Origin of the sequence: Aestuariivivens sp. NBU2969 (genome assembly GCF_019931125.1) — a bacterium.
Lineage (GTDB): Bacteria > Bacteroidota > Bacteroidia > Flavobacteriales > Flavobacteriaceae > Aestuariivivens > Aestuariivivens marinum.
Genome location: NZ_JAIOUU010000010.1, coordinates 1 through 57,671, shown reverse-complemented (window position 1 = coordinate 57,671; position 57,671 = coordinate 1). Strand labels below are relative to the sequence as shown.

The window sequence follows — 57,671 nt, the reverse complement described above, 5'->3', positions numbered from 1 at the left end:
GAGCGTTTGGTCTTTATTTTTCCAATGTCATTGAACTTTATTTCAACCTTATTGCCATTACGATTTAAAGTCAGAATAGAATCGTTGGCAAAAACCATTTTACCTTTGTTAATCTTTTTCCCTTCCAAATTATACACCCTTAAAAAAGTAGATTTTGAATTTGAAGTCTTTTGAGCAAAAACACTAATCCCGAAGCTTAGCACAAACCAAATGCACAAAATTTTTAATAACTCCTTACCTGTTTTCATTTTTATACTATTTAGAAATTATACTTTAATCTTACTTAAACATCTTACAATAACACAACCATTTTAATGGCATCAACATTTAATATCATTTTTTTGATTTCGCCTTTTATCTTTTTCAACCCATAAAACCGTTCAGACTCCAATACTATTTTTTTAAAAGTTAAGGTTTCATTATTAGTTTTAATTATCCGAACAGAGTTTAAATTAGAGCTTGCTTTTTGGAGCAAATTACAATTGTCTTTATACACTTTAATCTGTGAGATACTGGGAACAAACCAGAAAAGAATTATTGGAGTGGAATTGTTTTTTGAAGTTTTCATAATTCAGACATTTAGAATGGATTAACACTCCAAATATCAGTTCAAAAAACAGTTCTTATGTCCGATAACTTATACCATAGAGGAATTAGGATGTCCAACGATAATCTCGGACTTGATTCTTAATAAAAAGCATCTTTTTAATCTATTTGTCCACTTTATTTTTCCTTTCAAACCATACAACTGCATCATGAATACCCTCATCTATAGGGGTAAACTTCATAAATAACTCTTCTCTTGCTTTATCATTAGAATAATAATTATTAACACTTAGGGTTCTAACATTTTCTATAGAAATCGAAGTTTTAATCCTAAGCAATCTAATCAAACTACCTACATATCCTATAGCATGTAACAACCAATTTGGCAGTTTGATAATACGAAAGTATATTTTTACATGACTCCTCACTTTTTTGTAAAACTCATAAAAGCTTAAGTTTTCATTGGCCAAAACATACGCCTCTCCACTTTTACCATATTGAATTGTGTTTACTATTCCTTTTGAAACATCCTTAACGCAAACAAAATTTTTCCCTCCTGGTGGGCACAGTACTATACGTTTATACATGCAGTTGAGAATTATTCTACCTGAACTCGGCTTACTATCGTATGCACCAATCATAAAAGTAGGATTGACAACAGTTACGTCTAACACATCTGATTTTGACAAAACATACTGTTGTGCATGAAACTTAGAAATGGCATATGGCATTTTATTAAAAGGCGTCATCATTGGTTTTAGCTCATTTCCTAAGTCGTCTATAGACCCATATCCAAACACGTTCGACGTACTAACATAAATTAGCTTTTTAACCTTGCACTTTATAGCCGCTTCAACTACGTATTTTGTTGCTTGTACATTCACCCTATGGAATGCATTATAATCAACAAGCTTTGGATCTACCAATGCTGCTATATGTATTACAAATTGGGATTCTATCATGGCTTTTTCTAAATTTTCAACAGTAGTAATATCTCCAACAAAATATTCCAAATTATCATGATTAAGACGTAAACAATTTTTAGGGTCTCTTACAAATGCCTTAACTAAAAACCCTTGGTTTAATAATTCCAAAACAGTGTTCATCCCTAGCAAACCATTGGCACCAGTTACTAAAATTTTTGATCTAGATTCCATTTGAACTTTCATTTAATCTATAACTGACCTTTAAATAATACTGACACAAACCAAAATTCTATTCATAACAGCTAACATAACTTCAAATTACATTGGTTTCAGGAAATTTATTGATCTCTCTATTTGATAATTTATCTTTCACAAACTCTGGCAACAGTTTATCCAAAGCTAATAGAAGCTTATTAATAAACCCTGGAACAACCAATGGTTTTCTCTTTAACATGGCATTAATAGCTACTTTTGCAGCATCTTCAGGATTTAGGACAGACTTACGTGGTATCCAACTTAAAATTCGGTTTTGATAGCACAGCCTTGTAGTTGTATTTAATCCACCTGGGCAAATAATGGTCACCGAAATACCATTTTTCCTAAGCTCCTTTGCCAAACTCTTTGAAAATGAGGTTAAGTAAGCCTTTGTTGCACCATACACTTGTTTTTTTGGCAATGCAAAAAAGCTGGCCATACTACTTATATTTAAAATGGCTGGTTTGTTAACAGATTTCATATTGGGCAACAACAACTTAATAAGTAGTGTTGGAGCTGTTATATTTACCGCTATTTGCTTTAAAACAAAATCGTCTTCCAAATCCTCAAAAAAACCTCTACTGAGTACACCTGCATTGTTCACCAAATATTGTATTTGAAGGTTATTATCCCGAATATAATTTTTAACGGCATAGCAATTTTCAACAAGGCTCAAGTCCAATTCCAGATAACGAACATCTACATTCATGTTCTGTTTAATAAAATTGGATAGTTGTGGTAATCCAGAATTTGGTAGTGCGAGTAATATTAAATTTATTTCTCTACTAGCCATCTCTAAGGCCAAAGTCTTTCCAAAACCTTGACTTGCCCCTGTTATTAAAGCATAAGATTTCATAATGACAACTTTAAAAAATTAATTGTTCTTTCTACCCCAATCTTAAAAGGCGTAATGGTATAGCCCAATTGGTTAATGGCACGATTAGAGCTCGCCAATCTATTTTGAAAAAGAACATCTAACAGTTTTGGGGTAATTCCAAAAGATAATCCAATAAGAAAAGATATTCCATTTAGTAAAGACAAGCAAGCCTTCACAAAATGATAAGGCACAGAAATTATTTTTATTTTACTTTTAGCCTTTCTTTTAATGGTTTCAAATAACTTTTGATAACTTATATCTTCTCCACCAACAATATATTTACCACTAACATTTTCATCTGAAATTGCCAGAACATGGGCATTAACCACATCATCAATGAAAACATAATTAGTCACAATGTTCAATCTAGATGGTACAACCAAAAGATGATTTTTTATCATTTTTAACATAAGCCTATTAACCCCATTGGAAAATGTATCCAATCTAGGGCCATAAACTCTGGATACATTTAAAATAGCAGTTGAAAGTCCTTTTTTTGTATAAATTTCCACCAGCTCTTCTGCCATAGTTTTGGTCAATTCATAATCATTGGCATACGCAACCAATCTAGGTTGGTTCTCTTGTATTGGAACATTTTTATAGGAAGTCCCATAAACCGATAAGGTACTTGTATAAATGACCTTTTTAACATCGGCTTTTAATGATGCTTCTAATATATTTTTGGTTCCTAAAACATTGGCAGTATAGAATTTATCTATCTTTTTATATTTTAAGTTAGTGTATGCAGCGGTATGAAATACATAATCACATCCTTCAGTAGCTTTTACGACAGATCGATAATCGCATATATCTCCTTTAACAGGCATAATGTTTTCATGCTCAGGAATTTTAGGAGAGTTGATATCTCTTACTAACGCGATTACGCTGTATCCGTTTTCTGCTAATTTTTTGGCTAATTGATGGCCAATATACCCTGTAGACCCTGTTACTAAAATTTTCATGATAAAATATTATTTTTTAAGGTTAAATGATAAAACAAATAACATTCATATACAGCCGAAAGGCTTAGATGAATCAAGAAGGGATACCATATACTGTTAGTATAGTATGCAAAGAGACATAGCACAACCCCAAATGGGATGGCCCCTAAAACTTCCTTTTTGGAATCGAAGCTATGGATCACTACATACAGAATTGTAGCATAAAATATAGCCATTGGTAACGTAGTAAACTCTAAAAACTTGAATAGCAAAACCCCTCTAAAAAAGAACTCATATCCCAATAAAAATGTAAAACGAATTAAAAAGTAGAACCAAGCATGGACAAAACCATAATCTGCACAGCCTACTATGTCTTCTTCAAATTGTTTACTAATACTTAAATAAGAGACATATGCAGATAACATGAAAATAAAGACAAAAATCAAAAGTAGAGGTATTCTAGGCACTTGAATTGTATCTACCAAATAGTTTAATTCTGGTATCATGGTATAGGACAACATGCCAAACAATACAATTCCCAATAAGTGTTTTAAGTTTAAAAACCTTAACCCGTTGGTTGTCGTTAGGGCACTTTTAAGATTGTGCACCGCCAATCTTTTGTAAACCATGCTTATCACAAAATATGTAACAAAACAAATGACTATTAATACCCATTCTGTAGTTAATGCTTTCATGATGCAATAGGTATTAAAGTGACACTAAATAGCTTACTAACGGCTTCTACCTTAATGCATTTCCCCTTTTTGTAATGAAATACATTATATTTCCCTTTTGAGATCTCTACCTTATATACCCCATCGGAAACAGGTATAACAGGTACCATTTCTTTCTGGTTATCGCAAAAAACAGAATTGATATCCTTAGGTTCTTCAAAATAAAATGTGACCAAATTATGCTTTATGTTCTCACATGACATTGGCTTAATTTCATTTGAAGTTGCTATATGATATGTATTGCCTTGAAGTTCGACACTATGGTTAACCTTTACCTTGTTGTTAAGTGTTCTATAAACTGAGGAATAAACTAATACCCCCTTTTTATAAATGGCTTTTTCTTTTCCAACAACATTAAACTTTGCTAAAAATTTAGCTTTAATGTTGCTGGAAAGTGTATAAACTGTTTCTTTTTGAGATATGTTTTTATTAATATGTATAACCCCTATAACCTTGCTATTATTAACAACATTATAGCTTAAACTTTTATTTTCACTAGGTATTGTAAAAGACGAGGTTATTAAAATAAGCCCTAATATAATTAAGAGCTTAAAGACTATATTTTTGGACATTAGACTCTTAAACAATGGCTTTAATGTTCCTTTATGTTTTCTAATGAAGTATAAAATTAACGCCGGTATCATGACAACAGTTTTTAAGTTACTGTTGTAAAATTATTGTCTCTAAATCGTATTACTATCCAAGATAGTCCAAGAGGGAGAAATTAGGATGTCCAACGATAATCTCGGACAGATTACACTAAAACTGATCTCTGTAACTGGTAGGCGTTTGTGAGGTGAATTTTTTAAATGCAGAATAAAACGTAGACTTTGAATTGAAACCACACTCTAAGCCTATGGCAACGATGGTATATTCACTAAACTCATCGTTAGCCAAAAACTTTTTAGCTTGGGCTACACGTAACGAATTTATATAATCTGAAAAATTGAAATCACTGTAAGTGTTAATAAGCCTTGAAAAATAGCTCTTGCTCATACCCAAATCTGAGGCCAAAGACTCCATACCCAATAATGGATTCAAATACAGCTTGTTATTTATAATGTGATCTTGGATTCTATTAAAATCCTTGTCGTGCTTGTCATTAAAAAAATCATCTTCATTGCTTGAGTGATGTAAAGTTGATTGGGGCATGATCATTACTTTATCTGTTTCAATAGAACTCCTTAATACAATACGGTCTTTTAGAACATTGTATTTATACATCCCCTGATAACCTATCCAATACAATAATATTGAAGAGCTTAAGTTTAAAAATTTATAGGCATATTCACTCCCTGTACTCACTTTAATTGATAAGGCTACCGCCCAAAATCCAATAACAATCACACCAAATCTAATAAACCATTTTAACCAATTTAAGTCATCATACGATAAAATATAAGCTATTAAATGATGGCGTCTAAAAATTATTATAATTGAATTTATAAATAGGAAGATAGTGTAAAGCAGATTAAAAATGTCTTCAACCTTTGTATAGTTGTAGATTAATGTATCATCGTGATTAGGAACCTCGTAATAAACATAAGAAATTAAACAAAGTCTAATGATAAGCTCAATGCCAAAAATTGCAATAGAGGTCTTAATGTAATTGTTAACCTTTTGTTCTATTTTAAGAAAATAAACAACAAAAGCATAAAACATGGGCAAAATAAACAGGTACCATGGTATAAGCAATTGTTTAATAAGAAATACATCTGAAGAATACCCATTAGCTATGAGCCAGCGTTGGAGGTTATTAAGCGAAATAAAAAAAACAATTAGATTAAGAAACACAATAACCTTATCAAACTTCTTTTTTACAAAAAAAGTCACCAGGTTAAAAACAAACCCTTGAACAACTCCAGCAATAAGTAAAAAATTAACAATAGATATAAAATCCATAGTATTAGCTATCTATGTAATAATTTTTAGTGGTTTTTAAATCTTAAATTTAAACAAAAAACCACTAAAATCAACATAGAGCACTAAAAAAGAAAGAAATTTATTAATAAAAGAGGAGGTATAAACGACACATTTAACGGCTAATGTTTCAATTAATAAAACCAAAAAACACTAACAAAACAAAGTCATAAATGTAATTAAGCAAAGATTTATGCAGCAGTTAATTGGTTTTCATGAATAAGATTGTGAACACAATCGTTAGCAAGAGTTTTTTTGTAATCTTTATTAATAACAATATGATATAAATAATAATCTAATATGCTTATTAATCGATTCGTGAAATTTTTTGATGCAGGTGAGGTTTTGGTTTTCATGACTAACTATTTTAATTTAAACTTTGATTATACAACTCTTAAAAAGTTACATGGTAAAATTAATTTATAATTACCGCAAACCGTTAACATAATTTGCACAAAAAATCACTTTTTTTTCTTAATTTTCACAAAATCTACTTTTAATCTACTTGCAATTTTTGAAAAAATGCAAGAACAATTTATTAAATATTTAAAGGAAAAGGCTCAAGATAACACGTCTTTTGTTGACGAAATAGCGGGTATACTGGACATCGGTTATGATGCCGCTTACAGGCGTATCAACCTAAAAACCAGCATCACTCTTGAAGAAGCCGTAAAACTGGCCAGGCATTATAAAGTTTCCTTAAACAAGCTTTTTGAGGTTGGAAGTTCTAATAGTATAGTTACAGAACTATCCCCCGCAATTCATGATGTTAGCGGATTAGAAATGTGGCTAAAGCAATCATTAAACAATGTGGTTCCCTTATCTAAAATCAAAAAATCAAATTTCATTTGGTCTGGCAAAGACATTTCTCTTTTCCATACATTAACGGATTCTTATTTGACACGTTATAAAATGTATGTTTGGTTGAAAGACCTTAACACCGAAATGGCCAAAAGCAAAATATCGTTTGATGATTGGATGGAAACTATCCCTGATTCACTACTTGATAGTGCTTTTGCCTTAGGAGAAATATACAAAAACATCAATATAACAGAATTATGGAGTGATAATACTATAAATGGCTCCCTGCAACAAATCCTTTACTATTTCGAAGCAGGTCTTGTTTCTAAAAATTTAGCATTAAAAATTTGTGATGACATACACCAAGTAATAAATCAAGTTGAAAAAGAAACAATAAACCAAAGCATAGGCAGTCCTGACAGCAACAATACATTCTTATTATACAAATGTGATCTACACATGCTTACTAACACACTAATGGTAACGACACCATTCAACAAAGTCTTTTTCACCCCTTTTACTGTATTAAGCTATTTTAAAATTGAACATAAGGAAACCTGTAATATGATGTATGAGTTTTTGCAAAAACAGATGTCTAATTCAAAATTATTAGCTACTGCTGGAGAAAGAGACCGTACATTGTTCTTTAAAAAAGTACACCAAAAGATTTCGATAGCTAAAGAACGTATTAATATGGACGATAAAATGACCTTTCTATAGCGGCGCTATTTGTTAAACCTTGTTAAAAACTTGACTTTCTGCATTTTTCGGTTATATTATAGGTTATGGTTTATACAGATAAAGAAAAATATTCAAACATTTTAGAAGACTCAATAACCTATCTAGAAAACAAGGGTTTTGAAAATATTAAAGCAGATATTGAAGGTTACGAAACACCTAAATCGTATTTAAAAAAAGGAAGTGATATTGCCGTCACCCCCGATATTGTAGCGACCAAAGAAGGCCGTAAGCATCTGTTTGATGTGAGTTTAAAATCGGAAAAACCGAAACTCTTAAAATCTAAATGGCTATTCTTAAATACACTCAGTAATTTAAAATCTTATAGATTTAAATTAATCACCACTAGGGGACACTACAAGTTCACATATGAAATGCTGGATGCCATTAATCTAAATGACAAAAACTTAATCAAGATTTAAAATAATTTTAATCTTTTGTAACATTTACTGTTATTCTTACGTATAACTACTAGAAAAGAATTGCAATCCCTATAAAATATCGATAGCATTACATGAGACAACTTAAAATTACGAAGCAGGTTACAAACAGGGAAACTGCTTCGTTAGACAAATATTTGCAAGAAATTGGCAAAGTAGATTTAATTACTGCTGATGAAGAAGTAGAATTGGCACAACGTATTAAAGCTGGTGACCAAGTCGCTTTAGAAAAGTTAACCAAGGCTAACCTACGTTTTGTGGTTTCTGTAGCCAAACAATATCAAAACCAAGGCTTAACCCTTCCCGATTTGATAAATGAAGGTAATTTGGGTTTAATTAAAGCTGCCCAACGTTTTGATGAAACTCGTGGTTTTAAATTTATCTCCTATGCGGTTTGGTGGATACGTCAATCGATTCTTCAGGCTTTGGCCGAGCAATCCCGTATTGTACGTCTACCGCTTAACAAAATTGGATCTATTAATAAAATTAATAAAACTTTTGCCTTTTTAGAGCAAAGCCATGAGCGTCCTCCAAGTGCAGAAGAAATTGCAAAGGAATTGGATATGACCATTAACGATGTAAAGGAGTCCATGAAAAACTCTGGTCGCCATGTAAGTATGGATGCACCATTAGTTGAAGGTGAAGACTCTAACTTATATGATGTATTAAATAGTGGAGAATCTCCAAACCCAGATAAAGAATTATTACACGAGTCTTTGCGAACAGAAATTGAACGTGCTTTAGAAACCTTAACACCTCGTGAAGCAGATGTTATTCGTTTATATTTTGGCTTAGGCAACCAACACCCTATGACCTTAGAAGAAATTGGAGAAACTTTCGATTTAACTCGGGAACGTGTGAGACAAATAAAGGAAAAAGCCATTCGCCGCTTAAAACACACCTCTCGAAGCAAAATTTTAAAAACTTATTTAGGATAATTATGTAATTACCCCTAAATTACGGCTACAAACAGTTTCACATAACTGTTCGTTTTTTGATTGATGAAAGGACCCCCGGCTGATTACCGGGGGTTTATTTTTAACTACACTCTAAATCTCTAGCCAAAGGAGAGAGACTTCAAAAAAGAGTTTTCTATATTTGCACAAACATATAAAATCACTACCTCCAATGAGTTCTAAGTTAATTGCTCCCTCTATTTTAGCAGCCGATTTTGCTAATCTACAACGTGATATTGAAATGGTAAACCAAAGTGATGCAGATTGGTTTCATATCGATATTATGGATGGGGTTTTTGTTCCCAATATTTCTTTTGGCATGCCTGTTTTACAAGCCATTGCCAAACATGCAAAAAAAACCATTGATGTACATTTAATGATTGTAGATCCGGACCGTTATATAAAAACCTTTGCTAATCTAGGCAGCAATGTTTTAACGGTTCATTATGAGGCATGCACCCATTTACATAGAACGTTACAAGCCATAAAAACCGAAGGCATGGAAGCCGGTGTTGCCCTTAACCCACATACAAATGTTAATGTTTTGGAAGATACCATTAACGATATAGACCTAGTTTGCTTAATGAGTGTTAACCCTGGTTTTGGTGGACAAAGCTTTATTGAGAACACTTATAATAAGATAGCTCAACTAAAAGCACTTATTCTTCGTAAAAACGCAAAAACACGCATTGAAATTGACGGCGGTGTAACTAACAAAAACGCAAAAAAGTTAGTCGATACAGGTGCCGATGTTTTGGTTGCTGGTAGCTATGTTTTTAAAAGCAGTAATCCATTGGAAACCATTAGTGATTTAAAGAAAATTGCCAACGCTTAAAACTGTTTTAGCATATATTTAATCAAATCGGTTGTGGTTACGATGCCTACCAGAATTGAATCGTCTACAACAGGTAAAGCATGAAATTCATTTTCTGCTAATATTTTAGCTACTTTTTTAATGGTTGTACTACTACTTACCGTGACCAAATTTTTTGTCATAACCTGTTCTATACTAAACATATTGTAAACTACAGTATCTATATCTCGGTCATCATCAGTAGCATCAGCAAAACTAATTTTTAACAAATCGCTGTAACTTAACATACCTATTATGGATTCTTCCTTCACCACAGGAATATGCCTAATATGATGCCTTTTGAATAAGGCTTCGGCTCTGGTCAAGTCATCGTTTGTATTTAAAGCAATAAGATTTTTTGTCATTATTTCTGAAACTGGAGTCAATGCTTTCATAGTTCATCCATTTTTAAATTTCAGCTAAAATTACATCATTAAGACAAAACCATTTATGATAATTATCAGTAATCATTAAAACTTAAAACTGACTTAAAAGATATTTAATAATATCAGTAGTAGTAACAATACCTACCAACTTGTTGTTATCTACCACTGGCAATGCATGAAACTCTTTAGTCGCAAAAATTTCAGCTACTTCCTTTATAGAATTTGAAGAAGATACCGTAACTATTTTTTGTTGCATGATCTGCTCAATAGTAAACATATGGTATACAAATGCATCTGAATCCATATTTTCTTTTTCTCCATAATCAGAAAACTTAAGACGCAGCAAATCGGTTTTGCTTAACATACCTATTACCACATTATTGGTTACAATGGGAATATGTCTGATATTATGCTTTTTAAAAATTTTCTCGGCCTTTTCAAGGCTATCTTTCTTACGTAACGTAATAACATGCTCGGTCATTATCGTTGAAATTGGTGCCTTACGTATCATGGTTTAATGGTATATGCTTGATAACTTTAAAATTATGAAACCGAGGCAAAATATATTATGACTTTAATCATACATTTGATAGATTATATGATGTTAATCGGAATTAATAGCCATTAAAAGTACTTTCAATCATGTTAACAAAATAATTTGTATATTTAGTTATAACCAACTACAAACCATTTCCTTACCTACTTCTACTTGGTAAAAAAATTATTAATTAATTCTTTAAAAAACAGTTATGAAAACACAAACCAAAATTTTGATGCGCATCATGCTATTGGCTATTTTCTGCCTCTTCATTACAAGATGCTCCAACGAACCTATTTCCAATCTGGAATCTGAGTTAAGCAACAATGACTTGTCTTCAAAAATGGGACAGGAAAAGGATCCTCAAAAGGCATTGGTTTTTAAAACCGAACTATCAGGAGATAACGAAGTCCCAATGCGGGAAACAGATGCCTCTGGACATGCAATTGTAAGAATTAGTCAAGATGAAAGTACTGTTCATTACGTCGTAATTGTTGAAAATATAGATAATGTTGTTGCCTCACACTTTCACAAAGCTCCTGCAGGAGAAAATGGAGGAGTTGTTGTTGGGATATTTGGAGGGCCCAAAATTGAAGAGTTATTTAGCGGTCAGCTGACCACTGGTAAAATTACAGCAGAAACTATGGGTGAAGATGGTGCGAATAAACTTGCAACATTCATTCAAGATATTAAGGATGGTAACATTTATATTAATGTTCATACCAATCCCGGATATCCAGGAGGAGAGCTAAGAGGTCAATTATAAAAAGTGTACCAAGAGGTCAAAGTTCTTTTTTGACCTCTTATTTTTTTATTAATATCCTGCATAATTAAAATTAAGCATCTGCTTAATTTTTGCGTATACCTGCGGAAACTCACTCTTAAAATCGTATGGGGTTTCAATAAAATTTTCTATGGCTACTGCCAAAAACTCAAATTGATTGGTATAGGCATATTTTCTAAAGTATTTAGAGGATGTGATTGTATTTCTAAGGTTTTCATCTTTAGATAACAATTCCGAAAGCTCTTTAAACGAATCACTAAAAATAGTTGAGCTTATATCGCGTTCCTTTATACTATTGATGTGAATGGCATGGGTAAATTCATGGATCCCTAAATTCAAATTATCATTATCAATGTCAAACCCCTTTACAAAATCTTCCCAAGACAGGACCAAAGCCTTGAGTTTGGGATTAAACTCCCCCTTGTGATAGGCGTTATTGGATTTTGAATAAAACTTAGTAGGATAAACAACAATTTTAGATATCAAACCAATATAAAAGTCCCTAAAGCCAAAGGTTAGCATGACAGCCGTTGCAGCAAGCAACACCTTTATTTCATCATTTACAACCAATCCTCCCCTCCCAATAAAATCTTTATCAATGATAAATGAGGCCACACGATGTTCAAAATAGCGTTTATTTTTATCGGTTAATTTATTGTAAAATCTAAATTTGGTCTTCAAGATTTGTTTTTGGTCTTTACTAAGTCTTCTTTTAAACCAATAAAAATGCACGTAGTATGGTTTCCTGTGTTTTAGCACATAGCCCATTTCAATCATTTTTATAGCAAAATGAAAAAACATATAAGCTAGTGCTGCAAAGAAAATACCTAGTATAATTTTACTGCCCAGGGTATATTTTATTAAAAGAAAACTAAAAATCACTTTATAAATAACGTCTTTACTATTTCGAAATTACGTTAATCCTTTTAAAAAAGATAATTTATTGGTTAAAAAGCACAAGGTTTATCAATTACGCCCAACCGACTAAAGGATTTAAATTATCGAAAGATTATTTTTAATACAACTATTAACTCTATTAGAAACTTGTTTTCCTCAAAATTCCACTTTGAAATAATCCAAAAAAAATGCTCAAGTAATCTTGAGCGTTTTTAATTTTGAACAATTTATTCGTGACCACGGAGGGATTCAAACCCCCGACCGCTGGAGCCGAAATCCAGTGCTCTATTCAGCTGAGCTACGTGGCCATTTATTTTACTAAGCTAATTTAGCTTTTACAATAGTTGATATGGTTTTACCATCGGCTTTACCTGCTAATTCCTTACTTACTATACCCATAACCTTACCCATGTCCTTCATACCCTGTGCACCAACATTTGCAATAGTTGCCACCACAACTTCTTCTATCTCTTCTTCATTTAAAGCTTCGGGTAAAAACCGAGCTATGATTTCTGCCTCAGCAAGCTCTGGAGCAGCCAAATCCTCACGCCCTTGTTCTATATAAACAACTGCACTATCCTTACGTTGCTTTACTTGCTTTTGAAGGATTTTAAGTTCTTGCTCTTCAGTTAGTTCTTCTTTAGCACCACTTTCGGTCTGCACCAATAAAATAGCCGATTTAACAGCCCGTAAAGCTGCAAGAGCAGTTTGATCTTTAGACTTCATGGCCTCTTTTAAAGCCGTCATTATGTCTTTTTGTAAACTCATTGGTTTAATTGCTAATATAAAATTTTACTTCCCCTAAAGGCTAGCAAAAATAATGAAATTACTTAAGTTTTATCACAAAAACCCCGAAAAGCTTAGGCAAACTTCTCGGGTTCATAACTAAGTATGTCTAGTAGACGTTTATACCTTAATCAACATTATCGTGCAAAAATGAATTATTACTTCTTAGTTGAATATCATCATTATCATCCAAACCAATACTTGTTCTGGACATATCTGTTTCCGAAGAGTGCTTCACTTCACTTAAATCTACCCCTTGGCGTTTATAAGCAGGCACTTTTTCAATGTCATCTATCTTCGCATTGTTAAACTTATAATTAAAGTCTTTCATTTTACGTTTACGCTCTTCGGCACGTTCTTTTAGCAACTGGGATATAGGCATATTCATTGGATCAACCTCATCTGTAGTTACCTCTTCTTCAACTGTATCCTCTACAATAACTTTCTTTTCGAAAACAATATCCTCATCTATTTCATCTACAGTTTCTTTTTTCTTCATATTGTTCATAGCAGATTCCAACTCAATATAATCATCTAAGGCATAACGCACTTCACCATCTTCATTGGCTTCTGTAACCGTAATAAGTTCAATATAGTCTTTCACTGGAATCTTTTTCACCTTTTCATTAACTAGTGACTCAAGGGGTTCTTCTTCAACATTATTGTCAGAGGTTAATGGCAAATCAAAGGTTAATGTAATTTGCTGCTCTTCCTCAACTATATCCTCTTTTTGTTTAGAAACAACAGTTACCGGTTTTATGATAAAATCGTCTTCTTCGTGAACCTTTGCAAATACTTCTTCACACTCAACATCAATATTCTTAATGAATTCTGAAGTAGGTATTAGATTAATATCACAATCATTTGAAATGGTTATTTTCTTCGACTGTTGATTTTCGAGCTTTTGTTTGGTTTGTTTAACCTCGACATTCTCATCTTCTAAGTCCAAGGTGTGCCTTACTATTGGCGGTTCTTTCTTGGCTTTCTTTTCTTCCATTTCTATTACTGGTGTAATAATTACGGGATCTCTATCCTTAGCCAATAAATCATGTTCTTCTTCAAGAGAATGAATTACTTTTTTTGTTTCGGTATTAGAGATTTCATCTTGTTGTTCTACATTAAACCCAGTAGCTATAATGGTCACTGCAATAGACTCTTCTAAGGATTCATCTTCACCTACCCCCATGATAATATTCGCTCCATGACCAGCTTCATCTTGAATATGGTCGTTAATCTCTCCTATTTCATCAATAGTAATCTCATGGGAACCAGAAACGATAAGCAGCAACACGTTTTTAGCTCCTGTAATTTTATTGTCATTAAGCAATGGTGAATCCAAGGCTTTTCTTATAGCCTCTTGCGCTCGGTTTTGTCCTGATGCCATTGCAGACCCCATAATAGCCGTACCGCTATTGCTCAATACTGTTTTTGCATCACGTAAATCAATGTTTTGGGTGTAGTGATGTGTAATCACTTCAGCTATGCCACGAGCAGCTGTAGACAACACCTCGTCTGCTTTGGAGAACCCTGCTTTAAAACCAAGATTACCATACACCTCACGAAGTTTGTTATTATTGATAACTATTAATGAATCGACTACATCCCTTAATTTTTCGATACCTTTTTGCGATTGCTCCAAACGCATTTTACCTTCAAACTGGAAAGGCATCGTTACAATACCAACTGTTAAAATGTCTAAATCCTTAGCCATTTTAGCTATAATCGGCGCTGCTCCTGTACCAGTACCACCACCCATTCCAGCAGTTATAAATACCATTTTAGTATTGGTATCCAACATACGTGAGATTTCTTCAAAACTCTCTACGGCAGATTGCTCCCCAATTTCTGGATTAGCACCCGCACCTAATCCTTCAGTAAGGTTTACCCCTAATTGGATCTTGTTGGGCACTCCACTATTTTGAAGTGCCTGGGCATCGGTATTACAAATGTAAAAATCTACACCTTTAATCCCTTGTTGGAACATGTGGTTTATAGCATTACTGCCACCACCTCCAACACCAATAACTTTAATGACATTTGATTGGTTTTTGGGTAAATCAAATGCAATGCTTTCGAATTCTTTCTTGCTGCTCATAAATTCTAGTTTACTGGTATTTATACTTAATTTTTAACTTATTATTTTATCAATGGATTATTTTTATTCTATTCGGCGTTATCTAAAAAATCCTTGACACGCTCGGTTAATTTATCTAAAAATGAACGTCGTTGCTTTACAGGTGGCTCCTGTGATTCTGTTTCATCAACAAGATTATTTTCCTGTACTTCAGCTTCTATAGCTTCTTTTTTTCTTCTTTCCTGACGTTTCAACCCGTCTAAAACCAATCCTACTGCTGTAGCATACAACGGACTGGTTATATCTTCATCACTATCTCCTGCAAGATGTTCGTTAGGATAGCCTATTCGAGTATCCATACCTGTGATATATTCCACAAGCTGTTTCAAATGTTTTAATTGACTACCACCTCCCGTTAATACGATCCCTGCTATTAGCTTCTTTTTTTGTTCTTCGTGACCATAATTTTTAATTTCGACATAAACCTGTTCAATAATCTCTACCACACGGGCATGTATTATTTTTGATAGGTTTTTAAGAGTAATTTCTTTAGGCTCACGACCTCTTAACCCTGGTATGGATACAATTTCATTATCCTTGTTTTCCCCTGGCCATGCCGATCCAAACTTTATTTTCAATAATTCAGCCTGCTTTTCTATAATAGAGCACCCTTCCTTAATATCTTCGGTAATAACGTTCCCTCCAAAAGGAATTACGGCTGTATGCCTAATAATACCATCCCTAAAAATGGCAAGATCGGTGGTTCCGCCTCCAATATCTATCAATGCTACTCCTGCTTCTTTTTCTTCTTGACTCAATACCGCATTTGCTGAAGCTAACGGCTCTAATGTGATGCCTTCTAAACTTAATCCTGAACTCTGTACACAGCGTCCAATATTTCTAATGGAAGACACTTGACCTACTACCACATGAAAATTCGCTTCCAAACGACCACCATACATCCCAATAGGTTCTTTTATTTCACCTTGACCATCAACTTTATACTCTTGAGGAAGTACATGGATTATTTCCTCTCCAGGGAGCATAACCAGTTTATGCACTTGGTTTATGAGTCTGTCGATATCATTATCGTCTATCACATTTTCTGAATTGGGTCTCGTTATATAATCACTGTGCTGTAAACTACGAATATGTTGTCCTGCTATACCTACGGTAACACCATCAATTTTCATATCGGCTGAAACTTCAGCTTCCTGAACGGCTTGTTGTATAGACTGAATGGTTTGTGTAATATTATTTACAACACCACGATGAACCCCTAAGCTTTTAGATTTTCCTATGCCTAAAATCTCAACTTTGCCGTACTCATTTTTACGACCAATCATGGCCACTATTTTTGTGGTACCTATGTCTAAACCTACTGCTAAATTTTGTTCCATGTTTTATATTTTGGTACAGACCACTTGATTATCAAATTGTAAATTAACTTTACTATACCTGCTAAGTGTATTTTCCTTTAGATTCTTTTTATAAAACACTTTTAGGTTATTAATTTTTTTATCTAAAAACTCAATTGTCCCTAGTTTTACCACAAAATCGCAACGCCTTAATCTTAAAAAAATATCGCCTTTGCTGTTTTGGTGAATTTCTATTACACTCTTTTTTAAAAACTCATCTGAATCAACTTTTTTGGCTATTTTATATATGCTTTTTAAGTTGTTTTTTTCAACATGACCTGTTACCAAAGGCACTCTTGCCGAATAATTACTCGATAGTGGCATAAACAACCCTTCATCATCAATGTAATATGATCCATTTGTACTTACCCTTGCTAATGGCGTTTTTTGCTCAATGTCAGCATTAAGAGTACCATTTACAGACACATAGACTTCTGCCGACTTAATCAATGGGTTAGAATTCAGAGATTGTTCTAATTCATTCAAATCTAAAGTTTCTTTAAGCATATTTTTAACCCCTTGCCGATTTTGTATTAACAATTTACTAACAGTTTGATTAGTTATAAATAGATTATTCTCTCCTAAAAACTTTACATTTGGCTGTGACACTTTTCTAGCCGTATTCCTTGCTGTGGCAAATGCAAAAAGAAATACTACTGTACTTAACAGCAACAACATTTTTATAAAATTCCAATTAACTCGCAATACTAAATTCTTTTTTAATATGTTTCACTTCTTCTCCTATGTCTCCCGCTCCAAGTGTTAAAACAACATTGGCTTGGCTTTCGCGAATTCTGGATATCAACTCCTTTTTGCTTACCAATTGCTTATTTTTTAAATCTATTTTTTCCAGTAACCATGCCGATGTTACACCTTCGATGGGTAATTCTCTTGCAGGATAAATATCTAATAATATCACAGCATCAAACTTAGACAAGCTTTCGGCAAAATCTTCCACAAAATCACGTGTTCTACTATATAAATGCGGTTGAAATACAGCTAAAACCTTCTTTCTAGGATACATTTCCCTTACTGCCTGATGCACAGCATTAATTTCTTGGGGGTGATGGGCATAATCGTCTATTAAAACAAAATCATCAGTTTTAATATGGTAAGTAAAACGTCGCTTTACCCCTTTGTAAGATGCTAAAGCCTTGGCGAGCTGCTGGTGAGGGCAACCATACTCTACAGCCATCGCCAAGGCTATTAATGCATTTGACAAATTATGTCTACCTGGTAGGTTAAATTTTAAATTTTCTAGGACCCTTTTTGGTGTCTTAACATTAAAAACATAGGTTCCATTTTCTATCTTAATATTTTGGATACTGTAGTCTGATTCATCTTCAATACCATAGGTTATACCTTGTATGGACAATCCGTTTTTAATAAACAACTTTCCATTAGGCTTTAGGCATTTAGCAAAATCCACAAAAGAGTCTTTCAGTGCTTCAGCTTCACCGTAAACATCCAAATGATCAGCATCCATTGAGGTTATGCAGGCCATGTCTGGCTTTAAAGTTAAAAACGAACGATCAAACTCATCAGCTTCAACTACGGTAACTTCGGTTCCATTACTAATAAAGTTAGAATTATAATTTTCACTAATACCACCCAGAAAAGCTGTTATCGGTTTATTACATTCGTATAACAAATGACCTAAAATACTGGTCGTGGTGGTTTTTCCATGGGTTCCAGCTACGGCCAAGCAAAATGTGTTTTCGGTAATCAACCCTAATACTTTTGAGCGCTTAAAAACCTTGAAATTATTATTTACAAAATAATTTAACTCTTTATGCTCTACTGGTATAGCCGGTGTGTAAATTACCAAAGTGCTGTCCTTATTAAAAAAAGACTCATTTATATTTTCAATGCCATCTTCAAAATGAATTTCGACACCTAATTTCATTAAGTCATCTGTTATTTCAGTTCGTGTTTTATCATATCCAGCAACACGCTTATTATTGGCTACAAAATAGCGTACCAAGGCACTCATACCTATGCCACCAATACCAATAAAATACACGTTATATATGTTTTTAAAATCCATTATTCCTTCAACAATTTTTCTACTTCATCCACAATACGTTTAGTTGCATTTACGTAAGCCATTCTTTGAATGTTTTTACTAAGTTGACTTTGCTTTTCGGGTGATGCCAACAACTGACTAAATCTGTTTTCGAAATCTACTTCCAAATCTTCTTCTTTTATCATCATAGCCGCATCTTCATTAACTATGGCCATGGCATTTTTAGATTGATGGTCCTCTGCAACATTGGGTGATGGAATAAATATTACCGGCTTACCAACTATACACAGTTCGGACACCGAGCTTGCTCCAGCTCGGGAAATAATAACATCGGCAGCAGCATAAGCCATATCCATATTATTTAAAAACTCATACACCTGTACACCATTGGTATTGTTATATATTTTGTATTGTTGATAATACAATTTTCCGCACTGCCAAATAATTTGGAGGTTCTGAGTGTCTAAAAAATCAAGCTTTTGTTCAATCAATTCATTTATGCGCCTAGCTCCCAAACTTCCACCCAAGACTAACAAAGTGTTCTTACCATGCTTTAAATTGAAAAAGGCCTTTGCTTCCAGCGTTTTGATTTCTATATTCAAAAGCCCTTTTCTTACTGGATTACCTGTTTTAATGATTTTATCTGCAGGAAAAAATCGCTCCAATCCATCGTAGGCCACACAAATTTTACGGACCTTTTTAGCTAATAGTTTGTTAGTAATGCCCGGATAAGAATTCTGCTCCTGAATCAAACTAGGAATTTGTTTTGACGAGGCCATATACAACAAAGGACCACTAGCAAAACCTCCGGTACCTATAACCACATCTGGTTTAAATGCACTTACAATTTGTCTCGATTTCCACAAACTGCTCAGCAACTTAAACGGAAACAAAAGATTTTTTGAAGTCAATTGACGTTGGATACCTGAAATCCACAACCCTTTTATCTCATAACCCGCTTGTGGTACTTTTTCCATTTCCATTCTATCTTTAGCTCCAACAAACAAGAATTTAGCATTTGGGTAACGATGCTTTAATTCATTAGCAATAGCAATAGCAGGATAGATATGTCCTCCTGTACCACCACCCGAAAGAATAATTCTATATGTTTTTCCCTTTGTCACTAATCCACTTTTACTTTAAATACTTTTTGCTTTATGTACTTATAACTTAAATTGTTTCCGATAGAATTTCCAATGGATTTTCCTCTATACTTTCTTGCTGTATAATCTCCTGCCTATGAGCACTTACACTCAAAATAACCCCAATTGCCAAGCAGGTCATCCAAATAGAAGTCCCTCCACTACTAACTAAAGGCAAGGTTTGTCCTGTTACCGGAAACAATTCAACAGCTACCGCCATATTAATTAATGCCTGAAACACAATAGGCAATCCAACACCTAATACTAAAAGTTTACCAAAAACGGTATCGGCCTTTTGTGAAACTATTACAATTCTAAATAACAACCACAAATACAGAATCATAATAAAAAAGCCTCCCAACAAACCATATTCTTCAATGATAATGGCAAAAATGAAATCGGATGAGGACTGTGGTAAAAAGTTTTTCTGAATGCTTTTTCCAGGTCCCACTCCTTTAATACCTCCAGAAGCAATGGCAATTTTTGCTTTTTGAATTTGATAATCAGCTTCAGTATCTTCATCATTAGAATAATTTTTAATCCTATTCTCCCAGGTTGTTACCTTAACATTTAAAGGACCCGAAGTAAGCTTCGCAAACATGATAAACATAGTCAAAGCCACTATTCCAAGTCCCATAATAATCCCCAAATAACGAACCGGATACCCCCCTATAAATACCAATATAGTTACCATTAAAAATATTATGGCTGCCGTGGAAAAGTTTGATGGTAAAATAAGCACCAATACCAAAAAAACGGGTAGCCACAATGGCATAATCGATTCTTTAAACGTAACGTGTTTATCCTTTATTTTAGACATATACCGTGACACATAAACCATTAAAACCACTGCTGCAAAGGTTGAAGTTTGGAACGACACCCCCACAAAAGGTATTTGAATCCACCTACTGGCACTCGCCCCAGCAATGGTTGTACCTTGTAACATTGTTAGCCCTAAAAGCACCAATACCACAGGAATCATGATCAATGACAACCCTTTAAAATACCGATAAGGTATTTTATGCACACCGTACATAATGGCAAAACCTAAAAACAAATGCATAAAGTGTTTTACAAAAAAAGCAAAGGTGTTTCCATCACCTCCTTTGTAAGCTAAATTACTGGCAGCACTATATACGGGTAAAAAGGACACAATAGCCAACAATGCTACAATTGCCCAAATTAACCGATCTCCTTTTATGTTTTTAAACAGTTGCTGCACTTTCTATTAATGATTTTATAAATTTCTTACTGCCTCTTTAAACTGACGCCCTCGATCCTCGTAATTTTCAAACAAATCAAAACTGGCACATGCTGGTGACAACAATACATTATCTCCAGCTTCAGCTATTTTGTATGCAATTTTAACAGCTTCACTCATAAATTGTGTTTCAACCATAATATCTACCATACCATTAAAAGCTTCAATTAATTTAGTGTTATCTATACCCAAGCAAATAATTGCTTTTACCTTTTCATTAATAAACGGATAAAGCTCTGTATAATTATTACCCTTATCCTGGCCTCCAACAATCCATACAGTTGGTGAATCCATACTTTCAAGGGCATAATACGTTGCATTAACATTTGTTGCTTTAGAATCGTTTATATATTGTACCCTATTGATTTTTAACACATATTCTAGACGATGTTCCACACCTTGAAAGTTTTCCAAGCTTTCACGAATGGTCTGTTTTCTAATCTTTAATAAATGCGCAACGGTTGATGCCGCCATAGCATTTTTAATATTGTGCTTCCCTTCTAAGGTTAAGTTTGTTGTTGGCATAATTATCTTATTGTTATCTATTGTTATTGTTATTTGGTTATTTTGGTAATACGCACCATTATCAATAATTTTTGTTAATGAAAATGGTAATAATATGGATTGAACCGGATAGTTTTTTAAATGATTTGCTATCACGTCATCATCTGCATCGTAGATTAAATAATCTTCAGATGTTTGGTTCATAGCAATCCTAAACTTTGAAGCAATGTAATTTTCGAACCTATAATCATACCGATCTAAATGATCTGGTGTAATATTTGTAATTACAGCAATTTTGGGCTTGAAATTAACGATATCATCCAACTGAAAACTACTGATCTCAAGCACATAATTTTCATAATCTTGCTCAAAAACCTGCTTCGCAAAGCTATCTCCAATATTACCTGCTAATCCTACATTTAGCTCTTGTTTCAACAAATAATGTGTTAAGGTTGCCGTAGTAGTTTTGCCATTGCTACCAGTAATTCCCACAAGGGTTGCTTTTGTGAATTTTGAAGCAAATTCAATTTCGGAAATCACAGGAATATTAGCTACCATTAACCTACTTACTATCTCTACTTTATTAGGTATTCCTGGGCTTTTCATTACCAAATCCGCATTTAGGATTTTGGCTTCAGAATGTTTTCCTTCTTCCCATTCAATCTCATTATGTATAAGAACCTGTTTATAATTTTCTTTTATTTTTCCTTTATCGCTAACAAAAACATCGTATCCTTTTGCCTTACCCAAAAGCGCTGTACCAATACCACTTTCACCTCCTCCCAATATGACCAATCGTTTTTGCATTTATACTTTTCGATTCACCTAATTTTTAACGTCACCAAACTTATTATGGCAAGTAAAATGCCTATGATCCAAAATCTTGTTACAATCTTACTTTCATGATATCCTAACTTTTGGTAATGATGGTGCAATGGCGACATTTTAAAAATGCGTTTTCCTTCCCCATACTTCCTTTTGGTATATTTAAACCAACTCACCTGCATGACTACCGATAAATTTTCGGCTACAAAAATGCCACACAACACCGGAATCAACCATTCCTTACGAACAGCAATAGCAATCACAGCAATGATCCCTCCAATAGTTAAACTTCCCGTATCGCCCATAAATACTTGCGCTGGATAAGTATTGTACCATAAGAATCCTATTAAGGCCCCAACAAAAGCTGCGATATAAATGGTTATTTCTTCGACCCTTGGTATATACATGATATTGAGATAATCTGAAAAGATGATGTTACTAGACACCCAAGCAAAAATGCCTAGCGTAAGGACAACAATAGCAGAAGTTCCTGCTGCCAAACCATCAATTCCATCTGTAAGATTTGCACCATTAGATACTGCTGTAACAATAATGATAGCAATCAATATAAAAATGATCCAAGCATATTTTCTTAAACTAGGATTAATCCAAGTTATTAATGATGCATAATCAAACTCATTATCTTTCACAAAAGGTATTGTGGTTTTGGTGGATTTTACCTCCTCTTGAAATAATTTTGAATGTGAAATGTTGGGATTTTCTGCCAGTAATTCTTGTTGTTTAGCTACTGGAAGTTTTTCTTTTATGGTAACATCCTGATTAAAAAACAGGGTTAATCCTACAATTAAGCCCAAACCAACTTGCCCCAAAATCTTAAACTTCCCTTTTAAACCTTCCTTATCGTTTTTAAACTTTTTTAAATAATCGTCCACAAATCCAATAGTTCCCATCCAAAGGGTGGTAACTATCAAAAGAATAATATATATATTATCGAGTTTAGCAAGCAATAACACAGGTACTAAAGTTGCCAAAATAATGATGACACCTCCCATGGTTGGCGTTCCCGCCTTCTCCTGCTGTCCTTCCAAACCCAAATCTCTAATAGTTTCACCCATTTGTTTCTTTAATAGAAACCGTATGATTCGTTTACCATAGATTGTAGAAATCAACAGTGATAAGATAATTGCAAAAGCCGCCCTAAAAGTTATATAACCAAAAAGAGACGCACCTGGAAATTGGAATTGTTGTTCTAAATATTCAAATAAGTAATATAACATCTGTTGTTTTTTGAGATTCTTTAATCACCCTTCGACTGATTTCCAAAACTTAAATGATCAGGCTCAAGTAGATATTCAGAATGACATCTATTTTTGTAATTCTTTCAAATATTCTTTTACAATTTTAAAATCGTCAAAATCAAAGCGTTGGCCATTAATTTCCTGATAGGTTTCATGACCCTTACCTGCTATTAAAATAATATCGTTAGCATTCGCTATTTGACAGGCAGTTTTAATGGCCTGTCTCCTATCGGTTATCGAAACAACTTTTTTAAAATTCTGAGGCTCAACACCTCTTTCTATATCTTCAATAATAGTTTCTGGGACTTCACTTCTTGGATTATCGCTTGTAAATATCACTTTGGTACTCAAGGTCGAAGCGATGTTGCCCATTTTAGGACGTTTGGTTTTATCACGATTGCCACCACAACCTATAACCGTGATTAACTCTTCATTTTTAGTTCGAATACTATTAATAGTTTCCAAAACATTTTTTAAGGCATCGGGTGTATGTGCATAATCGACAATGGCTGTAATTTTTTCATCTGAAATTAAATACTGAAAGCGCCCACTCACACTTTCCAATTCGCTTATTAATCTTAGTATCTCAACCTTTTCAAGTCCCAATAATTCTGCCGTGGCATAAATTGCTAAAACATTGTATGCATTAAAACTACCTATAAGTTTGGTCCACAGCTCATTATCGTTTAACTTAAGCAGTAAACCTCCTAATTGATTTTCCAAAATTTGGGCTTTGTAGTCAGCATAACCTTTTAAGGCATAGGTAAACTTTCTTGCTTTAGTATTTTGTAGCATAAAAAGCCCATTCTTATCATCTACATTTACTAATGCAAAAGCCTTGTACGACAACCCATCAAAAAACTGCTTTTTTACATCTCGGTACTCGGCAAAAGTGTTATGGTAATCCAAATGATCGTGAGTAAGATTGGTAAAGATTCCACCTTCAAAACACAACCCTTCAATTCGCTTTTGGTGGATACCATGGGAACTCACTTCCATAAAACAAAATTCCACTCCAGCATCATTCATTTCCTTTAAATACCTGTTTATGGTAATAGAATCTGGTGTAGTATGTGTGGCTTTATACTCACGGTCATCCACCATGATTTTCACAGTGGAGAGTAAGCCCACTTTATAGCCTGCTTTATTAAATAACTGATATAGCAAACTGGCAACGGTGGTTTTACCATTGGTTCCTGTAACACCAACCAGTTTTAGATTTTCCGAAGGAGCCCCATAAAAATTTGATGCCATTATTGCCAAAGCCTTGTTGGAATCTTTCACCTCAATATAGGTTACATTTTTTATCAATTTTTGGGGTAACACCTCACAAACAATTGCAACAGCCCCTTGAGCTATGGCATTTTCAATATAATCATGTCCATCAACAGTGGTACCTCGAAGCGCAACAAAAGCATCACCTTTTTTTACGATACGTGAATCAAACACCATAGCTCTAACAGAAACATTAGTACTACCTACTACGGCATCTATAGAGACTTTATATAAAATGTCTTTTAGTATCTTCATGACGCTGTTAACACTATAGTTTGGTTATTACTTAACTTAATTCCTTCTTTTGTTGATTGCTGTTTGACCACACCGTTACCCTGCAATTTCACATTCACATTTACCTGCATATTTTCCAGAAGAGCCAAGGCATCCATAGCTGGCAACCCCACTACATTGGGCATAATCGTTTTATAGGTTTTCGCTATCTTATAAAAGTTTTCGTATTCGCCCTCTACTAAGGCATTTTTTACTTCCAAGGATTTTACCTCATCGATAAGTGGTGTATCGGTAAATATTTTTTGAGCAATTTTTTTAAATACAGGCCCCGATACGTCGGCTCCGTAATACCCAACACTTTTATCAGGTTCGTGTATCACTACAATACACGAATATTTAGGGTTTTCTGCCGGAAAATACCCAACAAATGAAGAGATATAATTACGCTTTTCCTTATTTCTATAATCTTTTTGACAAGTTCCAGTTTTTCCTGCCATAGAAAAATTTTCAGAATATAAACGATGCCCTGTACCATGTTTTTTATCAACCACATTTTTAAGTAATTTCTGAAGCTTAGCAATAGTTTCCTTAGAACATATTTGCTTATTTATTACCTCTTTTTTAAAAGGATCTATTACTTTATCAAACTCTTTAACCTCCTTTAAAAATTGAGGTTTCACCATTTCACCGTCATTCCCTATAGCATTATAAAATGTTAAGGTTTGTAAAGGTGTAAACGATACGCCATATCCATAAGCCATCCATTGCAATGCAATACCGCTCCATCGTCCATTTTTTATCCTAGGATCGGGAATAACAGGCTGTCCTTCACCTATAATCGGAATAGCAAGAGAGTCCCTTAAATTCATAGCATATAAACGATCTATAAACTTGCTTGGTTGATTTTTATAAGCTTTGTCTATAACCTTTACAATACCTGTATTGGAAGATACTTCAAACGCTTTAGACACTGTAATCTCTCCATAACCGCCATGCTTGGAGTCCCTTACTTTTTTACCATAAAATGATATAATACCTTTTTCGGTATCAACCACATCACTGGTATCAACCAATTTATCTTCAAACGCTGCTGCCAATGCCATAAGCTTAAATGTTGACCCAGGCTCGTGACTTTCACCAACCGCATAGTTTAAACGCTCATAATAAGTTCCTCTAGTGCCTCTTCCTAAATTGGAAATCGCCTTCACTTCTCCTGTTTTGGTTTCCATTACCACTACGCAGCCATGATCCGCTTTATACTTCACTAATTGTTCCAACAAGGCATGATGGGCTATATCCTGTATATTAACATTAATAGTTGTATACACGTCAGAACCATCTTTCGGCTCAACTTGGTTAGAATCGGTTATAGGTTTCCATTTCCCATTCCCTATTTTTTGCTTTAATCGTTTACCATCAGTTCCCCTTAAATACTTTACACCAAATGCTCCATCTATACCAGGTCGGGTTACATAACCAAAATCATCTTCCTTTTCATATCCAATTGTTCTTCGCGCAATTTCCCCCATAGGAAACTCCCGTTTGGTATTTTGCTCCACAATTAAACCTCCAGGTATCGCCCCTTTATTCAGCAATGGAAAATTCCTGATACGGATATAATCGGAGTACCCAATGTTCTTTACCAATAACAAGTACTGATTCCTATTAGCCCTTGCCTTTCTTATTAGTTTTTCATAATGTGCCGAAGATATTCCCGAATAACTTGCCAAAGAATCACATAAGCCTTTTATATGCTCTTCAAAAAGTTTTACTGAGGACACTACCGCATCTATAGCTATATTGTATTTAGGAATAGATGTTGCGAGCAAACTGCCATCATCAGCATACACATTACCACGATTGGCCGGAATGGTTACATTTTTTACCATCTGTTCTTTAGCTAAGTTTTTATATTTATCGCCATGAAAAAATTGGATACCCACCAATTTAAATAGCACGGCCAACCCGAAGACGAACATACACCCTGCTACAAAATACAATCGGTTTAATATGTTTTTCTCGTTAACTGCCAATTCAATAAGTTACTTTTGAGATTTTACTTTTATTTTTTTTGGTGGAATCACTGAAGGCTCCAGCCCTTTTTCTTTCATTTTTAAAGCCACCGCCGATTCCATTTTAAGCCGCATGAACCTTGAACGTCCATCCAAAAATCTGGAACGCAACTCTTTCACCTCATTATTCAGTCTCGCTATTTCATATACTTTTTTATCGGCACTGTGTGAGCTTGCAATCATTACAATAGCCAAAACCGATATAAAAATGATAAACCTCCAATTTTTAAAGGAGTCATCGCTCACTAAAAATGTTCCTTTTAATATGCCGTATACTTTTTTCTTCATTTACAACTTTTCAGCTATGCGTAACTTGGCACTTCTTGCCCTATTGTTCAATGCAATCTCTTCTTTGGATGGTACAATCAATCCATTAACTTTTTTAAGCGGTACTTCAAAATTCCCATAAATATCACGCTCAGGCTCACCCTCAAACATACCATTTCTTATAAATCGTTTTACCAATCTATCTTCCAAAGAATGGTACGAAATCAAACTTAAACGCCCCCCAACACACAGCAAATCAGACGCCTGCAACAAAAACTCCTTTAGTGCTTCAATCTCCTGGTTCACTTCAATCCGAATAGCTTGATATATTTGCGCCAATACTTTATTTTCATGTCTGGGCGGCAAAAACTTTTTAAGCACCTGTTTTAATTGACTACTAGTAACAATTGGGTTTTGCACCCTATATCCAACAATCAACCTTGCCATGGCTGGAGCAGCTCGCAATTCCCCATATTGCAAAAACACATTTTTCAATCGCTCCTCATCATAGTCATTGACTACATGATATGCCGACAATTCACTTTTTTGGTTCATCCGCATGTCCAAGTCAGCCTCAAAACGAGTTGAAAATCCACGTTCAGCCACATCGAACTGATGGGACGACACTCCAAAATCAGCTAAAATCCCATCAACTTTCTTAACTCCATAAAATCGCAAAAAGCGCCTAACATACCTAAAGTTTTCATTAATTAGTGTGAAACGAGGGTCGTCTATTTTATTTTTAAGAGCATCCAGGTCTTGATCAAAAGCAAACAACCTTCCCTCATCACCCAACCTATTTAATATTTCCTTACTATGTCCTCCTCCCCCAAAAGTCACATCCACATAAATACCATCTTCCTTAATATTCAACCCATCCACGGTTTCCTTTAACAATACAGGGCTATGATACTCCATAATCGTCATCATCATGTCCCATTACCTCTTCAGCTAAATCGGCAAAATCCAAAGCAGCATCACCTATGGCTTGCTCATAAAGATCTTTATCCCATATCTCAACAATATTAATGGCCGAAGCCACAACAATATGTTTTGAAATATTCGCAAAAACCGTCAAATCCTTTGGAATCAATAATCGACCATTAACATCGACCTCAACCATTTTAACCCCAGCAGTAAAACGACGGATAAAATCGTTGTTCTTTTTCTTAAACCTATTAAGTTTATTCACCCTTTGCATTAGGTTTTGCCACTCTTGCATAGGGTACAATTCCAAACACTTTTGAAACACCGAACGTCGCAATACAAAACCTTCTTGCAAGACAGGAGAGAGCTGCTTTTTTAGCGCAGCAGGCATCATTAATCGCCCCTTAGCATCAACTTTGCATTCGTATGTCCCTATTAATGAGTCCAATTAAGTTGGTTGGAATTTTGGTGTTTAAGTTTCAAATATATTGAAAAATTTACCACATTTTACCACTTTATTCCACTTTGTTGATAAATTTTCGTTTAAATGCACCCTAAAACCGATTTTTCCAACCCAAAAACAGTTTTACCCTTAACAATCAAAAGGTTAAGAACACATCTAGAAAAAGTTGAACTTTGTTAATATCTAGACGACTTCAATTATTCTTTGATAGTGAATTAAAATGATTGTAATATGAATGATTTAACTATATTTGTTTTTAATGTAATGACCAACTGATTAATGACGCACCGTTTAAAAAAGGAAAAAAATTACAGTTATATTGAAGCAGGTGAAGGCACTCCAATTATAGTGTTACATGGGCTTATGGGTGGTTTGAGTAACTTTAGCTCTGTCTTAGATTTTTTTAGCACAAAAAATTATAAAGTCATTATTCCTGAGCTTCCCATTTACACTATGTCCTTACTTAAAACCAATGTTAAAAGTTTCGCCAAATACTTACATGAATTTATAACCTTTAAAGGTTTTGAAGAAGTTATTTTATTGGGCAACTCACTTGGCGGACATATAGGGTTGTACCACACCAAACACTATCCTGAAAGAGTTAAAGCCCTTGTTATTACTGGAAGTTCTGGACTATACGAAAGTGCAATGGGTGGAGGTTACACTAAACGTAGTGACTACGAGGTAATTAAAAAGAAAGCTCAAGAAGTATTTTATGATCCTGCAGTAGCTACCAAAGAAATTGTAGACGAAGTTTATGAAACGGTTAATGATCGAAATAAACTTATAAAAACCCTTGCTATTGCCAAAAGTGCCATCCGCCATAATATGGCCAAAGATTTGCCCAATATGCCGACCCCAACATGCATTATTTGGGGAAAAAATGACAACGTAACCCCTCCCGAAGTTGCTCGAGAATTTAATGACCTATTACCCGATTCTGATTTGTTTTGGATAAATAAATGTGGGCATGCAGCCATGATGGAACACCCCGATGAGTTCAACCAAATTATGAATGCTTGGTTACAGAAACGAGGATTTTAGTAACGCCAAAAGACTAATAATTGCCTATGGGCTATGGAAAAAATCCAAATTCAAATTTTAATCATTGAACTTTGAACCAAAAGCACCATGCATATTAAATCTGCCGAATTTGTAATGAGCAACTCCAATGTTGCTAAATGCCCTAAAAGCATGTTGCCTGAATATGCTTTTATAGGCAGGAGTAATGTAGGTAAATCGTCTCTCATTAACATGCTCACAGGTAGAAAAAGTTTAGCCAAGACATCTGGAAGACCTGGAAAAACACAGCTTATAAACCATTTTTTAATCAACAAAAACTGGCATTTGGTCGATTTACCAGGTTATGGATATGCCCGGGTATCCAAATCAGCAAAGAAAACCTTCCAAAAGTTTATCACCCAATATTTTGCCTTACGGGAACAACTGGTAACCGCTTTTGTTTTAGTTGATATACGGCATAAACCCCAACCCATTGATTTAGAGTTTATGCAATGGCTAGGTAAAAATGGTGTTCCATTCTCCATCATATTTACTAAAGCCGATAAACTTAAGCCTAATGCGATTACAAGACATGTTGACGATTACAAGGCAGTACTTTTGCACACTTGGGAAACCATACCCAACTACTTTATTACCTCTTCCTCTAAAAACATGGGGAAAGAGGAGATATTGAATTATATAGATGAATTAAACGGGAATATGATTTTAAACCTCAATTGATATCTATTCAATTATAAGGCTACAAAATAGTCGTGTTTAAAATGAATCGAATGGACATTGGGGGCGTTCCTTTTACTAGGACATAAAATTTAAGAGAATTTCTTACAAAACAAATTCTGAAAGAAAAAACGTTGAGCAGGTAACGCCTTAATAATTCATTATTTCTATTTTCTCAAATTGAAATCCCTCACATTAAACAATCAGCCAGTTTCATTTATTAAATTAGCACCCAATCAATACAACAGGGCATGATCAAACCGTCATCCCTTTACATCCAACGCATCCCTAAGGGCATTCCCCATTAACATAAAGGCCATAACCAACCCCATGATGCACAAACCAGGAATAATGGCTAAATAGGGTTTTCCTAAAACAATGTAATTGTAATGATCTTTAATCATGGCACCCCAACTCGCCATAGGGGGCTGTGCTCCAATACCCAAAAAACTAAGTCCGCTTTCAATTAAAATGGCTGCTGCAAAATTAGCTGCCGAGATCACAATTACTGGCGCCAAAATATTAGGTAAAATGTGTTTGGTAATAATCCTAAAATCGTTAAACCCTAAAGCCCTTGCCGCAGTAACATACTGCATTTCCTTTACACTTATTATTTGTCCACGTACCACTCTAGCGACCTCAACCCACATGGTCAAGCCTACCGCAATAAAAACTTGCCAAAATCCCTTGCCTAAAGCCAAGGTTATGGCAATAACCAATAAGAGCGTGGGAATAGACCAGGCAACATTAATAACCCACATGATAACAGCATCTACCTTTCCTCCAAAATATCCCGCAATACTACCCATAAACACCCCTATTACTAACGAAATAAAGACAGCTACAAAACCTATAAAAAAAGAAATTCTTGCACCTACCAACACCCTACTCAACAAATCCCTACCATACTTATCTGTGCCAAACAAAAAGGTTTTTTCTTTTATAAACTTGCCAACCGACTGGGTTGGAAATACTACTAAATCAATAGTTTTTTCCACTCCTTTTATCCCATCAGAGGCATACTCAGTATACGTCAACACGTTATCCTCTACTCTGTAGTTGGAAATAGGCACTTTGGTATCAGAGCTTTTAATTCCAAAAAACAGTTTGCTTAAAGTATTTTGTTCTGTTTTTGTTTGCGAGGGTATGGTCAACATCATTACCCTAAACCCAGGCTGTTTGGAATGAATGGATAAATGCATTTGGTTGGCATGTTGGGTATTATCTGGTGCCAAGATATAGGCAAAAATAGAAACCAAACCTACCAAAATGATAAAACCAAAACTAAAAACGCCCCAAAAGTTGCTTTTAAACTTTTGGAGCGCTAATTGCTTTAATGAGCTGGGTCTATATTGACTCATACATGTTTTAATTCTTCATTTTATCGGAAGTGGTCACAACACGTTTCACCCCAAAAGAGCGGTTTAAATCTTCGAGAACGTTTAGTGCTTCTTCTATATATACGTCCTGACTTAAACTTTTATGCCAACGCTCCCTTTTTTCTTGTAGGTTGGTAGTATCCGACTCAAACAAAGCCTTTTCGTAAGGCAAAGATTCAAACGTTAAATTGGTTTTATAATCTGCAATGGCATTGAATTTTTTAGCTTCATCCTCATTACGGTCCAATTGTGCCTTATAAGTATTATAGTTTAAGGAATAAACAGTTTCGTCAATCTTATTTTTTACCCATTTGGCATTTTCTTCAATAAGTTTTAACTGTCCATTGTTCTTCATACGCTCGTTACTATTACTTATAGCTTCATCGTAATCAAAATAATTGTCCCAAACCTTATAATCGGCCGGATCAATTTCATCATAGGGTAATGGATTATCCTTATCCTTTTCGCCCACTTCAATAAAACTAAAACGTCCCGGCACCTTTACATCACTTTTAACCCCTTCCAACTGTACGGAACCACCATTAATTCTATAATACTTTTGAGTAGTTAACGCCAATGCTCCCAAATCGCCTTGAGTATTGTTACGCAATATGTTGTTAAGATCAATTACATTTTGAACGGTTCCTTTACCATAAGTCTGTTTACTTCCTATGATAATAGCCCGCTTATAGTCTTGCATAGCAGCAGCCATTATCTCCGATGCTGAAGCCGATATTTCGTTAACCAATATCACGAGAGGCCCATCCCAAACTATCGATCTGTCCCTATCACTTAATACTTCTTTCGATTTACCTGACGAACGCACTTGAACTACAGGACCATCCTTAATAAATAATCCGGCCATATCCACAACAGCAGGTAAGGATCCACCGCCATTATCCCTTAAATCCAAAACAAGACCTTTCATACCTTCTGCTTTTAATCGCTCTATTTCGAGTTTAACATCTTTAGCGGCGTTCAAGGTTTTGTAATTTTGAAAATCGACATAAAAAGAAGGTAAATTAATTACGCCATATTTATGGCTATCCTTTTCAACAACCGATGCTTTAGCGTAGGTTTCATTTATTTCAATAACATCCCGAACGAGAGTAATATCTTTAATAGTTCCATCTATTTTCTTAATTGTTAAGGTCACTTTAGTTCCCTTAGGTCCCTTTATATACTTAATGGCATCGTTAATACGCATCCCAACAATATTAACAGGAACATCTTCATTTTCCTGTTTCACTTTTAAAATAACATCCTCTACTTCCAATTGATTGCTTCTCCATGCAGGGCCTCCAGAAATGAGCTCTACTATTTTAATATAGTCCATACGTTTTTGCAAGCGTGCTCCAATACCTTCCAACTTACCAGACATGCGCTCATCAAAGTTTTCTTTGTTCTTAGGCGCTAAATAATAGGTATGTGGATCGAACTCACTAACTATGGCATCTACATAAACAGCAAACCATTCTTCTCTGGTTAGGTCATCAACGTTATCATTAAAATAGACTTCTATTGAATTTAATGTTGCTTCCCTAGCTTCTTTTTCAATCTCTGCTTCTGTTTTAGAAACATAAGAAGGATTTTTTTCTTTTGCTACCTTTTCATCCATCATCAAATCATCATAATTGGTAAGTGTAGAAAACTTTAACTGCTTTCTCCATCGATCCCTCATTTGCTTTTTGTTTTTTGCAAACCCAACTTTATCGTAGTTAGTTTCAAAAGTTTCATCTATGGTATAATCAAAAGGTGTAGAGAGGACTTCTTTATAAATTTCCTTAGCCTCAGCTATTCGTTGTAATAAACGCTCGTGCACCACATTAAAAAAAGTAACATCAACTTCCTTTAGTTGATCATCTAGACTCCACTTATAACGCTCAAAATTTTTGATATCCGATTCATAAAAGTAACGTTTCACAGGGTCAATGGTACCAATATAATCTTCAAACAATTCTACAGAAAAATCATCGTCCATCTCAATAGGATCAAAATGACCTTGTTGCAATACGTAACTAATAATACGAACCAATAATCTATCCTTATCGGGATTATCAAATGTTTTAGCAGTAAAACTACAGGAAGCAAATGCCAATAATAGCACCAACAATAAAACTTTATAATTCCTTTTCATCATTTTTTTCACCATTTAATAATGTCTTTCTTTATATAATATAGCTTTATATTTTTTACTAAAATAAAGAAAAAACTATGCCAACAGACGCTATTAACACTAAATTTTTGTTAAACCAAAGAAATATGGCCTTTACCTAGGAAACCAAAACGATAAAACGTTATTGAACGCTACAAGAATCATTCTTTCAGTATTAAGTCCTTTACTTCCATATAGAATAAAGCTTCATTACTATGCTAAAACTAACAAAACACAACCTCTAAAAAGCAATGAAAAAAACAGATGAAATTGTGTATTTTAGCGATGTAAAATCAACTATAATGAACAAAAAGCCCTTAATTTTAATTACTAACGACGATGGTATAAATGCCTCAGGTATTCGTACTTTAATAACCATAATGAAAACAATTGGCGAAGTTATTGTAGTTGCACCGGACAGTCCACAAAGTGGTATGGGACATGCCATTACCCTAGACTCTACGCTTTATGCTGAAGAGCTTCACCATAATGAAGGCGACCATAAAGAATATAGCTGCTCTGGAACACCGGCCGATTGTGTTAAGTTGGGTATAAGGGAATTATTGGACAGAAAACCCGATTTGTGTGTTTCTGGAATTAACCATGGCTCTAACTCATCCATCAATGTTATTTATTCAGGCACCATGAGTGCAGCTATTGAAGCTGGCATTGAGGGTATTCCCGCTATAGGTTTTTCGCTATTAAATTACAAATGGAATGCTAAGTTTGATTCTTGCATCCCTTATGTAAAAACTATCACAGAAAATGTATTGACCAATGGTTTGCCCAATGGAGTGGTTTTAAACGTTAATATTCCAGATATATCAGAACAGGCTGTTAAGGGGATTAAAGTTTGCAGACAAGCGCGTGCCAATTGGGTTGAGGAATTCGACAAGCGAATTAATCCACAAGGCAAGGATTACTATTGGTTAACGGGCAAATTTGTAAACTTGGATCATGGTGAAGATACCGATGAATGGGCATTGTCCAACAATTATGTATCGGTGGTCCCGGTACAATTTGATTTAACGGCACATGAGCATATTAAACATATTAGAAACTGGAAATTTAAATTATAACATTGAAATAGATGAAAAAGGACATTTTTATTGGCATATTTGTTGGCTTGGTTGCAAATGCAATAGGCTTATTTTTTACAGCCACATTGTTGGGACAGGGAGATGACTTTATTAAAGTTATCCAAGCAGCTGCAAACGAAGGCTTTTTAGGGAAGCTTATTAGTCTAGCCGCTATTTTAAACTTGATTGCCTTTTTTGTATTCATTAAAAAAAAACAAGATTACCGTGCACGTGGTGTGTTGCTAATAACAGTTTTTATAGCAGTATTTACATTTGTCTTTAAATTATTCTAAATTTAGCTAACTGATTCAGCATATTATATTTTAATCAAAAAAGGAAACGCACAATAACGAAAATAACAGCCAACAATCATTAATTCAACAGCCAACAATCATTAATTCAACAGCCAATATTAACAACTAATGAAGTATTACATTATAGCAGGTGAAGCATCAGGAGACTTACATGGCTCCAACCTTATGAAGGCTTTATTGAAAAAGGATGTTAACGCCAATTTTAGATTTTGGGGCGGTGATTTAATGCAGGCTGTTGGCGGGTCTTTAGTAAAACATTACAAGGAACGGTCCTTTATGGGTTTTGTTGAAGTCCTTAGAAATCTATCGAAAATTTTTAAAGATATTTCCCTGTGCAAAAATGATATTGAAAGTTACTGTCCAGATATCATTATTTTTATAGACAACTCTGGTTTTAACCTGCGTATTGCCAAATGGGCCAAACAAAAAGGTTACATAACCAACTATTATATTTCACCACAAGTTTGGGCTTCTCGTGTTAAGCGAGTACATGCGATAAAAAGGGATATCGACGCCATGTATGTGATATTGCCTTTTGAAAAGGCTTTTTACAAAACCTATGGTTACGATGTTACCTTTGTTGGCCATCCACTAATTGATGCAATTTCAGATCGAAGACAAGTAGACGAGTACGCATTTAGAAAACAGTATTTGTTGAACGACAAACCTATTATCGCCTTATTACCAGGAAGCAGAAAGCAAGAAATAACAAAAACGTTGTCGGTGATGCTTAGCTTAGTTGATGATTATCCCAAATATCAATTTGTAATTGCGGGCGCTCCTAGTCAAGATTTCGAGTTTTATAAACCATTTATCTCGAATTTTAATGTGGGCTTTGTGAATAACAAAACCTACGATTTGTTAAGTATCTCTAATGCTGCATTGGTGACATCGGGAACAGCCACTTTGGAAACAGCTTTGTTTAAAGTACCCCAAGTAGTTTGCTACAAAGGCAGTAACATTTCATATCAAATTGCCAAACGTATTATTACCCTTAAATACATTTCGTTGGTAAATTTAATAATGGATAAAAAAGTAGTGACAGAACTTATTCAAAAGGATTTTAACACTATGCAGCTTAAGAAGGAATTGGATATTATTTTAAATCCTGACGAACGCACCAAGTTTTTCTTGGATTATTATGACTTGGAAAAAAAATTAGGAGGTAAAGGTGCCAGTGGAAAAACAGCTGATCTAATTTTTAAATCGATTCAAAACTTAAGATAGGAAATGCGAAAAATTTTAGTGCTTCTTCTCATCATTTTAAGTTTCAGCAATTGTAAATCTTCCAAAAGGGCTAAAGCTTTTAAAACCAAAACTTTTACAGAAGGGCTAAAAAATTCCGAAGAAAATACCAACACATCTACTACTTTTAAAATAGTTAGCTTACAGGACAGTATTGCAAACTATGCTAAAAATTTTGAAGGCGTTCGATACAAATGGGGTGGCACAACAACCTCTGGCATGGACTGTTCTGGTTTGGTGTTTGAATCTTTTAGGGCACATCACATTTTTTTGCCTAGAATTTCTAGGGACATGGCAAAAAAAGGTTATAGAATAGCATTAAAGAATATTCAAAAAGGTGATTTACTTTTCTTTAAAACCAGTAAAAGCAGACGCCATACCATTAACCATGTTGGTCTGGTTATTGAAGTAAAAAACAGGGATATTACATTTATCCACTCAACCACTAAAAGAGGTGTTATCACATCATTTCTTTCTGAAGCCTATTGGTCCAATACGTTTTTTGAAGCAAGGCGTTATATAGATTAATTCCCGATAATACAGTCATTACATTTTTGAAAGCAATACTCTTAAAATTAGGATATTTCTTTATATTTATACAGTATGCGCCTACTAAATTTTACTATAATAAAATTAACCTTTTGCTTAATCATAGGTATAATAATTGGCTATTACTTTTCTATTGGTTATAAAATCCTAATTTACAGTATTGTTTTTCTGTTTTCTGCAATATTATTTCTTTTATTAAAAAGTTATCAATCATTTAAGAGAAGTATTTGGTTTGGAGCTTTTAGTTATTTAACACTAATAACATTAGGTATTTTTACGGTTCATAGTCATAATCAAAAACAGTTTTATTCCCATTATTCCCATTACCTAAACAAATCTAATGATTCGCTTACAAAAATTACATTCAGTGTTCGTGAAGTTTTAAAACCTACTAATTATTATGATAAATATGTAGTTACCATTTTGGATGTAAATGGTAATGATGTTATGGGTAAAGTCCTTTTAAATCTTAAAAAAGATTCCCTAAAACCTTACCTAAAAGTAGATCAAGTATATAAAAGTCATACACCGTTAAAAGAAATCAATACTCCACTTAACCCCAATCAATTTAACTATAAAAGCTATTTAGAAAAACAATACATATATCATCAAATCCATATTAATAATGAGTGGCTTTTTAACACTCGCAATAAGCACCTTACAATTTTTGGTTTAGCTGATAGCATCAGAAGTCACATTAATTCCAAACTTAAAAATTACAATTTACCTCCTGATGAGGTAGCTATCATCAATGCGCTGTTATTGGGTCAACGACAGGACATAAGTGAAGCCATTTATACCAATTACACTAATGCTGGAGCTATACATATTTTAGCTGTTTCGGGATTGCATGTGGGTATTGTATTATTAATTTTAAGCTTTTTATTTCAACCCTTAGAACAATTTAAACATGGTAAGTTAATTAAAATGGCACTACTTATTAGTTTGTTATGGGGTTTTGCAATTATCGCCGGACTTTCTGCCTCTGTAACACGTGCAGTTACCATGTTTAGTGTGGTTGCCATTGCTGCAAACTTAAAACGACCAACAAACATTTATAACACACTGGCCATAAGTATGTTTATTATATTGCTTTTTAAACCTTTATTTTTATTTGATGTAGGGTTTCAGTTAAGTTATCTCGCTGTTTTTGGCATCGTAACAATTGACCCTATACTATACAAACTTTACCAATCTAAATATTGGCTAGTTGATAAACTCTGGCATACCCTAACTGTCACCATTTCTGCTCAGTTGGGTATTATACCTATAAGCCTGTTTTACTTTCATCAATTCCCTAGTTTATTTTTTATATCAAATTTAATAATCATACCCGTACTGGGATTGATTCTTGCCATAGGCATGCTTGTTATTGGTCTTGCTGTTGTAAATATATTACCAGTTCCCTTGATTAATTTTTATGTTAACATTATTCGTTCTATGAATCATTTTGTTGGTTGGATCTCAGAAAAAAAGGAATTTTTAATTACCGACATACCTTTTAACGAACTGTATGTCGTTGCAAGTTATGTCCTTATTATAACAATTGTTCGTTATTTAATTAAGCCCAGTTACTATACCCTAAGGTATGTTTTAATTGGTGTGCTTTTTATGCAATTATCTGTAATAGCTACATTTTATAAAAAACCCAATAACCAGTTTATCATATTTCAAAAGAACAAACATACCATTATTGGAAATGTCACACACAACCATATAAAAATAGCGTACGACTTAAATATAGAAGAACCAACTCATGAAAATAGCATTAAAAATTATGTGGTAGGAAATCATATTAATACTGTTGAGTTAGACTCTTTTCGACCAGTATACCTCTTAAACAAAAAAACGTTGTTGATTGTTGACAGCATAGGTGCATATAACGTAAAGTCTTTTAAACCTGATTATATTCTATTACGCCAATCTCCAAAAGTAAATCTTAATCGAGTAATCGATTCAGTAAGACCCAAACAAATTATTGCAGATGGCAGCAATTACAAATCATATATTGAACAATGGAAAGTAATTTGTAATAAAAGAAAACTCCCATTTCATAACACCAACGAGATGGGAGCTTACATTATAGATGACTAAACAATTTAACCTTCAAACTCAGGCTTAAAAGCTCTATAATAATCATTAAACTTTTCTTGAGTATCAATGGTCTTATGATCGTCTTGCTTAAACATTTTTAAATATAACTCTAATTCAGTTGGCACTTTGTATCCTCTTATTGGTGCTATCACTTTACCGGCTTCATCTATAAAAACAATTGTAGGGTAGGCACTAACTTGCAAGTAACTTGTTAATTGATGTGCGGCATTACGTCTATTAGCATTCGCAGCATTATAATTTGGATTTTCAAATGTCTTATTATCGAAGGTCACAACTTCATTTCCTTCTCCATTAAATTTAACCGCATAATAATGCTTATTTACATAGTCTGCCACATCTTTATTTTGAAAGGTATTTTTATCCAACATTTTACATGGACCACACCAATTAGTATAGACATCCATCACTATTTTTTTTGGTGTTTTCTTTTGAAGCGCCAAAGCCTCATCCAATGTTACCCAATTGATTTCCTGGGCTACCACATTAAGTGATACCAAAGCTATTATTGAAAACAATATAGTTTTGATCATTCTTCTATTTATTTATAAAATTATTTGCAACAGTCAACCATTCTTGGGCACCACCCCTAACATAGCCCGTTCTCCCCAAACTATTTAAATTCATTTTTCCATCAGGCTTCTTTTCCGGGTTTACAAAAAACACGGTTGGGTAACCGCTTACCTTAAAAATTTGTTGCAATTGATAATTTTGAACTTTAGTCGCTTGATCTAAAGCCGTTCGTCTTGGAAAATCTAATTCCATTAAAACCACGTTGTCCTTAGCCCAAGTTTGAAAATCAAGGGTCTCAAACACTTCTTTTTGAAGTCGTTTGCACCATCCACACCAATCGGAGCCTGTAAAAAACATCATAACAGGTTTATTTTCCTTTATGGCAATTTCAGAGGCCTTGGTCATATCGGTATGCCATGTTAATTCTTGAGCTACTACTAGAGTATTTACAAAAATGGTTAGCACAATAGTTGGTATAATTCTCTTCATAAATGAATATTTTTAATTTCAAATGAAATATTAGTTCCAAAATCCATTCCTAACTTACAAAAAAAGCACCTTAACAGGTGCTTTTTGAGTTTATTTTAACGTTTTATTCGATTAACGCACGCCATGCATGAGTTTTTTCAACAAAGGATTTAACATTAATGAGATCAAACCTAATGCAATAGGGATAATGGTAAATATCAAGAAGAAAGTTGATAATCCATGCTCATTGGTTATTTTTTCAATATCCCCTCCCACATAATGGGCCAATTTATTACCAATAGCTATGGCCAAGTAGTAAACACCAAACATAAAAGCCACCATTCTGGCTGGAATCAATTTACTCAAATAAGACAGCCCCATAGGTGACAAGCACAGCTCCCCTAAGGTATGGAATAAATAAGCTAAAACTAACCAAGCCATACTTAAACTAGCAGTTTTTGCTCCAGCAGGAACACTCATAGCACCAAAAGCCAAAAATCCAAATCCGACACCTAAAAGTGCTAAACCCAAGAAATATTTAACCGAAGCCTGTGGATTGAACCTACTATCCCACCATTTTGTGAATAACGGGGCAAACATGATAATAAACAATGGGTTTAATATAGCAAACCAAGTAACAGGTACCTCTGTTTCTGTGGCTTGAAATTCAATATAAAGTTTGTACAAAACAATGCCCCAGACTATAACAAAACTAGTCCCAAGTATAGCATTAGAAAGTCCTATTCTATTAAATGTTTTTCTAAACAAACTCCATAACACATATGTAATAATAGCCAATGGGACCACAGTAACAATTAAATCTACAATTTTAAAAGTTGTTGCTGCTCCGCCTTCTAATAAACGGTTGGTAAAATCTCTTGTATAAACTGGCAAAGACCCAGCAGCTTGCTCGAAAGCGGCCCAGAAGAATATAGTAAAAACACAAAATATAGCAAAAGCAATCATTCTGTCACGCTCTAAAACTATATATCTTGGAATTCTTATAATTAATAACAGAATAAATGCAATTGCAGCCAACAAAGCAAAAAACAGGGAATCCGTCATTCCTGCTATTGAAAAATTAAGGGTTTGTATATCTCCTATTTTACTTAGTGGGTCGTTAATTATGAAAATAAGAGCAGAAATTGTAAAAACCACAATTAAAATATAATCAATCGTTAAAAAGCGATTAAGTTTTACGGTCGCTTTAATTGAGTTAGTGTTGCTTTTATTGTTATTATCTTTAACTTTTAATGGCTTATCACCTATATTTCCAAAAATACTTTGGGCATAATAAAACTGAAGCATGCCTAACAACATGAAAACTCCTGCCAAACCAAAGCCATAACTCCAGCCAATTTTCTCACCTACCCAGCCACAAAGCATGATTCCTAAGAAAGACCCTGCATTCACACCCATATAAAAGATGTTGTATGCACCATCCTTTTTCTCATCATGTCCTTCATACATTCTTGAAATAATAGAGGTCATATTAGGCTTAAAAAACCCATTTCCAAAAATAAGTAATCCAATACCAATATAGAGGAATAAAGGTGTTTCTACAGCCATAGAAGCATGTCCTAAAGTCATTAGCAATGCCCCTATCACCACAGCTCTTCTGTATCCTATCTTGTTATCGGCCAACCAGCCCCCCATTAAAGGCGTAAGATATACCAGCATAGCATAAGTACCCAAAAGCGATAATGCTGCCGATGTACTCCAACCCCATCCTGGATTATCGCCTAAAATGGCTCCTGTTAAAAATATAACCAAAATGGCTCGCATTCCGTAATATGAAAAGCGTTCCCACATCTCAGTAAAAAATAGCACAAATAGCCCAGAAGGGTGTCCTAATACTTTGTCCTTAAAAAAATGGTCTGTTGAATTGTTATTCATAATATATAGTTTAGTTAGTATCTGCTAATTCAAAGCCTTCTGTTTCATCATAATGCATTTCTTTTTCATTATCTTCAGCATTGTGGGTTAAATACTCTAGTTTTTTTCTTAAAATCAATACTAACCCCCCAAATGTAACACAAAACACAGCTATTCCTGTAAATACAGTAAATTCTCCAAGTCCCTCTGCCGATTCTCCTAACAGGCCAGCCAACTTATTTCCAAAGCCTGTCATTGCAAAATAAATTCCCATCATTAAAGATGCATACTTTACTGGTGCAAGCTTAGTGATGTAAGATAATGCAACAGGTGAAATACATAACTCCCCAATAGTATGAAATAAATAAGCCAATACCAGCCAATACATTGCAGAGGCTCCTGTACTGTTAAATTCTGAAGCCGCTGCAGACATGAAGAAAAAACCTGTTCCCATTATGATTAAACCAATTATCATTTTAAACAATGATGTTGATACTTTTCCTTTTAATTTTCTATTTGCCCAATATGCTGCAACCGAAGTTCCTAAAAATATGATAAACATAGCGTTTAGTGATTGAAACCATGAGGCAGGAACTTCCCATCCCATTAACATCCTATTAGTATTTTCTTTTGCATAAATATTCATTAATCCACCTGCCTGTTCAAAGGCTCCCCAAAAAACAATTACCAATAAAAATGAAATAAATAACACAACTACCCTATCTTTTTCAACCTTAGTTAAAGGTTTTTTCATCATTTCTTTTTCTTCCTCATCTCTTGAAGCCCCTAAAAAATTACCTACATGTCTTAAATACTTTTGTCCAATCAAATACTGAATTAATCCCAAAGCCATACCGATACCTGCAAGACCAAAACCATAATGCCATCCATGAACTTCTCCAACGTAACCAACAATTAAGCTTGACAAAAAAGCGCCTACATTAATCCCAATATAAAAAATTGTAAACCCTTTGTCTCTTCTAATATCTCCTTGTTTATACAACCCCCCAACCATTGTAGAAATGTTAGGTTTTAGCATCCCAACTCCAGCAATAATCAAACCTAGGCCTGAATAAAATGCCCACATTTGCTCTACAGCTAAAATACTATGACCTGCAACTAAAAGAATTCCTCCATAAAGCACTGACTTTTTCTGCCCCAGAAACTTATCTGCTATCCATCCTCCTGGAATAGACATTACATATACCAGCATGGTGTACCAACCATATAAAGCTAAAGCCTCTCCATTAGACCACCCCAGACCTGCATTAGAATCTGTAGTTGATTGCACTAGATATAAGACTAATATTGCCCTCATTCCGTAATATGAAAAGCGTTCCCACATTTCTGTAAAGAAAAGTACATATAGTCCTAATGGGTGTCCAAATAGCTCTTTTTGTTTTATTGATGTTGAATTTACCATATATCTTTTTTTATTTAGTTATCCTTTTAACTCTAATTTCTCTTGCTCTTTTTTCTTCTTTTGCTGTTCCCTTTTGTCTCCAAGTCTTTCATGAATAAAACGGGTCATTTTTTTATATAAGTGTAATCTAGTATTACCTCCATAAATACCGTGATTATCGTCTGGGTATACCGCCCAATCAAAAAGTTTATCTGCCTGTATTAGGGCTTCTGCCAAACGCATGGTATTCTGCAGATGTACATTATCGTCTGCCGACCCATGAACCAACAAAAAATCGCCTTTTAATTTATTTACATGGCTTAAAGGAGAATTATCGTCGTAACCATTAGGGTTTTCCTGAGGGGTAGTCATATACCGTTCGGTATAGATGGAATCATAAAAGCGCCAACTGGTAACAGGTGCCACCGCAATGGCCATTTTAAACACATCACTACCTTTAAACAAACAATTACTACTCATAAACCCACCATAACTCCAGCCCCAAACACCAATCCTACTAGTGTCCACATACGGCAATTCGCCTAACTGTTTTGCAGCAGCTATTTGGTCTTCTACTTCATATTTACCTAATTCATTTTGAGTCATTTTCTTAAAAGCCGCTCCCTTAAACCCTGTTCCACGTCCATCTACACAGGCTATAATATATCCTTCCTGTGCTAGATGTTGATACCAGTAATCGTTTGCATTATTCCATTGATTTGCCACTTCCTGTGATCCAGGACCTGAATACTGATACATTAACAGTGGATACTGCTTGTTTTCATCAAAATCTACTGGTTTAATCATCCACATGTTTAGGTCATTACCATTAACATGTATGGTACTAAATTCCTTTTTGGATGTTTTATAATTGGATAGGTTTAGCGACAAGATATCGTTATCAACAATACTCTTAATTAAGTTACCAGATGCCGCACTGTTAAGGGTATATTCTGGCGGTGTGGTAGCACTTGAAAAGGTATTGATGAAATAAGAGTAGTCTGCACTAAAAGAGGCACTGTTGGTGCCTTCACTTTTGGTCAATCGTTTTTTATCGCGTCCGTTTAATTTAATAGAGTATACATCTCTATTGATAGAACCATTTTCAACCGATTGATAAAAAATGGTATTGGTAGATTCATCGTAACCATAATAATCGGTAACTTCCCATTTCCCCTTAGTAACCTGATTGATAAGTTTACCACCATTATCGTAATGATAAATATGGTTATAACCATCCTTTTCACTGGTCCAAATAAAACTATTGTCCTTTAAAAAGGTAAGGTTGTTGGTTATGTCAACATAAGCCTTGTCGGTTTCAGTAAGCACCAATTTGGTTGTATTTTTTTTAGCATCAATAAACCATAAATCCAATACATTTTGGTGTCGGTTCATATATTGTGCACTTAAAATATTTGGATGATTGGTCCATTTAATTAGTGGAATATAAAAATCATTATAATACTTATCCACATTCACTTCTTCTTTGGTTTTATTGTCAATATCATAAATATGAAGCGAAACTATGGAATTAGCCTCACCTGCTTTAGGGTATTTAAACACCTGTTGCGTTTGATACAAGCCAGTACCATAAACATCCATAGAAAACTCAGGCACATTGGTTTCATCAAACCTAATAAAGGCAATCTTATTACTACCTGTATTCCACTCAAACGCACGAACAAAAGCAAATTCTTCTTCATAAACCCAATCGGTAATTCCATTTATGATTTCGTTCTTTTTACCGTCAAAGGTGATTTGAATGGTCTCATGCGAATTCAAATCCTTTATATACAAATTGTTGTTATATCCATAAGCCACTTTGTTGCCATCGGGTGAAAATGTGGGTTCCTGTATTTTTTCTTCGGAAATTGCAATTACAGATCCCTCTGTTATGTTATAAACGAAATAATTACCTAGTGTTGACCACCTATAAATGGCTTCTTCATTTGTAGCCAGTAATACCTTAGACTCATCATCACTAAAAGTATAATCAGTAAAATACTGCAGTTCGTCAATATCACTCGAACTAATAAGTGTTTTTACCTTGCTTAAGGTTTTATAATCGTAAATATCAACTGAAGTACTTCGTGTCGCTCTATTAAAATTAAGCACCGAATATTGTTGGCCATTCTTCATAGAATGCAATACATCCATGCTTTCTGTTCTAAATGTTCCATTCCAAATCTCTTCAAGAGCAATAGTTTTATTTTGCGCCGATAAAATGGTAGTTAAGAAAAGGGAAAAGATTAGGGGAAATTTAAGATACTTCATCCGTGAGTTACTGGTCTTTATTATTTTCAAATTATCTCTAAGATTGTAAGTTTTCAGCAAACTAAAAAATTACAAATCAAGGATTATTAGACAAAAAAATATTTATTTCTTAAAATGACGTCAAGTTTACTAAAAATTATGCAAAAACGATAATTATTAACATATAAATAAGCCACTCATTTTTAAGATATTCAATATTCATAGCAAGAGTAGTATCTTTGCACTGAAATCGACTAACTTATGAGCAAATCTATTTCTGGTTTTTCTAAGCTATCCAAGACAAAAAAAATTGAATGGATAGTTAATACATATTTTTCTAATTCCAAAGAAGCAAAAGATATTATTAAACAATATTGGAACACTAATACAAAGATCCAACAGCTTCATGATGAGTTTATAGAAAACACCATAACCAATTATTATTTACCGTTAGGAGTAGCGCCTAATTTCCTCATTAACGACAAAATCTATACTATTCCTATGGCTATTGAGGAAAGTTCTGTCGTAGCTGCTGCAAGCAAGGCGGCAAAGTTTTGGTTAGATCGAGGCGGATTTAAAACTAAAGTGATTTCTACTACAAAAATTGGCCAGGTTCATTTCATGTATCACGGTGATTTTAATAAACTTAAAACGTTTTTTAAACAGGTTAAGCCCCAGCTTTTAAATGATACTACTTCTATAACAAAAAACATGACCGCTAGGGGTGGTGGTGTTTTAGACATTGAATTGCGCAATAAAACAAATGAAATACCGGGCTATTTTCAATTACATGTTTCTTTTGAAACCCTAGACGCTATGGGTGCCAATTTCATTAATTCTTGTTTAGAGCAATTTGCTAAAACGTTTAAAAATCAAGCTCAATCCTTCAATTTATTTTCCTACCAAGAAAAACAAATTGAAATTGTTATGAGTATTTTATCCAATTATGTTCCTGATTGTCTAGTTCGAGCAGAAGTGAGCTGCAAGGTTGAAGATTTGAGTGAAAGCAATAGTATCTCTGGCGAAGCTTTTGCTCATAAGTTTGTACAGGCCGTTAATATTGCTGAGATAGAGCCGTATCGTGCTGTAACCCATAACAAAGGCATTATGAACGGTATAGATGCAGTGGTTTTAGCTACAGGTAATGACTTTAGGGCCATCGAAGCTGGTGTACATGCTTATGCCTCTCGACAGGGTCGGTATAGCAGTTTAAGCCATGCCTCTATTGAAGATGGGGTATTTAAATTTTGGATTGAAATTCCATTGGCTCTTGGTACGGTTGGTGGACTCACCAAACTACACCCTTTGGTGAAGTTGGCTTTAGAATTGTTACATCATCCGTCGGCCAAGGAGTTAATGCAAATTGTTGCAGTAGCTGGATTGGCACAGAATTTTGCAGCATTACGCTCACTTACCACAACGGGTATTCAGCAAGGTCATATGAAAATGCACTTAATGAATATTTTAAATCTGTTTGGGGCTAACGATAGTGAAAAACAAGTACTAGTCGAACATTTTAAATCGAACACTGTATCGCATAGTGCTGTTTCAGAAGCCTTACAGAATTTACGATTAAAGGATTAACAGATGCAAACCTTTTTAAGCAACGGCAAACTACTACTTACAGCAGAATATGTTGTTCTTGATGGTGCTAAAGCTTTAGCTCTTCCAACAAGCTTAGGACAGTCTCTAAGCATCACTCCAATTGATAAAAGAATGATTGTATGGCAAAGCTTAGATGAAAAAGGAAACATCTGGTTTGAAGAAAACTACCACTTTGAAGAGATTTGCTTTCCTTTTGTTTACGAAGTTAAAATTAAAACCATGCCCAATGGTATTTCAAAAACACTTTTAACCATATTATATCATGCTGTAAGACTAAACAAAGATTTTTTTAGTAAACACTATGATGATTACGATGAAAACGGGGATAAAATAAAAGGAAACGGTTTTAAAATCTCAACTCAATTGGACTTCCCAATAAATTGGGGCCTAGGCACCTCGTCTACATTAATTAACAACATTGCACAATGGTTTAATATCGACCCTTATGAACTCTTAGAGCGTACTTTTGGTGGAAGTGGTTACGATATTGCTTGTGCTCAGCACAATTCACCTATTACGTATCAATTAAAATATAATACACCAGAAGTTTTGGCCGCAGATTTTAATCCGCCCTTTAAAAAGCAGCTATATTTTGTATATCTAAACAAAAAACAGAATAGCCGATCGGGTATAGCGCATTATAAAAACAATATGTTCGATTTAAGCAACACCATTAAAAGCATCAATGCGATTACTGAGGCCATACTAAGTTGTACATCCTTAATTGAATTTGAACGTTTAGTAGAGCAACATGAAACCATAATTTCAAAAGCCACCAATCAAACTAAGGTAAAAGACCTCCTATTTAGTGATTTTAATGGTAGCATTAAGAGTTTAGGAGCCTGGGGTGGTGATTTTATTTTAGTGGCTTCAAAAGAAAACCCCAAAGCCTATTTTGAAAGCAAAGGCTATACTACCATTTTAAATTACACTGATATTATTAAATAAAAATGCTCCAATTTATGGAGCATTTTTTTAACGATTATTATAAACTATTTTCTTATTGTACCTGGGTTTTCGCCCTGTTATCTTCAATATCGGCAGTAGCTTTTAAGGCATTGTATACTTTTGTAGTTACTGCGCTTGTTTTACGTTGCTCCACCCTATTGGCTGCTGCTTGGTAATTATCCAATTCAACAGCTGGGGTTACTTTAGTTACTTGAATCATATACACGCCTCTGTCACCCACAATCAAACCTGAAGTTTCTCCTTCTGCCAACCCAAAGGCCGCACCAACCACTAAGGGTTCCCTTCCTGCTCCAGAAAGCGTAGGCGATTTCATAGTAATAGCCGAAGCCGACCTTACTGAAGTATTTTCAGCTGCTGCAACGTCTTCTAAAGTTGTCGCTAAAATCCGGTCTTTGATCATTTGGGCTTTTTTCTCCTTACGTATTTCTGGCAATACTGTAGCAGACGCATCTTCCACTGCCATTAAGCCTTTATCGTGCTTAGCTACCAATTGCACAATGGCATAACCTGAAGGAATGGTAAAACGACTAATGTCACCTACTTCAGCTTCATCTTTAAAAGTCCAACGTACAATTTGCCTTTGACTTCCTATTCCTGTAATATTCTCGTCCAATATTTTTATACCATTAATAGGACGAACTGTATATCCTGCTTCGGTTGCAACTTCTTGAAAGTCTTTTTTATCAACATCAACCTCAAATTTAGAGGCGTTTCTAAACACTTCGTTTATAGTAGCCTCGGAAGGTTCGATCTTTCTAGAAATGGTACCAACTTTTACGGCTCGCTTTTTGTCTTTTTGACCTTCGATTTCAATAATATGGAAACCAAAAACAGTTTTTACAACTCCTAAATCACCAACATTACCTTCAAATTCAAAATCGTTAAACTCAGGGACCATAGTATTGTATGGATGCCAATCGTAACGCCCTTCGTTTTCAACACTACCCTGATCTGATGAAAACTCCTTGACAAACTCAGGAAATTTAGAACGATCTTTTTTAAGTACTGTCAATAAACTATCGGCTGTCGCTTCAGCTTCAACTTCAGTTTGCGTTACTTCTGGAGTTGCACTTCTTGCTCCCAAAAAAGGAATTAATATGTGTCTTACCTTAGCCGAGTCCGGTATGTTCTTTTCGGCAATAAGCTTGGTTAACTTAAAACTACCATCATGCTTATAAGGCCCATACACTTCACCTACATTTAAATTATAAATGCTGTCTGCAAATTCTGTAGGCAGGTTATTTTTAAACACAAAACGGTCTTCAAACTTTTGGTTTGAACTTGCTATTAAGTTAATATAATCGGCGTGATTCTCCACTTGCGAAAAGGCAACAATTGTATCTTTTCTACCCGTTTCATCAACCAAACGTCCGTTTAAATACATCTCCAATTCTGCTTTTATAGCCTCTTCATCTTCAAGAGTGGCTTCTTCCTTAAATTCCACATAACGAATATCCCTAGAGGCTTCTACTTCAAATTGTTTTTTATGCGCCTTAATATAGGCTGAAATATCAGATTTAGAAACTGTAATGATACTATCAGGAATAGACGTATAAGGCACTTGTATATATTTGACATCTACTTTATTGCCATCCAATTTATGCTCTAATTCCCCTTCTGCCAAAGTTCCTGTTAAACCGGCCTTTACCAAATTATAATAGTTTTGCTGTAACGCACCAGAAGCTATATTTTGTTCGTAGTTAGTCCAATCTGAATACGTAATGGGCTGTCCATTAAAAAAACCTGGTTGAGGTGCAATTTCCTTTAAATTAGCTATAAATTCGTTTAACTTATTTTCGTCAAACAACCCTGCTTCATTTAAAAATTGCGGATTGGTCGCCAAGGACGCCTTTATTAAATCACGCATTTTGTCCTGTTCCACAGAAATACCCAATTCTTCGTATTGTGATTCCATTATTGCTTTTCTAACCTCCTGATCCCATATACGGTTAGCTATCTGTGTGTTTGTTGCAGAAGGCCCTGCATTTCTTTGCGCAACTTCAACCTTTTGTACAAAGTCCTCACGTGTAATATCCTTACCATTAATGGTAGCAACAATATTTTGTGATTTTGATGTTAATGCATCACTATTTTTAAACAAATCGGCTAACACAAATGAAAACAATGCTAATGCAATTATTAGTATTAAAAAAAGCGAACGTTGTCTAATCTTATTTAAAACTGCCATTTTTGAAATCTTATTTTAAACCAGTAATACTGGATTTTTCTTGTTAATTATAGGTACATGCTCTATTAAGCAAAATATCGTGCGCGAAAATACCATTTTCTATTTAATAATAAAAGAAGAAGATTGCAATTATTGGTTAAACTTTAAGCGAGCTAGTTTTCTTCCATAAGTTTAAGTTCTACCAAATCTATTTTGGTATTGGAAACTTCCAAAATGGTAAACTGAAATGTATTGATGGTAACCACTTGGTTCTGTTCCGGAATTTCTTCTGTATGGTTAACAATTAAGCCTCCTAAAGTCTCATAATTTTCACTTTCTGGAAGGTTTAATTTATAGGTTTCGTTAATTTGATCGACCTCCATTCGTGCCGAAAATTTAAATGTATTTCCATCAAGCCGTTCCTCAATCAATTCGGCAGTATCATGCTCATCCTCTATTTCTCCAAACAACTCTTCAACAATATCCTCAACCGTCATAATGCCAGATGTGCCACCATATTCGTCTAACACAACAGCTATACTTCTATGTTTCTTGGTAAGCACTCCCAACACATCCTTAATGAGTACAGTTTCTGGCACAAACTCAACGGGAAGCATTACCGACTTAATAGTTTTGGGCTTTTTAAACAGTTCGAACGAATGCACATATCCCAAAATATCGTCTATAGTTTCTTTATAAACCAATATTTTGGTACATCCCGATTCAGTAAAAAGTGCATTTAATGTTTTTATGGATTCATTTATCTCTACCGCAATAATTTCGGTTCTAGGCACCATAACCTCACGGGCCTTCACTTCGGAAAACTCCAAGGCATTTTGGAAAATCTGGATTTCAGAATCCACTTCATCATGTTCCTCAACCGATTCCATTTGCTCGCTTATATAATTGCCCAATTCTACTTTAGTGAATGCCAATTGAATTTGGTCTCCTTCAGTTTTAAAAAAAGTTCTTAACACGGTATCGGAAATCCAAATCACAAAATCTGAGACAAATGTAAAAAGCACATAAAATATATATGCCGGAAATGCCAAAGCCTTAATTAAGGTATTGGCATATACTTGAAAAAACACCTTTGGCAAAAACTCTGCAGTAATTAAAATAACTATAGTAGAAATAATGGTTTGCGACAACAAACTCAGTTCGGTAAACATGTAATTTAAAAAAGCTGATTGTGATGGTAGTTGTGTTTGAAACCAAGCCACCAATACATCTCCCATAAACAGTCCATAAACCACCAAAGCTATATTATTACCAATAAGCATGGTAGCAATAAATTTTGAAGGCTTTGCTGTTAGTTTCCTTAATATGGCGGCCAACAAACCTTCTTGCTTTTTTTCAATTTCAATGTGAATTTTGTTTGAAGACACATAGGCAATTTCCATACCCGAAAAAAAAGCCGACAAAAGTAAAGAGCTAATTATGACAACAAGTTCAACACTCATTTAGTTATTGGTCTTTATTTGCCATTTTTTTGGCAAATCGCCTTCTAAAGAAAAACATAAAGACAGCTGTTGCTGCCAATAACAAAGAAGTATAAGCTACAACACCCTCGTTAACATACTTGTTAATGGCATCGTAAATAAATAATATCGCAAAAATTAAATAGGCGTATTGAAAAAATTTTGAATATCTCATTTGGATAAGTAATCTAAAACTGTTAAAATTAATTCTCTGTAAAGATACTTAAAACTAAGAAATGTATTAAATCTGATTAAGAAATTAATCTTCGACGCTTATATTCCCTGTAGGGTCAAGAACATTAGCTTTGTTAAAATCCGTATCAGAATCAAAAATATTACCGTGAATAATATCGGTTGCCGTTTTAAAGATCACTGGCTTATTGGTAAAAATCCAGTTCTTATCGGAATCGTAATAGAGTTGTTCTGCAAATAGAGTGTCTTTTTTATGGGTCATGATACGTACGTTGCCCTGCAAATCGATCAAATTTGTTTTTCCGTAGTTAATCGCATAATCGGACACCACCACACTTTTATTATTTTCATCATCAAACAAATCGAGTGTTATACCCTCTGGAAATTCAAAATAGTCAAATTCCCTATTAGAAAAATCCAACATCCTGGAACTTATAAGAACAGCTCTAATTTTACCGGAATCGGTATACTTATAATTGAAATTTTCGGCGATGCCAACAGGTTCATTTTCTGAAATCCCCATATTCTGCACATCCTTAAAATTATCTTTGCAAGAAAAAAACATAGCCACCGTAAGCACGGTGACTATGATTGATAAGTTATATGTTTTTATTTGAAGCATTACACTTTTGGTACTGTAACCGAAAGTCCTATCCAGCATCCAATTTTTATCACTTGACCAGAGCAAGAACATTCAAATATTTCAGACTTAGACGGCGCCTTAGCCATATAGTTCGCTACAGATTGTGAAGCTGCCTTTTTAAGTGTTGGGTCAACCCTAGCGGCTTTAGCTGCTTCATCGGCCGCCAACCAGTATACTGCTCGTTTATTAAAATTAGTATCACCACAATCTTTGGCACTCGCTGCATACATTGCCGCAATTGCCAAATGCGGACGACCATTAGATGGGTTCAATTTTAAGGCATCTCTAAAATATCCCCTTGCTTGTCCGTAAGCTCCTCTCTTCTTTAAGGCAGTACCAACTTTGTAGGCTAATTTAGATTTCTTGAAATTATCGGTTTCTAAATCAATGGCTTGCTTGTAAAAAGCAATAGCTTCAGTAGATTTTTTTTCCTTATCTTTTAATATACCCAAATAGTAAGCAGAATTTGCAGAAGGACTCAATTCGTGATAGGCATTAACTAACTTAAAAAACAATGGATCATCGGTACATTCTTTTTCAGACATTTTGCCTGCAGCCCGTTGCAACCAAATAGCATTACCCTTATTTTCTTCAAAACCTTTTTCATATAATGGAATCAAGTTTTCGCAATTTGCTCTATCACCTAATTTAGAATCAATACTACCAGAAATTTGATCATAAGCATTTAAATAACTCTCGTAATATTTTTTGTATTTTTTTTCTTTACTGGCTAAATCTGTACCGGCATCTTCCTTTTCAATAAGCTCATTTAGCTTTTCAGAATAATTCTTTACTTCATCTTCTACCTTTTCTACAACATCATCATATTTGTCGAATAATTCGGCAGCAGGCTTTTGTTTAGCATCATATAAATCAACCATTAAAGAAAAATAGGTATACAGACTTTTGGGGTTTGTAAATGTAGCCTTATCCAATTTATAAGCAGCATCATAACATTCATACAACTCCAACTTGGATTTATTCAATTCCTTTCTATACTCGTACATCAATTGGCAAGCTTTAGCTGCATACTCTCCTTTTGGGGTTTTACTTGGAAAGTATTCACCACGTTCTTCCCATAGTTTTATCAAATCATTAATAAAAGCTACTTTTTCAGCACCAGAAGTGTTTTCTATTTTATAGTCTAATATTTTCTCTCCATCTACATAAATAGCATTATTAAATTTTGGGCATTTGTTTCTTACTGCCATCCATGGTTCGTAGGCTGCATCAAAGTTTTTTGCTTTTACATATTCATGAAATATGGAAAGCTTTGTCATACATTCTTCGTCTTGCTGAGCAAAACTTATGTTAAGTACAAAAAGCATTAATGTTAGTAAAGTAATTTTCGTCTTCATGATAATAATTTCTCCTATGTTACTGTTAATTATATTTTCGTTTCATAAACCATCTATCGTTCAAAGATAAGCTTAATCTAAAATTAATGAAATTCTCTTGTATTAGATGGCTGTTGGTAGTTCCACGTTTTCCTATTTCAACTCCAAAATTGGCATTGGAAAAATCACCAAACTCTCCAACAGGTAAACCTACCCCAAAAGATATGCCAAACTCTTTAATTGACTCATCCTTAATTAGCAACCCTGTTTTCTCAAAACGCAATCCTGCCCTATAAACTGTTCTTTTTAAGTAGCTGGCGGTATTATATTGTGGTATAAAAAAACCACCTATAGATATAGTGGACGCATCTTCGTACGATGCTAGTGTTGTATTTTGGTAGAGCGGATTGTTAAATTCACTTGTTTTTTGTGAAGTATACTCGGCACCCATAAACCATTTTCTAGGTTCACCAATACCAGCTCCAAAAGAGAACTTTGAAGGCAAGGTGAGTTCTGTTTCCAACAAGCCTAATGCTTCCAAATCGGTCTCTATTTGACTTACTACAAACTCATCGCCATTAGAGTTTATGGTTATTGTTGAAAAAGAACGTTTATTTTGCGAGGTTAAATTACTTTTTGGTGTTAAGGTAACCCCTGAAACAAACTCTAATCTCTCACTAAACATAGCTTTATAAGAAAGTCCCAAGTTAAAATTTAAACCACTTAGATCGGATCTATTATTTTCCCGGGTTTGATATTGCAATGGCACATTTTGGTCATCGTACCTAAATTCAACGATGCTATTTTGAGTATTTCCAAAATTGTAGTGGGCATCAACTCCAATACTTAACTCTTTAGTAAATTGATAGCCAAATCCCAAAAACGCTTTATTAACCCCTCCTTGACCAGTAAACCTGTTTTCCAAACCACCATTATCATTTAAAGCTTCCAACTTATAACCCACTGCAGTATATGGCAAAAGCCCAAATCCCATTCCGAATTTTCCAAGAGGTACAGATAACGCGATGTAATCAAATGTTGTAGACGACGCATTGTCCATACTACTATCACTCTTTAAACTCATACTAGAATAGCTGCCTCCAACCGTAAACTTTACCGGTCTACTATCATTACCATACATCTCCAGATTACTTCCAGCATAAGAAGCAGGATTCCTAAGGTTAACATGAATGCTATCTGTATATACACTCAACCCGCCCATACTTCTATTCTCTACAGTGCCTTTAAATTTTAAACTACCTATACCATAAAATGAATATGGAGAAGCTGTACCTTCCTGAGAATAACTATGAATTGCAAAAACAGCAATAAAAACTACTACAAGTTTTTTTATCATCAATTTGAATTAAATTGTAAAATATAATTTAGTCCCTCTAATAAAAAATTAGAGTTGGCAAATATGCTACTTTTTAATTGTTTAGACAAGAAATTAGCATCTCCACCTGTTAAAATTACTGTTAAATCCGAATATTTTTGTTTATACTCAGAAATTACACCTTCAATTTCATTTACAAGTCCATTCACAACACCAGAATGCATTGAAGCTTTGGTGGAGTTTCCAATTATATTATCAGGCATTTGAGTATCGAGTAGCGGTAAATTGACAGTAAAATGATTAAGAGATTGATAACGCATTCTAATTCCGGGTGAAATAGCCCCTCCCAAATATTCCTTATTTGCTGTAACAAAATCGAAAGTCACACAAGTTCCTGCATCTACAATAAGCACATTACTATTTGGAAACTTAAGTACCGATGCACTCACTAATACAATCCTGTCCACCCCTAAAGTCTTAGGGGTTTTGTAACAATTTTTAAATGGCACTTTTGTTTTATGGTTAATTTCAAAAAGCTCAAACCTCTTTTTTAAAGTTTCTTTTTGCTCTGCGTCTAATCGCGCAACAGAAGACACCACAGCCTTTTTAATCTCAGGCTGTGTACTTGCAATGGAACTAATTGCATCCACAAAAGCATCCATCCTTACAGTTTCTTTATGCTGTAATTTATTTTGATTAAAAATGGCTAGCTTTACAAACGAATTTCCTACATCTATTACTAAATTCATACCCTTATGGATAAAGTGTAAAACTACAAAACAGTCCGAATTTAAATCTTAAATATCTCATAATTATTGGCAACAAGCTGTAAATAGTGTTTTTTTTAAATTTTCTTTTGGCAAATAATAAAAATGAATATATTTGCATCCGCTTTGGCGAGGTACCTTAGCTCAGTTGGTAGAGCAAAGGACTGAAAATCCTTGTGTCCCTGGTTCGATTCCTGGAGGTACCACTTAATTAAACCCTTATATGTTTGGTTATCAAACTTTTAAGGGTTTTTTAATTTTTAAAAGGGACAACATTCGGGACAACATCGAATAAATTGTTATAAAATTAACCCATCTAAACCTATTCAGATTAAATCTTTCCCACTTAAGGTAATAACCACCGTCTTATCCTGTTACCTGGTATATCTTTTTAAAAAACTCAAAACCTTTTGGTGTTGCTCAAAAAAAGTCTCTGGTTTAAAAAGTTCGTTTTTTTCGACCTGGGGTGCTTCGACAAATTACATGATAGGGGGTGTCTTTTTATTAGGGTAGTTCATCCTATTTTTAAATAAGCTTCAAAAAAAATTAAATGCAAAATTTTTTTCAGTACAATTATTTTATGCTTGAAAAGTTTATATTATGTATATGGAAGATAGCATTGATATAAATAAACAGATACAACTTCGAGAAGTTTTTAAAGCTTTAGATGAAAAAGTCAATGCTTTAACTTCAATGACCTTGTTTAATTCACCATCATAAACAAGCTCAACATAAAATTTATCCAGTGAATAAAGGTTTATTCTTAACTCTGACGTAACATAGTTATCTAAGAAAACCCCATTATCCACTACAGCATAAAGTTTTTCATCATGGGTTAAACTATTAAATTCTTCTAATGTCATTATTCTTTAAAAAACTTAAACGTAGACATTTTATCACCTTGAGTGATTCTTAAAATATATACTCCTTCTGTTAAGAGTTCAACATTAAAATAGTTGTTGTTA

General features: G+C 34.3%; 55 protein-coding genes and 2 tRNA genes (1 of these 57 running past the window's edge). 15 read left to right on the top strand and 42 right to left on the bottom strand.

Annotation, left to right across the window (positions count from 1 at the left end):
- The 8 genes from K7G79_RS08940 to K7G79_RS08905 all read right to left on the bottom strand — a co-directional run.
- Positions 1–248: the 5' portion of a hypothetical protein gene (locus K7G79_RS08940; protein WP_223551166.1), read on the bottom strand. The gene continues 244 nt to the left of window position 1, outside the view; 248 of the gene's 492 nt are visible here — the first part of the coding sequence; it begins with the start codon at positions 246–248; the stop codon falls past the left edge of the window.
- A gap of 44 nt (positions 249–292) precedes the next feature.
- The gene (locus K7G79_RS08935; protein WP_223551164.1) at positions 293–568 is read right to left on the bottom strand and encodes a hypothetical protein; all 276 of its coding nucleotides are present in this window, start codon (positions 566–568) and stop codon (positions 293–295) included.
- 142 nt (positions 569–710) lie between these two features.
- Positions 711–1,703: an NAD-dependent epimerase/dehydratase family protein gene (locus tag K7G79_RS08930; protein ID WP_223551163.1), complete on the bottom strand. Its 993-nt coding sequence runs from the start codon at positions 1,701–1,703 to the stop codon at positions 711–713.
- A gap of 82 nt (positions 1,704–1,785) precedes the next feature.
- A complete protein-coding gene (locus tag K7G79_RS08925) occupies positions 1,786–2,583 on the bottom strand; it encodes an SDR family oxidoreductase (protein ID WP_223551161.1) in 798 nt (265 codons plus the stop codon).
- Positions 2,580–3,566, bottom strand: a complete 987-nt coding sequence (locus tag K7G79_RS08920) for an NAD-dependent epimerase/dehydratase family protein (RefSeq protein WP_223551159.1) — start codon at positions 3,564–3,566, stop codon at positions 2,580–2,582. Before K7G79_RS08920 ends, K7G79_RS08925 begins: the two co-directional genes overlap by 4 nt.
- Positions 3,563–4,240, bottom strand: a complete 678-nt coding sequence (locus K7G79_RS08915) for a CPBP family intramembrane glutamic endopeptidase (RefSeq protein ID WP_223551157.1) — start codon at positions 4,238–4,240, stop codon at positions 3,563–3,565. The genes K7G79_RS08920 and K7G79_RS08915 overlap by 4 nt, the downstream gene beginning before the upstream one ends.
- A complete protein-coding gene (locus K7G79_RS08910; RefSeq protein WP_223551155.1) occupies positions 4,237–4,923 on the bottom strand; it encodes a DUF6134 family protein in 687 nt (228 codons plus the stop codon). The genes K7G79_RS08915 and K7G79_RS08910 overlap by 4 nt, the downstream gene beginning before the upstream one ends.
- A gap of 115 nt (positions 4,924–5,038) precedes the next feature.
- Positions 5,039–6,181 carry an AraC family transcriptional regulator gene (locus K7G79_RS08905; protein ID WP_223551153.1) on the bottom strand — a complete coding sequence of 381 codons (1,143 nt, stop codon included), beginning with the start codon at positions 6,179–6,181 and terminating at the stop codon, positions 5,039–5,041.
- A gap of 540 nt (positions 6,182–6,721) precedes the next feature.
- Between K7G79_RS08905 and K7G79_RS08900 the strand changes: the two genes are divergently transcribed.
- From K7G79_RS08900 to rpe, 4 genes are all read left to right on the top strand, one after another.
- Positions 6,722–7,720 (top strand): hypothetical protein, encoded by a 999-nt coding sequence (locus K7G79_RS08900; protein WP_223551151.1) that lies wholly within the window; start codon positions 6,722–6,724, stop codon positions 7,718–7,720.
- A gap of 65 nt (positions 7,721–7,785) precedes the next feature.
- Positions 7,786–8,160 carry a hypothetical protein gene (locus tag K7G79_RS08895; protein ID WP_223551149.1) on the top strand — a complete coding sequence of 125 codons (375 nt, stop codon included), beginning with the start codon at positions 7,786–7,788 and terminating at the stop codon, positions 8,158–8,160.
- Positions 8,161–8,252: 92 nt separating this feature from the next.
- Positions 8,253–9,116: an RNA polymerase sigma factor RpoD/SigA gene (locus tag K7G79_RS08890; protein ID WP_027137161.1), complete on the top strand. Its 864-nt coding sequence runs from the start codon at positions 8,253–8,255 to the stop codon at positions 9,114–9,116.
- Between the two features lie 190 nt (positions 9,117–9,306).
- Entirely contained in the window at positions 9,307–9,969 is a 663-nt protein-coding gene (rpe, locus tag K7G79_RS08885) for a ribulose-phosphate 3-epimerase (RefSeq protein ID WP_223551147.1), read from the top strand.
- Here the strand turns inward: rpe and K7G79_RS08880 are convergent.
- The gene (locus tag K7G79_RS08880; protein ID WP_223551145.1) at positions 9,966–10,382 is read right to left on the bottom strand and encodes an HPP family protein; all 417 of its coding nucleotides are present in this window, start codon (positions 10,380–10,382) and stop codon (positions 9,966–9,968) included. The genes rpe and K7G79_RS08880 overlap by 4 nt on opposite strands.
- An 82-nt stretch (positions 10,383–10,464) precedes the next feature.
- A complete protein-coding gene (locus K7G79_RS08875) occupies positions 10,465–10,884 on the bottom strand; it encodes a CBS domain-containing protein (protein ID WP_223551144.1) in 420 nt (139 codons plus the stop codon).
- A gap of 238 nt (positions 10,885–11,122) precedes the next feature.
- On the opposite strand from K7G79_RS08875, the gene K7G79_RS08870 reads away from it, so the two are divergent.
- On the top strand, positions 11,123–11,677 hold the full coding sequence (locus tag K7G79_RS08870) for a CHRD domain-containing protein (RefSeq protein ID WP_223551142.1): 555 nt from the start codon (positions 11,123–11,125) through the stop codon (positions 11,675–11,677).
- 48 nt (positions 11,678–11,725) lie between these two features.
- Here K7G79_RS08870 and K7G79_RS08865 read toward each other — a convergent pair whose 3' ends face one another.
- The 16 genes from K7G79_RS08865 to mraZ all read right to left on the bottom strand — a co-directional run bounded on the left by K7G79_RS08865 (position 11,726) and on the right by mraZ (position 29,110).
- On the bottom strand, positions 11,726–12,472 hold the full coding sequence (locus tag K7G79_RS08865) for a zinc-dependent peptidase (protein ID WP_255575960.1): 747 nt from the start codon (positions 12,470–12,472) through the stop codon (positions 11,726–11,728).
- Positions 12,473–12,826: 354 nt separating this feature from the next.
- Positions 12,827–12,900: transfer RNA gene (locus tag K7G79_RS08860), tRNA-Arg, on the bottom strand.
- A gap of 10 nt (positions 12,901–12,910) precedes the next feature.
- Positions 12,911–13,360, bottom strand: coding sequence for a GatB/YqeY domain-containing protein (locus tag K7G79_RS08855; RefSeq protein ID WP_223551140.1), 450 nt, complete (start codon positions 13,358–13,360; stop codon positions 12,911–12,913).
- Between the two features lie 145 nt (positions 13,361–13,505).
- Positions 13,506–15,473, bottom strand: coding sequence for a cell division protein FtsZ (ftsZ, locus tag K7G79_RS08850; protein ID WP_223551138.1), 1,968 nt, complete (start codon positions 15,471–15,473; stop codon positions 13,506–13,508).
- 68 nt (positions 15,474–15,541) lie between these two features.
- A complete protein-coding gene (gene ftsA / locus K7G79_RS08845) occupies positions 15,542–16,852 on the bottom strand; it encodes a cell division protein FtsA (protein WP_223551137.1) in 1,311 nt (436 codons plus the stop codon).
- A gap of 3 nt (positions 16,853–16,855) precedes the next feature.
- On the bottom strand, positions 16,856–17,548 hold the full coding sequence (locus tag K7G79_RS08840; RefSeq protein WP_370634201.1) for a cell division protein FtsQ/DivIB: 693 nt from the start codon (positions 17,546–17,548) through the stop codon (positions 16,856–16,858).
- A gap of 16 nt (positions 17,549–17,564) precedes the next feature.
- Complete coding sequence (gene murC / locus K7G79_RS08835) at positions 17,565–18,917, bottom strand: UDP-N-acetylmuramate--L-alanine ligase (protein ID WP_223551133.1); 1,353 nt, start codon at positions 18,915–18,917, stop codon at positions 17,565–17,567.
- Entirely contained in the window at positions 18,917–20,020 is a 1,104-nt protein-coding gene (gene murG / locus K7G79_RS08830) for an undecaprenyldiphospho-muramoylpentapeptide beta-N-acetylglucosaminyltransferase (protein WP_223551132.1), read from the bottom strand. The genes murC and murG overlap by 1 nt, the downstream gene beginning before the upstream one ends.
- A 46-nt stretch (positions 20,021–20,066) precedes the next feature.
- Positions 20,067–21,260 (bottom strand): FtsW/RodA/SpoVE family cell cycle protein, encoded by a 1,194-nt coding sequence (locus K7G79_RS08825; protein ID WP_223551130.1) that lies wholly within the window; start codon positions 21,258–21,260, stop codon positions 20,067–20,069.
- Positions 21,261–21,275: 15 nt separating this feature from the next.
- Positions 21,276–22,610, bottom strand: a complete 1,335-nt coding sequence (gene murD, locus K7G79_RS08820; RefSeq protein WP_223551128.1) for a UDP-N-acetylmuramoyl-L-alanine--D-glutamate ligase — start codon at positions 22,608–22,610, stop codon at positions 21,276–21,278.
- 14 nt (positions 22,611–22,624) lie between these two features.
- Positions 22,625–23,866, bottom strand: a complete 1,242-nt coding sequence (gene mraY / locus K7G79_RS08815) for a phospho-N-acetylmuramoyl-pentapeptide-transferase (RefSeq protein ID WP_223551127.1) — start codon at positions 23,864–23,866, stop codon at positions 22,625–22,627.
- An 87-nt stretch (positions 23,867–23,953) separates the two neighbouring features.
- Positions 23,954–25,417, bottom strand: coding sequence for a UDP-N-acetylmuramoyl-L-alanyl-D-glutamate--2,6-diaminopimelate ligase (locus K7G79_RS08810; RefSeq protein ID WP_223551125.1), 1,464 nt, complete (start codon positions 25,415–25,417; stop codon positions 23,954–23,956).
- On the bottom strand, positions 25,414–27,375 hold the full coding sequence (locus tag K7G79_RS08805) for a penicillin-binding protein (RefSeq protein ID WP_223551274.1): 1,962 nt from the start codon (positions 27,373–27,375) through the stop codon (positions 25,414–25,416). The genes K7G79_RS08810 and K7G79_RS08805 overlap by 4 nt, the downstream gene beginning before the upstream one ends.
- A 63-nt stretch (positions 27,376–27,438) precedes the next feature.
- Positions 27,439–27,756: an FtsL-like putative cell division protein gene (locus tag K7G79_RS08800; RefSeq protein ID WP_223551123.1), complete on the bottom strand. Its 318-nt coding sequence runs from the start codon at positions 27,754–27,756 to the stop codon at positions 27,439–27,441.
- Complete coding sequence (rsmH, locus tag K7G79_RS08795) at positions 27,757–28,653, bottom strand: 16S rRNA (cytosine(1402)-N(4))-methyltransferase RsmH (protein WP_223551122.1); 897 nt, start codon at positions 28,651–28,653, stop codon at positions 27,757–27,759.
- Positions 28,640–29,110: a division/cell wall cluster transcriptional repressor MraZ gene (gene mraZ, locus K7G79_RS08790; RefSeq protein WP_223551120.1), complete on the bottom strand. Its 471-nt coding sequence runs from the start codon at positions 29,108–29,110 to the stop codon at positions 28,640–28,642. Before mraZ ends, rsmH begins: the two co-directional genes overlap by 14 nt.
- 294 nt (positions 29,111–29,404) lie before the next feature.
- Between mraZ and K7G79_RS08785 the strand changes: the two genes are divergently transcribed.
- Both K7G79_RS08785 and yihA read left to right on the top strand, forming a co-directional pair.
- Positions 29,405–30,169, top strand: a complete 765-nt coding sequence (locus tag K7G79_RS08785; RefSeq protein WP_223551118.1) for an alpha/beta fold hydrolase — start codon at positions 29,405–29,407, stop codon at positions 30,167–30,169.
- Between the two features lie 87 nt (positions 30,170–30,256).
- The gene (gene yihA / locus K7G79_RS08780; protein WP_223551116.1) at positions 30,257–30,868 is read left to right on the top strand and encodes a ribosome biogenesis GTP-binding protein YihA/YsxC; all 612 of its coding nucleotides are present in this window, start codon (positions 30,257–30,259) and stop codon (positions 30,866–30,868) included.
- Positions 30,869–31,128: 260 nt separating this feature from the next.
- Here the strand turns inward: yihA and K7G79_RS08775 are convergent, their stop codons facing one another.
- Both K7G79_RS08775 and K7G79_RS08770 read right to left on the bottom strand, forming a co-directional pair.
- The gene (locus K7G79_RS08775) at positions 31,129–32,226 is read right to left on the bottom strand and encodes an ABC transporter permease (RefSeq protein WP_223551114.1); all 1,098 of its coding nucleotides are present in this window, start codon (positions 32,224–32,226) and stop codon (positions 31,129–31,131) included.
- 7 nt (positions 32,227–32,233) lie between these two features.
- On the bottom strand, positions 32,234–34,384 hold the full coding sequence (locus K7G79_RS08770; RefSeq protein WP_370634200.1) for a carboxy terminal-processing peptidase: 2,151 nt from the start codon (positions 34,382–34,384) through the stop codon (positions 32,234–32,236).
- 317 nt (positions 34,385–34,701) lie between these two features.
- Between K7G79_RS08770 and surE the strand changes: the two genes are divergently transcribed.
- The 5 genes from surE to K7G79_RS08745 all read left to right on the top strand — a co-directional run bounded on the left by surE (position 34,702) and on the right by K7G79_RS08745 (position 39,680).
- Positions 34,702–35,478 (top strand): 5'/3'-nucleotidase SurE, encoded by a 777-nt coding sequence (gene surE, locus K7G79_RS08765; protein ID WP_223551270.1) that lies wholly within the window; start codon positions 34,702–34,704, stop codon positions 35,476–35,478.
- 11 nt (positions 35,479–35,489) lie between these two features.
- Positions 35,490–35,771, top strand: a complete 282-nt coding sequence (locus tag K7G79_RS08760) for a hypothetical protein (RefSeq protein ID WP_223551112.1) — start codon at positions 35,490–35,492, stop codon at positions 35,769–35,771.
- 129 nt (positions 35,772–35,900) lie between these two features.
- Positions 35,901–37,019 (top strand): lipid-A-disaccharide synthase, encoded by a 1,119-nt coding sequence (gene lpxB, locus K7G79_RS08755; RefSeq protein WP_223551110.1) that lies wholly within the window; start codon positions 35,901–35,903, stop codon positions 37,017–37,019.
- Between the two features lie 3 nt (positions 37,020–37,022).
- Positions 37,023–37,565 (top strand): C40 family peptidase, encoded by a 543-nt coding sequence (locus K7G79_RS08750; protein WP_223551108.1) that lies wholly within the window; start codon positions 37,023–37,025, stop codon positions 37,563–37,565.
- Positions 37,566–37,640: 75 nt separating this feature from the next.
- Positions 37,641–39,680 (top strand): ComEC/Rec2 family competence protein, encoded by a 2,040-nt coding sequence (locus K7G79_RS08745; protein WP_223551107.1) that lies wholly within the window; start codon positions 37,641–37,643, stop codon positions 39,678–39,680.
- Positions 39,681–39,685: 5 nt separating this feature from the next.
- On the opposite strand, the gene K7G79_RS08740 is transcribed toward K7G79_RS08745, so the two are convergent.
- From K7G79_RS08740 to K7G79_RS08720, 5 genes are all read right to left on the bottom strand, one after another.
- Positions 39,686–40,231 carry a thioredoxin fold domain-containing protein gene (locus tag K7G79_RS08740; RefSeq protein WP_223551105.1) on the bottom strand — a complete coding sequence of 182 codons (546 nt, stop codon included), beginning with the start codon at positions 40,229–40,231 and terminating at the stop codon, positions 39,686–39,688.
- A gap of 4 nt (positions 40,232–40,235) precedes the next feature.
- Positions 40,236–40,700, bottom strand: a complete 465-nt coding sequence (locus tag K7G79_RS08735) for a thioredoxin family protein (protein ID WP_223551103.1) — start codon at positions 40,698–40,700, stop codon at positions 40,236–40,238.
- 111 nt (positions 40,701–40,811) lie between these two features.
- Positions 40,812–42,575, bottom strand: coding sequence for a peptide MFS transporter (locus K7G79_RS08730; RefSeq protein ID WP_223551101.1), 1,764 nt, complete (start codon positions 42,573–42,575; stop codon positions 40,812–40,814).
- Positions 42,576–42,585: 10 nt separating this feature from the next.
- Positions 42,586–43,977 carry a peptide MFS transporter gene (locus tag K7G79_RS08725; protein WP_223551099.1) on the bottom strand — a complete coding sequence of 464 codons (1,392 nt, stop codon included), beginning with the start codon at positions 43,975–43,977 and terminating at the stop codon, positions 42,586–42,588.
- Positions 43,978–43,995: 18 nt separating this feature from the next.
- The gene (locus K7G79_RS08720; RefSeq protein WP_223551097.1) at positions 43,996–46,230 is read right to left on the bottom strand and encodes a S9 family peptidase; all 2,235 of its coding nucleotides are present in this window, start codon (positions 46,228–46,230) and stop codon (positions 43,996–43,998) included.
- A gap of 240 nt (positions 46,231–46,470) precedes the next feature.
- On the opposite strand from K7G79_RS08720, the gene K7G79_RS08715 reads away from it, so the two are divergent.
- Positions 46,471–47,793, top strand: coding sequence for a hydroxymethylglutaryl-CoA reductase, degradative (locus K7G79_RS08715; RefSeq protein ID WP_223551095.1), 1,323 nt, complete (start codon positions 46,471–46,473; stop codon positions 47,791–47,793).
- 3 nt (positions 47,794–47,796) lie between these two features.
- Positions 47,797–48,762, top strand: coding sequence for a GYDIA family GHMP kinase (locus K7G79_RS08710; protein WP_223551093.1), 966 nt, complete (start codon positions 47,797–47,799; stop codon positions 48,760–48,762).
- Between the two features lie 52 nt (positions 48,763–48,814).
- On the opposite strand, the gene K7G79_RS08705 is transcribed toward K7G79_RS08710, so the two are convergent.
- From K7G79_RS08705 to K7G79_RS08675, 7 genes are all read right to left on the bottom strand, one after another.
- Positions 48,815–50,971 (bottom strand): SurA N-terminal domain-containing protein, encoded by a 2,157-nt coding sequence (locus tag K7G79_RS08705; protein WP_223551092.1) that lies wholly within the window; start codon positions 50,969–50,971, stop codon positions 48,815–48,817.
- 152 nt (positions 50,972–51,123) lie between these two features.
- Positions 51,124–52,413: a hemolysin family protein gene (locus K7G79_RS08700; protein ID WP_223551090.1), complete on the bottom strand. Its 1,290-nt coding sequence runs from the start codon at positions 52,411–52,413 to the stop codon at positions 51,124–51,126.
- Between the two features lie 4 nt (positions 52,414–52,417).
- On the bottom strand, positions 52,418–52,606 hold the full coding sequence (locus K7G79_RS08695) for a hypothetical protein (protein WP_223551088.1): 189 nt from the start codon (positions 52,604–52,606) through the stop codon (positions 52,418–52,420).
- Positions 52,607–52,690: 84 nt separating this feature from the next.
- The gene (lptC, locus tag K7G79_RS08690) at positions 52,691–53,245 is read right to left on the bottom strand and encodes an LPS export ABC transporter periplasmic protein LptC (RefSeq protein WP_223551086.1); all 555 of its coding nucleotides are present in this window, start codon (positions 53,243–53,245) and stop codon (positions 52,691–52,693) included.
- Positions 53,245–54,624 carry a hypothetical protein gene (locus K7G79_RS08685; protein WP_223551084.1) on the bottom strand — a complete coding sequence of 460 codons (1,380 nt, stop codon included), beginning with the start codon at positions 54,622–54,624 and terminating at the stop codon, positions 53,245–53,247. Before K7G79_RS08685 ends, lptC begins: the two co-directional genes overlap by 1 nt.
- A gap of 25 nt (positions 54,625–54,649) precedes the next feature.
- Positions 54,650–55,960 (bottom strand): hypothetical protein, encoded by a 1,311-nt coding sequence (locus tag K7G79_RS08680; protein WP_223551081.1) that lies wholly within the window; start codon positions 55,958–55,960, stop codon positions 54,650–54,652.
- Positions 55,960–56,688 carry a type III pantothenate kinase gene (locus K7G79_RS08675; protein WP_223551079.1) on the bottom strand — a complete coding sequence of 243 codons (729 nt, stop codon included), beginning with the start codon at positions 56,686–56,688 and terminating at the stop codon, positions 55,960–55,962. The genes K7G79_RS08680 and K7G79_RS08675 overlap by 1 nt, the downstream gene beginning before the upstream one ends.
- A 151-nt stretch (positions 56,689–56,839) precedes the next feature.
- Between K7G79_RS08675 and K7G79_RS08670 the strand changes: the two genes are divergently transcribed.
- Positions 56,840–56,912, top strand: a tRNA-Phe gene (locus K7G79_RS08670).
- Positions 56,913–57,299: 387 nt separating this feature from the next.
- Here the strand turns inward: K7G79_RS08670 and K7G79_RS08665 are convergent.
- Positions 57,300–57,569, bottom strand: coding sequence for a hypothetical protein (locus K7G79_RS08665; protein ID WP_223551077.1), 270 nt, complete (start codon positions 57,567–57,569; stop codon positions 57,300–57,302).
- Positions 57,569–57,671, bottom strand: a 103-nt coding sequence (locus tag K7G79_RS14795; RefSeq protein WP_223551268.1) for a T9SS type A sorting domain-containing protein, incomplete at its 5' end; no start/stop codon positions are given. The genes K7G79_RS08665 and K7G79_RS14795, both read right to left, overlap by 1 nt.

What these genes read in the sequence shown, in the direction of transcription:
- K7G79_RS08935 (WP_223551164.1), bottom strand. Translation starts at nt 568, where the DNA reads ATGAAAACTTCAAAAAACAATTCCACTCCAATAATTCTTTTCTGGTTT.
- K7G79_RS08930 (WP_223551163.1), bottom strand. Translation starts at nt 1,703, where the DNA reads ATGGAATCTAGATCAAAAATTTTAGTAACTGGTGCCAATGGTTTGCTA.
- K7G79_RS08925 (WP_223551161.1), bottom strand. Translation starts at nt 2,583, where the DNA reads ATGAAATCTTATGCTTTAATAACAGGGGCAAGTCAAGGTTTTGGAAAG.
- K7G79_RS08920 (WP_223551159.1), bottom strand. Translation starts at nt 3,566, where the DNA reads ATGAAAATTTTAGTAACAGGGTCTACAGGGTATATTGGCCATCAATTA.
- K7G79_RS08915 (WP_223551157.1), bottom strand. Translation starts at nt 4,240, where the DNA reads ATGAAAGCATTAACTACAGAATGGGTATTAATAGTCATTTGTTTTGTT.
- K7G79_RS08910 (WP_223551155.1), bottom strand. Translation starts at nt 4,923, where the DNA reads ATGATACCGGCGTTAATTTTATACTTCATTAGAAAACATAAAGGAACA.
- K7G79_RS08905 (WP_223551153.1), bottom strand. Translation starts at nt 6,181, where the DNA reads ATGGATTTTATATCTATTGTTAATTTTTTACTTATTGCTGGAGTTGTT.
- K7G79_RS08900 (WP_223551151.1), top strand. Translation starts at nt 6,722, where the DNA reads ATGCAAGAACAATTTATTAAATATTTAAAGGAAAAGGCTCAAGATAAC.
- K7G79_RS08895 (WP_223551149.1), top strand. Translation starts at nt 7,786, where the DNA reads ATGGTTTATACAGATAAAGAAAAATATTCAAACATTTTAGAAGACTCA.
- K7G79_RS08890 (WP_027137161.1), top strand. Translation starts at nt 8,253, where the DNA reads ATGAGACAACTTAAAATTACGAAGCAGGTTACAAACAGGGAAACTGCT.
- rpe (WP_223551147.1), top strand. Translation starts at nt 9,307, where the DNA reads ATGAGTTCTAAGTTAATTGCTCCCTCTATTTTAGCAGCCGATTTTGCT.
- K7G79_RS08880 (WP_223551145.1), bottom strand. Translation starts at nt 10,382, where the DNA reads ATGAAAGCATTGACTCCAGTTTCAGAAATAATGACAAAAAATCTTATT.
- K7G79_RS08875 (WP_223551144.1), bottom strand. Translation starts at nt 10,884, where the DNA reads ATGATACGTAAGGCACCAATTTCAACGATAATGACCGAGCATGTTATT.
- K7G79_RS08870 (WP_223551142.1), top strand. Translation starts at nt 11,123, where the DNA reads ATGAAAACACAAACCAAAATTTTGATGCGCATCATGCTATTGGCTATT.
- K7G79_RS08865 (WP_255575960.1), bottom strand. Translation starts at nt 12,472, where the DNA reads ATGATTGAAATGGGCTATGTGCTAAAACACAGGAAACCATACTACGTG.
- K7G79_RS08855 (WP_223551140.1), bottom strand. Translation starts at nt 13,360, where the DNA reads ATGAGTTTACAAAAAGACATAATGACGGCTTTAAAAGAGGCCATGAAG.
- ftsZ (WP_223551138.1), bottom strand. Translation starts at nt 15,473, where the DNA reads ATGAGCAGCAAGAAAGAATTCGAAAGCATTGCATTTGATTTACCCAAA.
- ftsA (WP_223551137.1), bottom strand. Translation starts at nt 16,852, where the DNA reads ATGGAACAAAATTTAGCAGTAGGTTTAGACATAGGTACCACAAAAATA.
- K7G79_RS08840 (WP_370634201.1), bottom strand. Translation starts at nt 17,548, where the DNA reads ATGTTGTTGCTGTTAAGTACAGTAGTATTTCTTTTTGCATTTGCCACA.
- murC (WP_223551133.1), bottom strand. Translation starts at nt 18,917, where the DNA reads ATGGATTTTAAAAACATATATAACGTGTATTTTATTGGTATTGGTGGC.
- murD (WP_223551128.1), bottom strand. Translation starts at nt 22,610, where the DNA reads ATGCAAAAACGATTGGTCATATTGGGAGGAGGTGAAAGTGGTATTGGT.
- mraY (WP_223551127.1), bottom strand. Translation starts at nt 23,866, where the DNA reads ATGTTATATTACTTATTTGAATATTTAGAACAACAATTCCAATTTCCA.
- K7G79_RS08810 (WP_223551125.1), bottom strand. Translation starts at nt 25,417, where the DNA reads ATGAAGATACTAAAAGACATTTTATATAAAGTCTCTATAGATGCCGTA.
- K7G79_RS08805 (WP_223551274.1), bottom strand. Translation starts at nt 27,375, where the DNA reads ATGTTCGTCTTCGGGTTGGCCGTGCTATTTAAATTGGTGGGTATCCAA.
- K7G79_RS08800 (WP_223551123.1), bottom strand. Translation starts at nt 27,756, where the DNA reads ATGAAGAAAAAAGTATACGGCATATTAAAAGGAACATTTTTAGTGAGC.
- rsmH (WP_223551122.1), bottom strand. Translation starts at nt 28,653, where the DNA reads ATGGAGTATCATAGCCCTGTATTGTTAAAGGAAACCGTGGATGGGTTG.
- K7G79_RS08785 (WP_223551118.1), top strand. Translation starts at nt 29,405, where the DNA reads ATGACGCACCGTTTAAAAAAGGAAAAAAATTACAGTTATATTGAAGCA.
- yihA (WP_223551116.1), top strand. Translation starts at nt 30,257, where the DNA reads ATGCATATTAAATCTGCCGAATTTGTAATGAGCAACTCCAATGTTGCT.
- K7G79_RS08775 (WP_223551114.1), bottom strand. Translation starts at nt 32,226, where the DNA reads ATGAGTCAATATAGACCCAGCTCATTAAAGCAATTAGCGCTCCAAAAG.
- K7G79_RS08770 (WP_370634200.1), bottom strand. Translation starts at nt 34,384, where the DNA reads ATGATGAAAAGGAATTATAAAGTTTTATTGTTGGTGCTATTATTGGCA.
- surE (WP_223551270.1), top strand. Translation starts at nt 34,702, where the DNA reads ATGAACAAAAAGCCCTTAATTTTAATTACTAACGACGATGGTATAAAT.
- K7G79_RS08760 (WP_223551112.1), top strand. Translation starts at nt 35,490, where the DNA reads ATGAAAAAGGACATTTTTATTGGCATATTTGTTGGCTTGGTTGCAAAT.
- lpxB (WP_223551110.1), top strand. Translation starts at nt 35,901, where the DNA reads ATGAAGTATTACATTATAGCAGGTGAAGCATCAGGAGACTTACATGGC.
- K7G79_RS08750 (WP_223551108.1), top strand. Translation starts at nt 37,023, where the DNA reads ATGCGAAAAATTTTAGTGCTTCTTCTCATCATTTTAAGTTTCAGCAAT.
- K7G79_RS08745 (WP_223551107.1), top strand. Translation starts at nt 37,641, where the DNA reads ATGCGCCTACTAAATTTTACTATAATAAAATTAACCTTTTGCTTAATC.
- K7G79_RS08740 (WP_223551105.1), bottom strand. Translation starts at nt 40,231, where the DNA reads ATGATCAAAACTATATTGTTTTCAATAATAGCTTTGGTATCACTTAAT.
- K7G79_RS08735 (WP_223551103.1), bottom strand. Translation starts at nt 40,700, where the DNA reads ATGAAGAGAATTATACCAACTATTGTGCTAACCATTTTTGTAAATACT.
- K7G79_RS08730 (WP_223551101.1), bottom strand. Translation starts at nt 42,575, where the DNA reads ATGAATAACAATTCAACAGACCATTTTTTTAAGGACAAAGTATTAGGA.
- K7G79_RS08725 (WP_223551099.1), bottom strand. Translation starts at nt 43,977, where the DNA reads ATGGTAAATTCAACATCAATAAAACAAAAAGAGCTATTTGGACACCCA.
- K7G79_RS08720 (WP_223551097.1), bottom strand. Translation starts at nt 46,230, where the DNA reads ATGAAGTATCTTAAATTTCCCCTAATCTTTTCCCTTTTCTTAACTACC.
- K7G79_RS08715 (WP_223551095.1), top strand. Translation starts at nt 46,471, where the DNA reads ATGAGCAAATCTATTTCTGGTTTTTCTAAGCTATCCAAGACAAAAAAA.
- K7G79_RS08710 (WP_223551093.1), top strand. Translation starts at nt 47,797, where the DNA reads ATGCAAACCTTTTTAAGCAACGGCAAACTACTACTTACAGCAGAATAT.
- K7G79_RS08705 (WP_223551092.1), bottom strand. Translation starts at nt 50,971, where the DNA reads ATGGCAGTTTTAAATAAGATTAGACAACGTTCGCTTTTTTTAATACTA.
- K7G79_RS08700 (WP_223551090.1), bottom strand. Translation starts at nt 52,413, where the DNA reads ATGAGTGTTGAACTTGTTGTCATAATTAGCTCTTTACTTTTGTCGGCT.
- K7G79_RS08695 (WP_223551088.1), bottom strand. Translation starts at nt 52,606, where the DNA reads ATGAGATATTCAAAATTTTTTCAATACGCCTATTTAATTTTTGCGATA.
- lptC (WP_223551086.1), bottom strand. Translation starts at nt 53,245, where the DNA reads ATGCTTCAAATAAAAACATATAACTTATCAATCATAGTCACCGTGCTT.
- K7G79_RS08685 (WP_223551084.1), bottom strand. Translation starts at nt 54,624, where the DNA reads ATGAAGACGAAAATTACTTTACTAACATTAATGCTTTTTGTACTTAAC.
- K7G79_RS08680 (WP_223551081.1), bottom strand. Translation starts at nt 55,960, where the DNA reads ATGATAAAAAAACTTGTAGTAGTTTTTATTGCTGTTTTTGCAATTCAT.
- K7G79_RS08675 (WP_223551079.1), bottom strand. Translation starts at nt 56,688, where the DNA reads ATGAATTTAGTAATAGATGTAGGAAATTCGTTTGTAAAGCTAGCCATT.
- K7G79_RS08665 (WP_223551077.1), bottom strand. Translation starts at nt 57,569, where the DNA reads ATGACATTAGAAGAATTTAATAGTTTAACCCATGATGAAAAACTTTAT.